Consider the following 50,889-nt stretch of genomic DNA (forward strand, 5'->3'; position numbering starts at 1 on the left):
CTGTGCCCCCGTGCCTCCGCACCCGCGCACCGCCCGTATCGGAGTGTCATGCTGCTCACCCCTCTGCCGCTGGCCGACCCCGGCAGTCCCGATCTCTCCTCACCCCTGGCCTTCCTGCGCTGGCTGCAGCGCAGCCAGCGGCGCGGGCAGCTGCTCGCCACCTGCTGGACGCTGATCGAGATGGGGTGCCAGGCCGCCCTGCCGATACCGCTCGGGTACGGCGTGCAGGCCGCCGTGGACGGCGACGCCGGCGGGATCTGGCGGGCCGGCGGGTTCCTGCTCCTTCTGGGCGCGGGCGCCGCGCTCGGCGCCGTGCTGGCGCACCGCCAGGCGGTCTGGAACTGGATTCACGCGGCCACCCACGTACGGCAGTTGGTGGCCCGGCAGGCCTCGCAGCTCGGGGCCGGCCTGTCGCGCCGGATCGCCACCGGCGAGGTCGTCGCGGTCGGCAGCGGGGACGTCGAGCGGATCGGCTGGTACGTCGAGCTGATCGCCCGGGTCCGGTCCGCGGTGGTCGTCTGGCTGGCCGTCAGCGCGGTGGTGTTCACGGTCGATCCGGTACTCGGGATCGGCGTACTGCTCGGCGTCCCGGTGCTGGCGGCCTCCGTCTGGCCGCTGATCGGGCCCTTCGAGCGGCGCTACGAGCAGCAGCGCGCCCTCGGCGGCAAGGCCACCGAGCTGGCCGCCGACACGGTCGCGGGGCTGCGGGTGCTGCGCGGCATCGGCGGCGAGGAGCTGTTCCTGGAGCGGTACCGGGCGGCCTCCCAGGAGGTCCGGGCGGCGGCCGTCCGTTCGGCCCGGATCTGGTCGCTGATGCAGGCGCAGCAGGTGCTGCTGCCCGGTCTGTTCGTGGTCGGCGTCACCTGGTACGGAGCCCGGCTGGTGGCCTCCGGCGAGCTCGCCGTCGGCACCCTGATCGCGGTGTACGGCGCGACGGCCTTCCTGGCCGCTCCGCTGCGCATCCTGGGCGAGGCGGCGCACGCCTGGAGCGTGGCCCGGGTCTCCGCCGGGCGGGCCGTCCGGGTGCTCTCGCTCAGCCGGACGGGCGGCGCTGCCGAGGCCTCGCTGGCCCGGCCGGACAAGGCAGACCTGCACGACCCGGCGAGCGGGCTGACCGCGCGGGCCGGCGAGCTGACCGCGGTGGTCTGTGGGGACCCGGACTTCGCCGGGGCGCTGGCCGAGCGGCTCGGCGGTCACGTCCCGACGGCCGAGGGCGAACGGGCACAGGTCTCGGTGCGGCTCGGCGGCACCGAGCTGGACGCGGTGCCGCTGTCCGAGGCCAGGGCGGCGGTGCTGGTCCACGACAAGGAGCCGGTGCTGCTCTCCGGCACGCTGGCCGAGCTGTTCGACATCCCGTCCTCGGGGCGGGTCCCGGCTCCCGTGGCCCTGGCGGCGGCCCGGTCCGACGACGTGCTGGAGGCCCTGGTGGAGGGCTCGCCGGAGTGCGGGGGAGACCCGATGCGTGCCCGGATCACCGAGCGCGGACGCTCGCTCTCCGGCGGGCAGCGCCAACGGCTCGCCCTGGCCCGCGCACTGCTGGCCGACCCGCCGGTGCTGGTGCTGGACGAGCCCACCAGCGCGGTGGACGCCCACACCGAGTCGAGGATCGCGTCCGGGCTGCGGGACACCCGGGCGGGGCGCACCACCGTGGTGTTCGCGACCAGTCCGCTGCTGCTCGACCAGGCGGACCGGGTGGTGCTGCTGCAGGAGGGCCGGGTCGTCGCGGCCGGGCGGCACCGCGAGCTGATGCGGACCGAGCCGGCCTACCGGGCCGTGGTCACCCGCGACGAGGAAGCGGCCCGTCCGGTGGGTGGGGCCGTATGAGGACCGCCGTCAACTTCCCTGCCACGCACGCGAGGAGTACGTCATGAAGCCCCCCGTCCAGGAGGAACAGGGGCCGGCCGCCACCCTGCCGGTCGGCTCCCCGGCCGCCGTGCGCGGGTACCTGCTGCTGCTCGCGCGGCGGCACCGCGCCGGGTTCTCCGTGGTGGTGACTCTGCACTCGGTGGCCACGGTGGCCGGGTTGGTCGGGCCCTGGGTGCTGGGGCGTCTGGTCGAGTCGCTGGCCACCGGCACCGCCGGGTCCACCGTCGCGGTGGCGGTCGCCTGGTACCTGCTGGCGCTGGTGGCGCAGGCGGCGTTCACCGGCTGGTCGCGGATGCGCGGTGCGGTGCTCGGCGAGCGGGTGCTGGCGGACCTGCGGGAGGACTTCCTGGTCCGCTCGGTGGCCCTGCCGACCGGTGTGCTGGAGCGGGCCGGTACCGGGGACCTGGTCTCCCGGGGCACCACCGACGTCGACCGGCTGGACAAGTCGGTACGCGAGGCGGTGCCCGAACTCGCGGTCGCCGTGGTGTCGTTGCTGCTGGTGGTCGGTGCGCTGCTGGTCACCTCGCCGCTGCTCGCGCTGACCTCGTTGGTCGGGCTGCCGCTGCTGCTGGTCAGCTCCCGCTGGTACTTCCGGCGGGCGCCGCAGTCCTACCGCAGCGAGTCGGCCGGGTACGCGGCGGTGAGCAACGTGCTGGCCGAGACGGTGGATGCGGGGCGGACGGTCGAAGCGCTGCGGCTGGGCGACCAGAGGGTCCGGCTGACCGACCGCAAGCTGGGCGAGTGGCTGGCCTGGGAGCGGTACACCCTGTGGCTGCGCTCGGTCTGGTTCCCGACCATCGACGCGGTCTACACCTCGGCGGTGCTCGCCACGATGGTGCTCGGCGGGCTGTTCACCCTCCGGGGCTGGATCACCGTGGGCCAGTTGACCACCGGCGTGCTCTACGCGCAGATGCTGACCGGCCCGGTGGACCTGATCCTGCGCTGGTACGACGAGCTCCAGATCGGCCAGGCCTCGCTGGCCCGGCTGGTCGGCGTGCGCGAGGTGCCCGAGCACGAGGGGGACGAGTCCGCCCGGCCGGACGGCCGTCGGGTCGAGGCGAAGGACGTCCGGTTCGGCTACCGCGAGGGAGCCGACGTCCTGCACGGGATCAGCCTGGACGTCGCCCCGGGCAGCCGGGTCGCGCTGGTCGGGCCGTCCGGCGCGGGCAAGTCCACCCTCGGCCGGCTGCTGGCCGGGATCTACGCCCCCGGCCGCGGCAGCGTGACCCTCGGCGGGGCGGCGCTGGCGCGGATGCCGGCCGAGCGGGTGCGCGCGGAGGTCGCCCTGGTGAACCAGGAGCACCACGTCTTCGTCGGCACCCTGCGGGACAACCTGCGGCTGGCCGCGCCCGACGCGGACGACACCGAGCTGCGGGCCGCGCTGGACGCGGTGGACGCCGGGTCCTGGGTGGACGCCCTCTCGGACGGCTTGGACACGGAGGTCGGCTCCGGCGGCACCTCACTGACCCCGCCACAGGCCCAGCAACTGGCGTTGGCCCGGCTGGTGCTGGCCGATCCGCACACCCTGGTGCTGGACGAGGCCACCTCCCTGCTGGACCCCAGGGCCGCCCGCCACCTGGAGCGCTCACTCTCCCGGGTGCTGGAGGGCCGGACGGTCATCGCCATCGCCCACCGGCTGCACACCGCGCACGACGCGGACGTGATCGCCGTGGTCGAGGGCGGGCGGATCAGCGAGTACGGCAGCCACCCGGACCTGGTCGCGGCGGGCGGTCCGTACGCGGCGCTCTGGCGGTCCTGGCGGGACGAGCGGTAGCGGCCGCGGCCGTCCGGACCGATGGTCCGGAATCGGGTCGGAGCGTTTCAAACTCGTACGGGGCCGCGTTGCCCCGTACGGGTTACTCCCTGGCCCGGAAGGGCGCGTAACCGGGCAAATCAGCCGTCCGGCCCGCAGACTGCTCCGGTGACCAAGACTTCAGGCGGCTCGTCCCGTTCTTCGCGCGGTGAGATCGGCGGGATTCCCACGCGCTACATCGGGATCGCCGTCATCGTCATCCTCGCCGTGTGGTTCCTGTTCGCCAACCTCGACAAGGTCAAGATCCAGTTCTGGGTCTTCACCGTCACCGCGCCGCTCTGGATCGCGCTGCTGGCCACGCTGATCGCGGGCAGCGTGCTGGGCTGGCTGCTGAAGGGACGGCGCAACAGGTGACCACAGCCCCCGGGTCGGCCCCGGTCGGCGCCTCGGCCTTCACCCCGCTGATCGAGATGCGCGGGGTCAACAAGTACTTCGGGGACCTGCACGTGTTGCAGGACATCGAGCTGACGGTCGGGCGCGGCGAGGTCGTCGTGATCATCGGCCCGTCCGGCTCGGGCAAGTCCACGCTCTGCCGGGCGATCAACCGGCTGGAGCCGATCGAGGACGGCACCATCCTGATCGACGGCCAACCGCTGCCCGAGGAGGGCAAGGGCCTGGCCAGGCTGCGTGCCGAGGTCGGCATGGTGTTCCAGTCCTTCAACCTGTTCGCGCACAAGACCGTGCTGCAGAACGTCTCGCTCGCGCAGGTCAAGGTCCGCGGCCGGCCCAAGGCGGAGGCGGACGCCAAGTCCCGTGCGCTGCTGGAGCGGGTGGGCCTCGCCGGACAGGCCGGAAAGTACCCGGCGCAGCTCTCCGGCGGGCAGCAGCAGCGGGTCGCCATCGCCCGGGCGCTGGCGATGGACCCCAAGGCGCTGCTGTTCGACGAGCCCACCTCGGCGCTCGACCCCGAGATGATCAACGAGGTGCTGGACGTCATGCGCCAGCTCGCGAGCGAGGGCATGACGATGGTCGTGGTCACCCACGAAATGGGCTTCGCCCGGGCCTCCGCGAACCGGGTGGTGTTCATGGCCGACGGCCGGATCGTCGAGGACCGTGCCCCGGAGGCCTTCTTCAGCGCTCCTGAGAGCGATCGCGCCCGGGACTTCCTGTCCAAGATCCTGAAGCACTGAGGCGGCGCCGTGAACCGTGAGACGACGTCCGTGACGAGGCCTGCGGCGACGTCCGTGACGCCGCCCGTGGCGAGGCCCGCGACGACGCCTGCGGCGCGGCCCGTCGCGCGGGCGGGGAAGCGCGTGCTCGCCGCCGCCCTGCTGCTCACCGCTCTGGTCGCGGGCTGCGGCAAGCCCGGCACCCCGCCGCCGAAGGGCCCGCAGCCCAGCGCCCTGCCCAGCTACCAGGTGCAGGACGCCTCCGCGATCACCGGCTCGCCGACCCTGGACGCCGCCCGCAGGCGGGGCCACCTGGTGGTCGGCGCCAAGGAGGACCAGCCGTACCTGGGCCAGAGGAACCCGGCCACCGGCGAGTACTCCGGCTTCGACATCGAGATCGCCAAGATGGTCGGCGCCTCGCTGGGCTTCCCGCCGGACCGGATCGAGTTCAGGACCATCGCCTCGGCCAACCGCGAGACCGCTCTGCAGAACGGCCAGGTGGACTACTACGTCGGCACGTACACCATCAACGACAACCGGAAGAAGCTGGTCGGCTTCGCCGGCCCGTACTTCATCGCCGGGCAGTCGCTGCTGGTGCGCAGGAACAACGACACCATCCACGGTCCGCAGGACCTGGACGGCAAGAAGGTCTGTTCGGCGGCCGGCTCCACGTCGTACCAGCGCATCCAGTCGAAGTACCCGAAGGCCAAGCTGATCGGCTACGACACCTACTCGGCCTGCGTGGACAACCTGATCGCCAACCAGGTCGACGCGGTGACCACGGACAACGCGATCCTGCTCGGCTACGCGGCCAAGGTGCCGGACGAGCTCAAGGTGGTCGGCCCGCTGTTCTCGACCGAGCCGTACGGGATCGGGGTGCCGAAGGACGACTCCGTGCTGCGCGGCGCGATCAACGACGGGCTGGAGCACCACATGCAGAACGGCGACTGGAAGAGGGCCTTCGAGGCGACCCTCGGCCTCTCCGGGGAGCCGGCGCCGAACCCGCCGCAGATCGACCGGTACTGAGAGGGCCGCGCCGTGAAAACGCTGACCGACAACTGGTCGACCTACTGGGAGGGGTTCCTCGGCACGCTCTCGCTGTTCGTGGTGAGCGCCGTGCTGTCGCTGGTGCTGGGCGTGCTGATCGCGAGCTTCCGGGTCTCACCGGTCAAGCCGCTGCGGGTGTTCGGGACCGCCTGGGTGACGGTGCTGCGCAACACGCCGCTGACGCTGCTGTTCTTCATCGTGGTGCTGGGCCTGCCCCGGTTCGACATCACCCTGCCCTTCTTCACCTTCGCGGTGCTCGCGCTCGGCTGCTACACCTCGGCCTTCGTCTGCGAGTCGATGCGCTCGGGCATCAACACGGTGTCGCCCGGGCAGGGCGAGGCGGCCCGCAGCCTCGGCATGAGCTTCGGGCAGACGATGGGCCTGGTGGTGCTGCCGCAGGCGTACCGCTCGGTGGTGGCGCCGCTCGGCAGCGTGATGATCGCGCTGGCGAAGAACACGGCGATCGCCGGTTCGTTCAGCGTCACCGAACTGCTGGGCACCTACCGGACCATCAACGAGCTGGGCTACAGCATCGTCTGGACCTTCGTCTGGATCGCCGTCGGCTACCTGATCATCACCCTGGCCATCAGCGCCGTCTTCAACCTGCTGGAACGACGAGTGGCGGTGTCCCGATGACCGTTGAATCCTCGGCGCTGTACGACATCCCCGGCCCGAAGGCGATCGCCCGCCACCGGCTGTACGGCGGGATCGTGCTGCTGCTGATCGCGGCGGTGGTCGGCTGGGTCGTCTACATGCTGTTCCACACCCAGCAGTTCACGTACGAGAAGTGGATGGCCTTCGAGTACCGGGGCGTGCAGGAGTTGCTGCTGCGCGGGCTCGGGAACACCCTGAAGGCCTTCGGCTGGACGGTGCTGTTCGTGCTGCCCTTCGGCGCGTTGTTCGCGGCCGGGCGGCTGTCCGACCACCGGGTGGTGCGCTGGTCGGCCACGCTGGTGGTGGAGTTCTTCCGGGCCATGCCGGTGCTGGTGATGATCTTCTTCGTGTTCGTCGCACTCAAGGTGCAGCCGCTGTGGGCGCTGGTGACCGGGCTGGTGCTCTACAACGGGTCGGTGCTGGCCGAGGTGTTCCGGGCCGGCGTGCTCGCGGTGCCCAAGGGGCAGCGGGAGGCGGCGTACGCACTGGGCATGCGCAAGACCCAGGTGATGACGTACGTGCTGGTGCCGCAGGCCAACCGGGCGATGTTGCCGGCCATCATCAGCCAGCTGGTGGTCGCGCTCAAGGACACCTCGCTGGGCTTCCTGATCACCTACGAGGAGTTCCTGCACGCGGGCAAGCTGATCGCCACCAACCTCGACTACGACCTGCCGTTCATCCCGGTGGTGATGGTGATCGCGCCGATCTACATCGGCATGTGTCTGCTGCTCTCGTGGCTCGCCCGCTTCGTGGAGCGGCGCAGCCGGCGCAGCCCGAGCGCGCGCGGCGGGGTGCCGGTCGTCACGGCCGGGGTGCCGATGGGACTGCCGCCGTCGGCACAGCAGTGAGAGGGCTGGTTCGAGGCTGAACCATAGGTGCGGGTGGGGTCGGGGTCGATACCTCCAAATTCCTCTTATGATTCTCGGGCATCGAGGCGAGGCCGCAGCGGGGCTGATGCGCCCCTGCGATGACGTCGATGCGGGACCGAGGACGGACGAGCGGGTGGGAGGGATCATGGAGCCGGTGTTCGATTCGCGGCACATCAGGACGTTCCGCGAGGTCGTCCGGGCAGGTTCCTACTCGGCCGCCGCCCGCGAACTCGGCTACACCCAGCCCGCCATCACCCAGCAGATGAAGGCGCTCGAACGCACCGTCGGTGTCCCGCTCTTCACCCGGGAAGGGCGCGGACTGCGGCTCACCGAGGCCGGCGAGGCGCTCTCCCGGCACGCCGAGCTGATCCTCGGCAGCATGTCCGCCGCCCAGAAGCAGCTCGCCGCGCTCGCCCGGCTGCGCGCCGGGCGGGTGCGGGTCTGCGCCTTCCCCAGCGCCAACGCCACCCTGATACCCGAGACGATGGCCCGGCTGCTGGCCGAGCACCCCGGCGTGCGGGTCGAGCTGCTGGAGGCCGAGCCGCCGGACTCCGTCCAGCGACTGCTGCGCGGGGAGTGCGACATCGCGCTGGCCTTCCGCTACCCGGGTGGGGCCACCGAGGTGCCGGAGGGCCTGGACGAGATCCCGCTGATGGAGGACCTGCTCACGGTCCTGCTGCCGGTCGGGCACCCGCTCGGCCGCCGGCACGCCGTACGGCTGGCCGACCTCGGTGGCGAACGCTGGATCGCCGGCTGTCCGCGCTGCCGGGCCAACCTGCTGCACGTCTGCGCGGAGGAGGGCTTCGCGCCGGACATCGTGTTCTCCACGGACGACAACCTCGCGGTGCAGTCGCTCGTCGCCGCCGGGGTCGGGATCGCGCTGATGCCGGCTCTGGTGCTCTCCTTCATGTGCCACCGCAAGGTCACCGGGCGGGCCGTCGAACCGCACCTGCGGCGGCAGGTGAGCGCGTACGTACTGCGCGAGCACCGCCGGATCCCGGCCACCGGGCTGGTGCTGGACCACCTGCGGCAGGCAGCGGCGAGCCGGGTGGGGTGCTGACCGCCGATCGCCGGCCGGTGGCTGCCCGTTGGCGACTGCCGACCACTGACATATAAGCGTTGATGGGGAGGTTGCTTATGAACCCTCCTTGGACGTGATAGGTCGGTAGGCTCGAACCTGCTGGTATGAGACCCTCAGCCACGGTCGGCAGCGACCGGCTCACCGAGCGGATGACCGCGCTGATCAGTGAGATCCGCGCCGTCGTGGACCGCGGACTCCCGCCTGAGCTCACCGCCTACCTGGTCGGCGAGCGCCTCGCCCCGCACCTGCACGCCGACCAGGACGGGCCCGACGCGCTGCTCACCCCCGCCCAGTGCGAGGGCGACCCGCAGCGCTACCGCCAGCACGTGCTGCACGCCGAGGAGGACGGCAGCTTCTCCGTCGTCGCCCTGGTCTGGCTGCCCGGACAGCAGACCCCGATCCACGACCACGTCTCGTGGTGCGTGGCCGGCGTCCACCAGGGGCAGGAGAGCGAGACCCGCTACCGGCTGGTCTCCGACGGCCAGACCGCCCGGCTGGTCGAGACCGAGCACGTGGCCGGCCCGGCCGGCACCGTGGCCGCCTTCGCCCCGCCCGGCGACATCCACCTGGTGCGCAACTCCTGTAGCAGCACGGCGATCTCCATCCACGTGTACGGCGCGGACGTCTCGCGGCTCGGCACCAGCATCCGGCGGGTCTACCGGCTGCCCGCCGACCAGCAGCGGTGAGCGCGGCGTGGCACTGACCCTCCGGCACCGCGTCGCCGGTACCCGCTCGCTGCCCCCGATGCGCGGGGACGCCCCCGGGCTGCTGCTCGCGGCCCTCGGGGTGGCCGCCGCCCTGGGCGTCCACGCGCTGGTGCCGGCCGTGCCCGAGCTCACCGCCGCCGTCGTGCTCGGCATGGTGGCGGCCCACCTGCCCGGGCTGCGCCCGGTGGTCCGCGGGATCGCCCGGCCGGGGCTGTCCACGGCCGGGAAGCGGCTGATGCGGCTCGGGATCGTCCTGCTCGGGCTCAAGCTCAGCCTGGACGACGTGCTCGGCCTCGGCTGGCCCACCGTCGCCATGGTGCTCGCCGTGGTTGCGGCCACCTTCGCGGGCACGCTCTGGCTGGGCCGGCGGCTCGGCCTTCCCGGGGACCAGCCGCTGCTGGTTGCCACCGGGTACTCGATCTGCGGGGCCTCGGCGATCGGTGCGGTCAGCCAGGCGGCGGGCAGTGAGGAGGAGGACGTCGCGGCCTCGGTGGCGCTGGTCACCCTGTGCGGGACGCTGGCGATCGCCGTGCTGCCGTTGCTCCAGCACCCGCTCGGGCTCGGCGAGCTGGAGTTCGGGCGCTGGGTCGGGGCGAGTGTGCACGACGTCGGACAGGTGGTCGCCACCGCGCAGACCGGCGGGTCCGGGGCGCTGCGGGAGGCGGTGCTGGTCAAGCTGATGCGTGTGGTGCTGCTGGCGCCGCTGGTCGCGGGGGTGGCCGTCGTGGTGCGGCGGAACCTGCGGGCGGCGCGGGTGGCGGCCCCGGTGGAGGCTGCCGTGGCGGTTCCGGTGACGGGCGGGGCGGGTCATGTGGCGTCGGAAGCGAACTCGGACTCGGACTCGCGCTCGAACTCGAACTCGGACTCGCGCTCGAACTCGAACTCGGACTCGCGCTCGAACTCGGGCTCGGACTCGGGATCGAGGCCGGGTGAGAAGTCGAGTGAGAAGTCGGTGAAGACCGGCAGTCGTCCGCCGATCGTGCCGCTGTTCGTGGCGGGGTTCCTCGCGATGATCGTCCTGCGGACCACCGGGGTGCTGCCGGAGCGCGTGCTCGGCCTGGCCGCGGACACCCAGGAACTGCTGCTGGCCGCCGCGTTGTTCGGTCTCGGCAGTGCGGTGCACCTGCCGACCATGGCTCGCACCGGCGGTCGGATCGCCCTGCTCGGGCTCGGATCCTGGGTGGTCGTCGCGGGCGTCTCGTACGCGGGGGTGCTGGTCACGACGTGACGGGCCCGGGGGCGGACTCGGCTATTGTCGGGCGGGTATCCATCCCGCCCGTACCGGGGTGGCCCCGCAGCCGAGTTCGCCCGAGTCCGCTATGGAGGACGGATGACCACCGCACTGCCCGAACGTGACGGCCACGAGGCCGTCGTCACGCTCGACCGACGGGAGGGCCCGTACGGCGAGGTGGTGCTCCGGCAACGCGGTCGGGACTTCGAGATCATCGCCAACGGCTGCTTCCTGATGGACACCGCCGACGGGCGCTCGGAGCGGCTGCTGATCCAGGCGGCGCTGGACGAGCTGGACCGTACGGGCGGGCCTGCCGAGCGGCCGTCGGTGCTGATCGGGGGCCTCGGGGTCGGCTTCTCGCTGGCGTACGCGGCGGCCGAGCCGCGCTGGGGCCGGATCGCCGTCGTCGAGCGGGAGACCGCGATCATCGACTGGCACCGGACCGGTCCGCTCGGCGCCTTCTCGGGCGGCGCGCTGGAGGACGAGCGGGTCGAGGTGCTCCACACCGATCTGCTGGAGTACCTCGCGGCGGCGGACGGCGAGCGCTACGACGCGCTGTGCCTGGACATCGACAACGGGCCGGACTGGACCGTCACCGAATCCAACGACGAGCTGTACGGCGCGGACGGGCTCGCGGTGCTGTGGCACCGGCTGCGGTCGGACGGGGTGCTGGCAGTGTGGAGTGCACAGCCTTCGCCGGCCTTCGAGGAGGCGTTGCGGGCGGCGGGGTTCTCGGACGTGGTGACGCACGAGGTCCGGGTGGCCCGGGGGGTGCCGGACGTGGTGCACCTGGCCCGGCGGGCGGGCTGAGGGCGGACGCGGACCGGGCCGGGATCGGGCGCGGGTCAGGCGAGGGTCGGGTTCGGCTGGGTTCGGGCCGGGTGGGTGGGGCCGGAGTGCGGGTGGACCTGGCGGCGGTGGCCGGTGCTTGCTGCTGCGCTCGTCAACTTCGATCGGTATTGGGACAGTTGGGCGGCAGGTCGGCGGTGGGGTTGGGTGACTGAGAGCGGGAGCCCCTCGGAGCGGATCGCGGCCGAGCTCCGACGGCGCATAGCGGCAGGGGAGTTGGCGCCGGGGGCGCGGGTGCCCTCCACCCGGCGGATCACCCAGGAGTGGGGCGTCGCGATGGCCACGGCGACCAAGGTGCTGAACCGCCTGCGGGAGGAAGGGCTCGTCCGGGCCGTCCCGGGGGTGGGCACGGTGGTGGCAGGGAAGCCGGCTCCGGCGGCCGCCCGGGCGCGGGAACCCCGGCGGGCGCAGCAGCAGGTGTCCGAACCGGCGTCGCAGCCGGAAGTGCGGCCGGTGGCGCAGCCGGTCGGGGGGCGGCGGGTGCGCGTGGGCGGCGAGCGTGACCTCACCCGCGAGCGCATCGTGGCGACGGCCGTCCGGGTGGCCGACGAGGAGGGGCTGGCGGCGCTGTCGATGCGCCGGGTCGCGACCGAACTCGGTGTCGCGACGATGTCGCTCTACCGTCATGTGCCCGGCAAGGACGAGCTGTTGCGGCTCATGATGGACGCGGTGTTCCGCGAGCAGCCGCTGCCCGAGCCGCCGGCGTCGGACTGGCGGGAGGGGCTGGAGACGATCGCGCGGCTGCAGTGGCGGATCTACCGGCGGCATCCGTGGCTGGCCTCCACGATGTCCTTCACCCGGCCGGTGCCGGCGCCGGATGCCGCGCTGCACACCGAGCGGTCGATGGCCGTCCTGGTGGGGCGGGGACTGAGCTGGGAGGAGATGGCCCAGACGTCCGTCGCCCTGGCCGCGTTCGTGTGCGGGCTGGCCGTTCACTTCGAGCGGGAGGCGCAGGCCGAGCAGGACAGCGGGCTGTCCGCAGACGAGTGGATGGAGCGGGTGGGCGACGAGGACCACGCACGGCTGATGGCGGATTCGGAGCGGTTCCCGATGTTCGACGCGCTGAACCGGGGGCCGGAGATCGACCTGAGCCTGGAGGCGTTGTTCGAGTTCGGGATGGCGCGGATGCTGGACGGGGTCGGTCTGGTGATCGAGCGGCGGGGCGGCGCGGACGGGTGACGGCGAACAGGTGACAGGTAACAGATTTCAGATTTCGTTCGCTGAAATCTGAAATCCGTCAGCTGTCATTTGTCATCTGTTCGCCGCGTCGCTGTATCGTCGCCGCGTCGCCCCCAGGCCCCCGCCCGGCTCAGCCGAACGGGCGGCTCTCCGGCGCGGCATTCGCCTCGTCCGCCGGCTCCGGCTCGGCGGCCGACACGTCCGGGATGCCCTCCATGGTGAAGGGGTTGAAGTCCGGCGGCGGGATCATCACCGGCGTGCCCTTGCTTGGAGCCGGATCCTCCGCGTTCCCGCCCTGCTCCGAACCCTGCTCCGTCGTTTCGGCGGCGCCGGGCGGCGCCTGGGCCGGGATGACGGGCGGGGTCGAGGGCGGCGGCGGGACGGCAGCGCCCTGGGCCGGGAGAGTAGTGCCGAACGGATCGGCCTTCTGCTCGGCCGCGACCGTGGTGCCGAACGGGTCGGCGACCGGAGCGGCTCCGGCGGGCGGGGTCGCGGGCGCGTCACCCGACACGTCCGGGATGCCCTCCATGGTGAAGGGGTTGAAGTCCGGCGGCGGGACCATCACCGGGGTGCCCTTCGGACCGTCCTCGGCACCGGGCGCCGCGTCGTTCCCGCCGGTGGCGGGGACCTCCGCGACCGGCGCGAAGGGGTTGAAGTCCGCGGGAGGCACCCGTACCGGCGTGCCGCGCAGGTGCACCGGCACCTCCTCCAGCTCCTCCTCGACGGCGGAAGCAGGAGCCTGCGCCGCAGTCGGCGCCTGAGACGGGACCGGCGCCTGAGACGGGACCGGTGCCGGCACGGCAGCCGCGGCGCTCGGGGCCGGTACTCCGTCCCAACCGAACTGGATGCTCTTCAGCAGCTCCGCGAACGCCTCCGTGTACAGCTCCCAGTCCTCCGGCCGCGCCGTGGACAGCTGCGCGCACAGCACCGTCCCGCCGTCCGGCAGCGGGACGAAGGCCTGGACGGCCGAGGTGACCACCCAGCGCCGCTGCCCGTCGGCGGCCAGCGGCCCGGGCACCGGGACGGTGCGGCCCTCGACGAGGACGGCGGCTGGTCCGGCCGGCAGCAGGACGGTCCACACCTCGGCGTGCCGCCGGACGGTGGCCAGCTCGGTGGCGAGCGGGGTGATCGGCAACGGGTGCCGGGCGAGCGAGACGACCAGGGCGGCGTCCGAGGTGCGGTCGTCCAACTCCAGGGCGCAGACACCGGCGTACACGACGCCCGCGTCGCGGATCAGGTCGGACAGGGTGGCGGAGATCACCGCGAAGTCGCGCCGCGGCTCCGGGCCGGCGGCGCTGAACAGCTCCTCGGCGACCTCGGCCAGGTGCCGGGCGAGTTCGTCGGCGGCCGCCACGGTGGCCGGGGCGGCACCGCCGGCCCGGCCCTCGTCGTCGGGCGGCGGGGGCACCGTACGGGCGGAGACGCCGGGCGGACCGCCCGGGGAGGTCAGCGAGTGGAAACCGGGCGGCACGACCAGCCGGACCTCGGCGCCCGCACCGGTGGGCAGTTCGACCGGCTGCCGGGTCTGCTGCCCGGCCGCCAGTGCGGCCAGCGCGGGGGCGAACGGCGGGCGCAGCTTGGCGTCGGCGAACTCGCCGGTGACCGGCAGCTGGAACAGCGCGGCCGAGGTGGTGCCCCGGTCGGCGATGGCTCCGCGCACCGCGCCGCCGCCGTACCGGGTCTGGAGCGCGGCGACCACCCGGTCGGTGAGCCGCGCGCCGGTGCCCGGACGGGCGGTGCCCGCGGTGGTCACCGTGCCGAGCCGGTCGAGGGCGGTGTGCACCGGGCCGTTGGGGGCCAGTGGCAGGCCGAACAGTGCCTCGGCGGCAGGGTGTTCGACCGTCCGCAGGGCGCGCAGCGAGGCCGCCGGGTGGCGCGAGGTGTGCTCGTCGAAGAGGGCGTCGGTGAGGGTGCCGAGGGTCGCACAGACCTGCTCCGCTGCCGCGAAGGGATTGGCCTCCACGCTGAACTGGACGTCCTGGGTCAACTGGTGAGCCCCCCGCTCTGCTCCGTCTACCGTCGGTGGTTCGGGTGGGACCGGGCCCGCCGCGGCGGCGCGCCGTCAGATCCCTGCTCATTCCTATCAGAGCCCACTGTCCTGACCGAACCGCAGGATGGCCCGATGATCACTCGGACGACCGCCGCCCGATGACTTCGACGACCGCTCCGACGGCCGCCGGGGCGACCGCGCCGGTCACTCGGCGGCGGCCCCGGTGGCCCCCGTGGATCCGTCCTCAGGGGTGCCGGCGGCGAGCGCGGTGACCGCCTCGACGATCCCCGGCACGGCGAACAGCCCCGCGAGGTCCCGCACCAGGCGTCCGGTCGGGCCGTCCGGGTGCTCGTCGGCGAAGAAGGAGGCCAGTTCGGCGGCGAGGGCCGGCTCGCGGGCGGCGGTGAGGGTGAGCGCCGCGACGAACTCCTGCACCAGGTGCAGCTGGAGCTCCTCCAGCGGCACCGAGCGCTCGGCCAGCCACTCCAGCGAGGTGATCTCGGCGTTGGCGATCCAGGCCCGGACGGTCAGCCGCAGCCCGACGCTCGGCGCGGGGATGGCCAGGTGGGTCAGGATCTGCTCCTGCGCGGCCCGGCGCACCTCGTCGATCACCGCCGAGGTGCCCGCGCTGGCCGCCACCGAGCCGCCGCGCAGCAGCGCGGCGAAGCCCGGCCCGTGGCTCTGCACGAAGTCCAGGTAGCGGCCCATCACCCGGTACAGCCGCTCCGACAGGGGCCCCTCCATGGGCTCCTCGAACCGGGCCGACAGCTCCTGCCCGGCCCGCCGCAGCGACTCCTCGTACAGCGCCTGCTTGCCGGGGAAGTAGTGGTACACCAGCGGCCGGGAGGCACCCGCGGCGGCGGCGATGTCGTCGATCGACACCTCCTCCGGCGGCCGCCGGCTGAACAGCTCCAGCGCCACCGCGATCAGCTGCTCCCGCCGCTCGTCCACGCTCAGTCGCCGCCGCGGCCGCTCGCCCGCTGCCCGGGCGGATGCGGAGGTCCGTGCTGCGCGGTCGGCCGTCGGTGACGGCGTACGGGAGGCCATGCGCGCCACCCTAGTTCGTCGACGGCCCTCCGGTGGAGCCAGGGGGCCTGCCGCCCCGCCCGCACTCCGCCCCCGGATCCCGAGGCCGTGGCGGCGCTATGCGGACCGGAGGTCCAGGTAACGGCGGTAGGCCTCGACGCCGTCGGGGACGAAGGCGTCGTGGGCGAGGCGGTCGGCGAGTTCGGTGGGGGTGAGCCAGGCGTGCCAGGCGACCTCGGATTCCTGGGGGGAGACCGGGCCGTCCCACTCGGCCTCGTACGTGTCGCACCACCAGGAGAGCCGGTCCTGTTCGAAGAGGAACTTGAACAGGGGGCGCGGGGTGATGCCGCGCACGCCGAGTTCCTCCTCGGCCTCGCGGACGGAGGCCTCGGCGTAGGTCTCGCCGGAGCCGACCACGCCGCCGACGAACATGTCGTACGCGCCGGGGGCGAACAGCTTGGTGTCGGTGCGGCGGTGGACGAAGATCCGCCCGGCCGGGTCGCGGACCAGGATGAAGACGCAGCGGTGGGTGAGCCCGCGCCGGTACACCTCGCCGCGCAGGGCGGTCCCGATCACGCGGTCGTGCTCGTCCACGATGTCCAGCAGTTCCTCGGCAGGGTTGGTCATGGGGGACAGGCTAGGGTTTCCGGGCTCGGTTCGAACGGATTCGATCGAAGGAGATCGAGAACGAGCGCGAGTGGCACGAGAAGTAGCGGAACTGGTCGAGGACGGCGCGCGGTGGTGGAGATCTGGGGCGAGACGGCCGAGGGGTTCGAGCCCGTACGGGCGGCTTTCGTGCGGAACTTTGCCGACTACGGCGAGCTCGGCGCGGCCTTCGCCCTGTACGTGCGCGGCCGCAAGGTGGTCGACCTGTGGGGCGGCGACGCCCGGCCGGAGTTCGGCGGCCGGCCGGCGCCCGCGGTGCCGTGGACGGCGGACACCGCGCAGGTGCTGCGCTCGGTCACCAAGGGCCTGACCGCGACCACCGCCCTGCTGCTGGCCGAGCGCGGCCTGCTCGACCTGGACGCACCGGCGGCCTCGTACTGGCCGGAGTTCGCGGCGGCCGGCAAGGGCCGGGTACCGGTGCACTGGCTGCTCTCGCACCAGGCCGGGGTGCCCGCGCTGGACGCGCCGCTGCGGCTGGAGGACGTGCTCACCTGGGAGCGCGCGGCCGCCGCCGTCGCCGCGCAGACACCCGCCTGGGAACCCGGCACCGCGCACGGCTACCACCCGTACACCTTCGGCTGGCTGGTCGGCGAGGTGGTGCGGCGGGTGAGCGGCCGGACGATCGGCCGGTACTTCGCCGAGGAGATCGCCCGGCCGCTCGGGCTGGACCTGTGGATCGGGCTGCCGGCCGGTGCCGCGCCCCGGGTCGGCAAGCTGGTCGACCTGCCCGCCCCGGAGGCGGCCCGGACCGGCCCGAGCGGGCTGCGGCTGCGGCCCAAGCAGGCCGTCCGGGACGCCTACCAGGACCCGGCCTCGCTGACCGCCCGCTCCTTCGCCTCGGTGCGCCCCGGGGTGGACCTCAACGACCCGGCGGTGCAGGCCGCCGAGATCCCCGGCGCCGGCGGCATCGGCACCGCCCGGTCGCTGGCCCGGTTCTACGCGGCGCTGATCGGTGCGGCCGACCGCCCGGACGGCTCCGGCGCGCTGCTGCCGCCGCTGCTCGGCCCCGAGGTGCTGGCGCGCGCGGTCGCGCCGGTGGTGAGCGGGCCGGACCGGGTGCTGATCGTCAACTCCACCTTCGGCCTGGGCTTCTGGCGGCACGGCCCGACCGCGCCGATGGCCTCCCCGGCGAGCTTCGGCCACCCGGGCCGGGGCGGTTCGCTGGGCTTCGCCGACCCCGACCTGGGGCTGGGCTTCGGCTACGTCACCAACGGCATGCAGCCGGGCGTCACCGGGGACGTCCGCTCGCGGAACCTGATCCGCGCGGTGCGGGGGTGCCTGGGGCTGTCCTGAGCCCGGGGACTGCCGTGCCCGGCCGGGCCGCTGCGCCCGGCCGTCTTGCCAAGCCCGGCTGTCCCGCCGGGCCAGGGCGTCCCGCCAAGCCCGGCCGTCCGGTTACGCCTGGCCGGTCTCGAAGCGGCTGACCTTCCCGCCGTCCACGGTGAAGCGCCAGGCGGTGCGCATCTCGCCCCAGGTGTCGTTGGTGAAGTTGGCGACCAGCGCGCGGCCGCCGTCGGATTCCGTCTGGACGTCCATCCGGCCGTGGGCGGTGAAGATCTCGCTGTCGATCCAGTCCGTCAGGTCCCGGTCGGAGCCGTCGTCGGACATGGTCGCGCCGTCGGTGAGCAGTCCGACGAAGGCCTCGCGGTCGCCCGCGTTGATCGCGGTGACGACGGCGCGGACGACGGGGTCGCTGAGCTTGGCGGTGGCGATGGTCACAGGGGGCTCCCGGGGAGGGTGAGGGGTTCGGGAGTCCTGTCTACGGCGTTCGCGCGGGCCGTCCGGGCATGTCGGCGGCGCGTCGGGAAAATGCCGGGGATTCATGTGCTTGGATCCCCGGAAGCGATGATTCGCCCCGGAGCTCGCCACGGGGAGTGGCGATGGAGCGGGCGGCCGCAGTGGGCCTCCCGCTCCGCTTCCGCCGAGGGGCCGGTGACTTCCGGCGGCCTCCGGAGGCGTCGGTGGCCTCCGAAGGGCCTAGAAGAAGCCGACCGCGTCGGGGGAGTAGCTGACCAGCAGGTTCTTGGTCTGCTGGTAGTGCTCCAGCAGCGCCTTGTGGTTCTCCCGCCCGATGCCGGAGTTCTTGTAGCCGCCGAAGGCCGCGTGGGCCGGGTAGGCGTGGTAGCAGTTCGTCCAGACCCGGCCCGCCTGGATGGCGCGTCCGGCCCGGTGGGCGGTGTTGAGGCTGCGGGTCCAGACGCCCGCGCCGAGCCCGTACTGGGTGTCGTTGGCAAGGGCGACGGCCTGGTCGAAGCCGTCGAAGCGGGTGACCGAGACGACCGGCCCGAAGATCTCCTCCTGGAAGACCCGCATCGAGTTGTCGCCCTCGAAGACCGTCGGCGCCACGTAGTACCCGCCGGCCAGCGCGCCGCCGAGGTCGGCCCGCTCGCCGCCCACCAGCACCTTGGCGCCCTCGGCCTGGCCGATCTCGAAGTAGGACAGGATCTTCTTCAGCTGCTCGACGCTGGCCTGGGCGCCGACCTGGGTCTCGGTGTCCAGCGGGTCGCCCTGGCGCATCGCCCGCACCCGCTCCAGGCCGTCGGCGAGCAGCCGCTCGTAGATCGCGGAGTCGATCAGCGCGCGGCTGGGGCAGGTGCAGACCTCGCCCTGGTTGAGGGCGAACATCGCGAAGCCCTCGACGGCCTTGTCGTAGAAGGCGTCCGAGGCGGCGGCGACGTCCGCGAAGAACAGGTTGGGGCTCTTGCCGCCGAGCTCCAGCGTGACCGGGATCAGGTTGTCGGCCGCCGAGCGGGCGATCAGCCGGCCGGTGGTGGTCTCTCCGGTGAAGGCGAGCTTGCGGACCCGGTTGCTGGCGGCGAGCGGGGCGCCGGCCTCCTCGCCGAAGCCGGTGACGATGTTGACCACGCCGGGCGGCAGCAGGTCCGCGGTCAGCTCGGCGAGCAGCAGCACCGAGGCCGGGGTCTGCTCGGCGGGCTTGAGTACCACCGCGTTGCCGGCCGCGAGCGCCGGGGCGAGCTTCCAGATCGCCATCAGGATCGGGAAGTTCCACGGGATGATCTGGCCGACCACGCCCAGCGGCTCGTGGAAGTGGTACGCGACGGTGTCCTCGTCCAGCTGGGAGAGGCTGCCCTCCTGGGCGCGCAGCGCACCGGCGAAGTAGCGCAGGTGGTCGACGGCGAGCGGGAGGTCGGCGGCCAGCGTCTCGCGCACCGGCTTGCCGTTCTCCCAGCTCTCCGCGACGGCCAGCTGCTCCAGGTTGGCCTCCATCCGGTCGGCGATCCGCAGCAGGACCTGCGCCCGCTCGGCGGCCGGGGTACGGCCCCAGGAAGGGGCGGCGGCGTGGGCCGCGTCCAGGGCGGCCTCGACGTCCTCGGCGGTGCCGCGGGCGACCTCGGTGAACACCTCACCGGTGACCGGGGTCGGGTTGCCGAAGTACTCGCCGCGCACGGGCGGCGTCCATCCGCCGCCGATCCAGTGCTCGTACCGGGAGCGGTAGGCGACGATGCTGCCGGGGGTGCCGGGGGGCTGGTAGACCGTCATGATCGGTCTCTCCTCGCTGTGTCGGGCGCCGCCCGGCACGGCTCGGGCTACGGGCGGCGCGCCGGAGCGCCCGTTCAGGGGCGCTCCGGCGGAGGGTTCGGACACGCAATCGGACCGGCGCCCCACCGGGGCGCCCGCCGTCGAGCACGATAGCCGCCGGGCGCCCGGCGCGGCTACGGTCCGTACGCCGGACCCGTACGGAGGGTGTGCCTTCCGGCCGCTCTCGCGGTGCTCCGTAGTGCCGGAGATCGGGTCACTTCCGGGTGCCACGGATCGGAGCACCGCGGGGCACCCGGGAGTGACCCGACCCGGAGCACCGCGGCTGCCCGGGTCGGATCACCGCGGGGTACGCGTTGCGGTCGCGCCCCGGCGACGTGCTGCCGCGCGCCGCCGTACGTCGGCCGGACCGCTCCCGGGGCGTGCCGCCGCACGCCGCCGCGTGACCGGGGGCGACACTCCCGGGGCGCGCGCCCGTCGGACGGCTCCGGGAACGCGCCGGTCAGACCGGTTGGTACCGGCCCGTACGGGCCTCCCAGCTGAGGTAGCCGGCCAGCCAGGTGAGCAGCCCGTCCGCGTACCGCTGGGCGATCGTGCGTTCGATCCGTGAGAGACCCAACTCGCGGTGGACACCCGGCAGCCGGTCGCGCAGCTCGGCACAGCGGTCGACCATCAGCTGGGCCTCGGCGATGACCGCCGCGCAGGCCTCCTCGGCCGAGCAGCGCCGCTCCCGTTGGACGATCATGACCAGGTTGTTCACGTCCCCGCGCGGCGCCTCCAGCGGGTAGGAGCGGACGTCGTTGCTGAGCGACGGTATGTCGGCTGCCAGCTGGCGCAGTTGACGCAGCACCGGGTGGTGCAGGACGGCGGCCGGGACCTCGAACTGGCCCAGGCGTTCGACCATGTCGAAGATGGTCTCCATCGCCGCGGTGCCCCGTCGGAGCTCCAGGTAGCCGTCCCGGTCCGGCGGCCGGGTGGAGATCCGGCCCGCTGCCTCGGCCGGGTGGCTGGCCAGGTAGTACTCCCAGTTGTAGGCCGCGCGGGCCTGCCAACGGGCCGGCATGCCCTGCGCGCTGCGGTTCCACAGGTCGGCGAAGGCGGTCTCGATCGCGGAGCCCTGGTCGGGGCGGGCACCGTGCAGGACGGCGATCAGCCGTTCGCAGATCGGGGCCACCTCAGCGGGACGGCGGCCGAGCGGGCCGTCGAACTGGTCGTCGAAGAGGAAGTAGAAGCCCATCAGGTCGGCGGCCAGGGCGAGTTCGTCCGGGTCGGCGTCCGGATAGCCGAGCGCAGCGAGGTCCACCACCTCCCAGTGCGCGTAGCCGGGGTGGTCGGCGTCGGGCAGCAGTGGGTGACGGATCAGCCAGTCTCTGTGCAGTGCGGTGGCGTGCCGGCCGTGCGAACTGCGGCGGTGCGGGAACGGAATCTGAAGTGATGTGTCGTCAGACATCGGACTCCCGGTGCAGCGGAGGGTGGGGGCGCTCTTTGTTCGAGCACTGATGGTGGGGGGAGTTGACGCGGCGAGACGCGGACGGTGAGGGTGGAATTCGCAAGATCATTTGCGCCTCGAAGGCCGTAGGGTATCTGATGTAATGATTGGATGTTAGGGATATAGGGCAATTGCCCTTGGCAAGTCGCCCGAACCCTCACCGTCCGCCCCAGCCTGCACGAATGCCCCACGGGGAGGTCCGCTCGGCGCTAACCTCGGCTCCACGCAGTGATGGAGCTGTGACGCGAGTGGGCGAGGCGGAGGCGCGACGGTGACCGAGCAGGAGAACGTACTTCGGGCGGGCGCTGGTTCCGCCCGCGACGGCGACGGTACCGCGCCCCGGGTCCGGTTGCGCGACCGAGATGCCGAACTGCGCTCGGTGGAGGCCGCCGTGGACCGGCTCTGCCGCGGATTCGCCGCCGGCGGTACCGAGATCGGTGACCTGCTCGCCTTCTCCGGCCGCCCCGGCATCGGCAAGACCAGCCTGCTGCACGAGGTCCGGCGGATCGCCAAGCTCCGCGACGGGGCCACCGTGCTGTTCGCCCGAGGCGGCGAACGGCAGTTCAAGGAGCCCTACCACGTACTGCGCCAGCTGCTCCAGCCCGTGCTCAGCGACCTGCAACCGGATGTGTTCAGCCAGGTCATGGGTACCTGGGAGGAGGTCGTCGGACCGGCCATGGGCCTCAAGCAGCCCAAGGCCGGCGCCCGCCGCCTCGACCCGCAGGGCGTGCGCGACGGCCTCGACTACGTCATCACCCAGCTCGCGCCGCGCCGCGCGCCGATGGTGATGATCGTCGACGACCTGCACTGGGCGGACGGGGAGTCACTCTCCTGGCTGACCAAGTTCGCCGTCCGATCGAGTGAACTTCCCGTCCTGCTCGTCTTCGCCTTCCGGGAGGACGAGAACGACTGGCCCACCGGGACCCAGGACTTCCGCCGCGACGTCCTCGCGCTCAAGGGCCGCAAGCACGAGCTCAACCGGCTCACCCTCAGCTCCGTCACCGACATGATCCGGGCCGAGCTCGGCGACAAGGCCGAGGACGCCTTCTGCTACGAGTTCTGGAACGTCGTCAACGGCAACCCGTTCGAGGCCAACGCCCTGCTCGACCAGGTCCGCGACCAGGAACTCGAACCGGTCGAGGAGAACTCCCGGCAGCTGCGCGAACTCGCCGTCGACGCCACCGGGATGACCCTCAAGAGCTGGCTGGACCGGCTCGGCGCGAGCACCCTGCGCTTTGCCTGGGCCTGCGCGATGCTGGGAACCGACATCCGGGTCGACCTCGCCACCCGGATCTCCACCCAGAGCACCGAGGGCGCCCGCGACTCCATCAAGCAGCTGCGCAAGCAGCGCGTGCTGACCCAGACCCCCAACGGGAACCTGGAGTTCGTCCACCCGCTGATCGCCAGCTCCATCTACAACACCATGCCGGACGCCACCCGCCTCGGCATGCACGGCATCGCCGCCGCCGAGATCGAGAACGCCGGACTCGGTCTGCTCGCCGCCTCCCGCCACCTGGTCGAGACCCACTCCGGCGAGGGCGACGACCGGATCGTCAAGAAGCTGCGTCGCGCCGCCGTCGAGCACCAGCTGATCGGCGCCCCCGAGGCCGCCCAGCGCTGTCTGCACCGCGCGCTCAACGAGCCGCCCGCCGACGAGATCAAGGCCGAGGTGCTGTACGAACTCGGCTGCTCCGCACTGCTCACCGACCCCGTCGCCACCGTCAACCAGCTCAAGCTGGCCCTCGACCCCGACGAGGTGCCGCTGCGTCCCGCACTGCGCGTGGACGCCACCTTCCGGCTCTCCGAGGTGCTCGCCCACGCCGGTGAGCTGGGCCAGGCCGCCGTGGTCTGCCAGAAGGAGGCCCGGAAGACCGTCGACCCGGCCGGACGCCAGCGGCTCCAGGCCGCCTCGTTCATGTGGCACGCCTTCCGCAAGTCCGAGGAGGACGGCCCGGGCCGCTCCGTCCGGCTCGGCGAGATGTGCCGGAACCTGAGCGGGCGGGAGGCGGCCGACCGGGCCGTGCTCGCCATGCGCGCCTGGGACCTCACCCTGCGCGGCGCTCCCTCCACCGAGGCGCTCGCGCTCGCCGACGAGGTCCTCGACGGCGGTCGGCTGCCCAAGGGCCTCGGCTGGACCGACACCACCTGGGGCTTCGAACTGCCCTCGATGCTCGGCCTGACGTACATCTACAACGACCGCATCGCCCAGGCCGAGCGGCTGGCCGCGGACGCCATCATCCAGTTCGAGATCGCCGGTTGGAGCGGAGCCCACCGGGGCTTCGCCTACTTCCTGATGGGCCTGGCCCGGTTCCGCCGCGGGCTGCTCGCCGAGGCCGAGGACTTCCTGCGCCGGGCGTACCGCATCTCCGAGCGGATCGGCGAGAAGCTGCCGCTGGCCTGGGACGCGATCGGCGTGCTGGTCGACACCCTGATCGCCCGCGGCCGGGTCGAGGAGGCCTGGAATCTGGCCAACGACTTCGGCTTCCACCCGCCGTACCACGCGACGGCCATGGTGCTGCCGGACGCGGCCTCGCTGTACGGCAAGCTGCTGGTCGCCAAGGACCGGTACGCCGGCGCGGCCGCCGCGCTCACCGAGGCGGGCGCCCAGCTGGAGGTCCGCGGCTGGCACAACACGGTCTGGGCGCCCTGGGCCGGCCACCTCGCCATCGCGATCGCGGACGACGAGCCCGAGCGCGCCCGCGACTACGCCCAGAAGGCGGTCCAGGACGCACGTGCGTTCGGCACCGCCTCGGCGATCGGCAGCGCGCTGCGCCTGCAGGCCCGGATCGAGGACGGCCAGGCGGCGGTCGAGCTGCTGGAGGACGCCGTGACGTACCTCGGGCAGTCTCCGGCCGGCTACGAGCACGCCGTCGCGCTGGTCGATCTCGGCGCCGCGCTGCGCCGGGTCGGGCGGCTGGAGGACGCCCAGGAGTACCTGTACCAGGGCATCGAGCTGGCTCAGCACTGCTCCGCGGAGGGGCTGGTCGACCGGGCCCGGCGGGAGCTCGCCAACTACGGCCTGCGGCCCAACCGGCTGGGGCTGCGGGACTTCCGGGACACCCTGGAGACGCTCAGCAGCGCGGAGTGGGAGGTCGCCAAGCGGGCCGTGCAGGACGTGCCGCCGCAGCGGATCGCCGACGAGCTCGGGGTGCCGATCGGCGTGGTCAACCGTCGGCTGGCGGCGGTCTACCGCAAGGCGGGCAGCGGGCCGGACGGCCTGGCCTCGGCGCTCGGGCTGCCGCAGCAGCAGCGGGACGCGGGCCGGCTGGAGGACCTGGACGACTAGGCGCGGCCGGGGGCCGATGCCGGGCGCAGCGTCGGGCGCCCGGCGGTCGGGTCGGGTGCCCGGCAGTCGGGCCCGGTGCCCGGCGGTCGGGTCCGGCGCCCGGCGGTCGTGCAGGGCGTCCGGTGGTGGACGGCGGCGCGTAGGGCGGCGTGTGGGATCGTGGAAGCGCCCCTGCGGCCGCCCTCGTCGCTAGGCTGACGGACACGGGGCTGCCGCGGCGACCCCTCGACGGACCCGGAACCGGGCGCCCGCGGTGCGACGCGGCCGCCAGTGAGGAGCAGGCCAATGGCGAGCGAGGCCACCAGCGTGCGGCAGGAACCCCTGGACCCCTCGGGCGCCGGCGCCGCGATCGAGCGCTGGACGCTCACGGCAGGCCCGTACGAGGCGAGCGTGCTCACCCTCGGCGCGACCCTGCACACCTTGAGCGCGCCGGACCGCTCCGGCCGCCCCTCCCAACTGCTACTGGCCACCGACCGGTTGTCCGAGATCCTCGGCCCGGCCCGGCACTACGGCACGGTGGTGGGCCGGTACGCCAACCGGATCGACCGCTCGTCGGTGCCCATCGACGGTGAGGAGCACCAGCTCGCACCGACCGGCGGCGGCATGACCCTCCACGGCGGTCCGGACGGCTTCGCGCACCGGATGTGGGCGGCCGAGCCGGTCGAGGGCGGGGTGCGGCTGTCGCTGCACAGCCCGCACGGGGACCAGGGCTTCCCAGGAGCGCTGGACGTCACCGTCACGTACACCCTGGACGCCTCCGGCGAGCTGGTGATCGCCTACCGAGCCGTCACCGACAGGCCGACCGTCGTCAACCTGACCAACCACGCGTACTTCAACCTTTCGGGTGAGGGCAGTGGCGACGTCCTCGGCCACCTGCTGACGCTGGACGCCGACGAGTACACCCCGGCCGACGAGCGGCAGATCCCGTACGGCCGGACCGAGCCGGTGGCCGGCACGCCGTTCGACTTCAGGGCGGCCACGCCGATCGGCAAGTCGGTGCACGACGAGCACCCCCAGCTGACCGGGCCCGGCGGCTACGACCACAACTGGGTGCTGCGCGCCCGGCCGGCGGACGGCAGCCCGGCGCGGGCCGCGCTGCTGGAGGACCCGGTCAGCGGCCGCACCCTGGAGGTGCTGACCACCGAGCCGGGCATCCAGGTCTACACCGCGAACAAGTTCCAGGGCGCGGTCACCGGGGCGAGCGGCGTCCCGTACGGGCCGTTCGCCGGGATCGCGCTGGAGACCCAGCACTTCCCGGACTCCCCGCACCACCCGGCGTTTCCCAGCACGGAGCTGCGGCCGGGGGAGGAGTTCCGCTCGACGACCGTGCTCCGGCTGGGGGCCGATCGGTAGGACCGGTTGGTGGGGCGCCTGGTAGGAAGGGCGGACCTACGGCCGCAGGTCCCGGCGCATGCAGAGCCGGGGCCAGCGGTCCAGGCCGTGCTCGGCCTCCTTGCGGCGGATCTCGCGCAGGCCCGGGGTGAGTTCCTCCCCGGCCAGTGGTCGGAAGCCGCAGCGGGCGTAGTAGGGGGCGTTCCAGGGGACCTCGGCGAAGGTGGTGAGGGTGAGCGCGGGGGCGTCGGTGCTCTCGGCGAGGTGCTCGATCAGCGCCCGGCCGATGCCGCGGCGGGCGTGGTCGGGGTGGACGGAGACCTGCTCGATGTGCAGCGCGCCGTCCACCGGCTCGGCCAGCAGGTAGGCGGCGACGGTTCCGTCGGAGGCCTCGGCGACCAGAGCCACGCCCTGCTCCAGGTAGTGCGCCAGCTCCTCCGGCGCCGGAGGTTCGTCCTCGGCGATCTCCTGCATGCCGATCGCGGCGAAGGGTGCGCCGGCGGCCCGCTCCAGCTCGGCGAGGAGTGGAAGTTCTTCCCTGGTGACGGACCCGATTCGCATGCGGCCAGTCTGCTGCAGTCCGATTTCGGCCATGCACGGTGGTTTCGTCGGCCAGCTCGGGGAGGGGCGAACCGGACGAACCGGGGCAATCTGCGCCGCTGTCAGCTACCGTGCGGCAACGTCCAGGACACGCGGGCGTAACGATCGCCGTTTCTTGCAGAAACTTGCTGCAAGGACTTTCCGTCGATCTTGCGCCGCTGTTAACTTCCTTCCCGAGCCCGACGGCAGCAACGGTGCGGTCGGCACGAGGCAGCCATTATGCGCCTGTCTCCGAACATCTCGGGCACCCCCACCCTCCCAAGGAGTTCTCATGCGGCGTGGCATCGCGGCCTCTGCCCTCGTTGTGGCCCTCGCGGTCTCGATGGCTGCCTGTGGCAGCAGCGGCTCCAGCTCCGACGGCAAGGCCGACGGGCCGGTCACCCTCACGTACTGGGACACGTCGAACGCCACCAATGAGGCGCCGAACTACCAGGAGCTCGTCAAGAAGTTCGAGGCTGCGAACTCGAACATCAAGGTCGACTTCGTCAACGTGCCGTTCGACCAGGCGCAGAACAAGCTCCAGACCGCCATGGGGGCCAAGGGCGCTCCGGATGTCTTCCGCTCCGAGGTCGGCTGGACTGCCGCCTTCGCCAAGGCCGGTTACCTGGAGCCGCTGGACGGCACCCCGGCCGCCGCCGACACCTCCGCCTTCCAGCCGAGCCTGATCCAGCAGGCCAAGTACGAGGGCAAGCTGTACGGCGTGCCGCTGGTGACCGACACCCTCGGCCTGCTCTACAACAAGGAGCTGTTCACCAAGGCCGGCATCACCGAGGCGCCGAAGACCTGGGACGAGCTGAAGGCCGACGCCGCCGCCGTCAAGGAGAAGGCCGGCGTGGACGGCTTCTGGCTGAAGGCCGCGGACGGCTACTACGCGATGCCGTTCCTGTTCGGCGAGGGCACCGACACCGTCGACGCCGCCGGCAAGAAGATCACCGTCTCCTCGCCGGAGGCCGTCAAGGCCATCGAGACGTACAAGACGATGTTCACCTCGCCCGGCACCGCCAAGGCCGACGTCACCACCGACGCCTACGCGCACATGATGGACGCCTTCAACAGCGGCAAGGTCGCGGCGATCATCCAGGGCCCCTGGGAGATCACCAACATCTACAAGGGCTCGGCCTTCGCCGACAAGAACAACCTCGGCATCGCCGCCGTCCCGGCCGGCTCCAGCGGCAAGGCGGCCGCCCCCACCGGTGGCCACAACATCGCCGTCTACGCCGGTGCCGACAAGGCCCACAAGGCCGCCGCTGAGAAGTTCGCCGCCTTCATGACCTCGGCCGAGAGCCAGGCGTTCATCGCGCAGAAGAACTCCACCCTGCCCACCCGCTCCGACGCCTTCACCGCTGACGTCAAGGCCGACCCGGGCATCGCCGGCTTCCAGGCCGTGCTGAGCAGCGCCAAGCCGCGCCCCGAACTGCCCGAGTACAGCTCGCTGTTCGCCTCGCTCGGCACCAACCTGGGCAAGGCCGTCCAGGGCACGAGCACCCAGGACGCGCTGAACACCGTCTCCACCGACTACGCCAAGCTCCTGCCGGGCTTCGCCAAGTAGTCCCTGCGCCCGGCCCGCCGGCTGACGGATGACAGCTGACGGGCGGCGGCGAACAGATGGCAGCGAACGGATAACAGAGAACAGATTTCATCATCTGTCAGTCGTCAGTTGTTCGCGGTCTGCTGTTCGTTGCCGCCCGTCACCTGTCGTCCTCCGGTGGGCCGGGCCGTCGGCTCCCCCGAGAATTCCCCCCGAGAAGGTGTAAACGATGTCAGTCGCCGTGCAGGGCGCCACCGGCAAGGGCAGCCGGGAGCGCGAGCAGCGTCCGGGCCTGCTGGAACGCGTCAAGCGCTCCTACGCCAAGCACTGGTACGCCTACGCGATGATCGCCCCGGTCGTACTGGTGCTCGGTGTGCTGGTGCTCTACCCGCTCGCCGAGGGCATCTGGCTCACCCTCACCGACGCCAACAGCCTCAACGTGGCCCGCAAGATCGGCGTCAATGAGATCCCGGCGAGCTACAAGTTCGTCGGCTTCCACAACTACGCCGACATCCTGTGGGGCCCCGGCTCGTACGACCGCTTCTGGTCGCACTTCGTCTGGACCATCGCCTGGACGGCGATCTGCGTCTTCCTGCACTACACCCTCGGCCTCGGCCTCGCGCTGCTGCTCAACCAGAAACTGCGCGGCCGCGCCGCCTACCGGTTGCTGCTCATCCTGCCCTGGGCCGTACCGACCTTCGTCACCGTCTTCTCCTGGCGACTGATGCTCGCCGACGGCGGCGTCGTCAACGGCATCCTCTCCTTCCTGCACCTGCCCGAGCCGGGCTGGCTCACCGAGCCGTGGGCGCAGAAGGCTGCCGCGATCATGGTGAACACCTGGGCCGGTGTGCCGTTCATGATGATCTCGCTGCTCGGCGGCCTGCAGTCGATCCCGGCCGAGCTGTACGAGGCCGCCGAGATGGACGGTGCCACCGCCTGGCAGCGCTTCCGGTTCGTCACCCTGCCCGGGCTGCGCTCCGTCTCCTCCACGGTCGTGCTGCTCGGCGTGATCTGGACGTTCAACCAGTTCAACGTCATCTTCCTGCTGTTCGGCACCGGCGCCCCCGACGCCCAGCTGCTGGTCACCTGGGCGTACCGGCTCGGCTTCGGCCAGATCCCCCGGGACTACGCGCAGTCCGCCGCCTACGGCGTGATCCTGCTGTCCATCCTGATCGTCTTCACCGCCTTCTACCGGCGCTGGCTCGCCCGCAACGAGCAGGCCAACGGCTGAGGCCCCGGACCCAGTTGACCCACGAAGGCAGGTAACCCCGATGAGCACCACCACCGAACTCCCGGTCCCGGCGGCGACCGCGGCCCCGGCCGCCCGGCCCGCCAAGGTCCGCCGCCGCGGCGAGCGCAGCCCGCTGGCCCGGGCGCTGTCCCACGGCACCCTGATCCTGGCCGGCCTGATCGCGCTGTTCCCGGTCGCGTGGATCCTGTTCGTCTCGCTCGGCCCGGACAAGACCGACTACCTCCACCCCGGCGAGATCTTCGGCAAGCTGACGCTGTCGAACTACCAGCACGTGCTCTCCGACACCGACTTCTTCACCTGGTTCGGCAACGCCCTGCTGGTCTCCGGCATCACCACCGTGTTCGGCGTGCTGCTCGCCGCCACCACCGGCTACGCCGTCTCCCGGATGAAGTTCCCCGGGCACAAGCCGCTGATGTGGTCGCTGCTGGTGACCCAGATGTTCCCGATCGCGGTGCTGATCGTGCCGATGTACACGATGCTCTCCGAGCTCGGCCTGCTGGACAGCTACACCGGCCTGATCCTGGTCTACTCGACCACCACCGTGCCGTACTGCGCCTGGCTGCTGAAGGGCTACTTCGACACCATTCCGGTGGAGATCGACGAGGCCGGCCGGGTCGACGGGCTCAGCCCCTTCGGTACCTTCTGGCGGCTGGTGCTGCCGCTCGCCCGCCCGGGCCTGGCGGTGGCGGCCTTCTACTCCTTCCTCACCTACTGGGCCGAGGTGCCGTTCGCCTCCACCTTCATGCTCAGCTCCGACAAGTACACGTTGGCCGTGGGCCTCCAGACCTTCGTCAGCGAGCACGACGCCCAGTGGAACCTGATGGCCGCGACCGCGGTGCTGATCGCGATCCCGTCCGCGGCCTTCTTCTACCTGGTGCAGCGCCACCTGGTCACCGGCCTGACCGCCGGTGCCTCCAAGTCGTAACGCGCCGCCACGCCGTCACGCGCCGCCACGCGCCTCCACGTCCCAGAGCCTTCCGCTCCTCTAATCCCCAAGGGATACCGTCCATGACCCAGAACCTGGCCGACACCTCCCGGCCTGCCGCCGACACCGCTCACGAGGCGAACGTCAGCGCGTCCAGAGGCTGGTGGCGGGACGCGGTCATCTACCAGGTGTACCCGCGCAGCTTCGCCGACTCCAACGGCGACGGCATGGGTGACCTGCCCGGCATCCGTAGCCGTCTGCCCTACCTGCGCGACCTCGGCGTGGACGCGGTCTGGCTCTCGCCGTTCTACGCCTCGCCGCAGGCGGACGCCGGCTACGACGTCGCCGACTACCGCGCCGTGGACCCGATGTTCGGCACCCTGCTGGACGCCGACGCCCTCATCCGGGACGCCCACGACCTGGGCCTGCGGATCATCGTCGACCTCGTCCCCAACCACTCCTCGGACCAGCACGAGTGGTTCCAGCGCGCCCTGCGCGAGGGCCCTGGCTCCCCGCTGCGCGACCGCTACCACTTCCGCCCCGGCAAGGGCGAGCAGGGCGAACTGCCGCCCAACGACTGGGAGTCCATCTTCGGCGGCCCGGCCTGGACCCGCACCGAGAACCCGGACGGCACCCCCGGCGACTGGTACCTGCACCTGTTCGCCCCGGAGCAGCCCGACTTCAACTGGGAGAACCCGGCGGTCGCCGACGAGTTCCGCTCGATCCTGCGGTTCTGGCTCGACATGGGCGTGGACGGCTTCCGCATCGACGTCGCCCACGGCCTGGTCAAGGCCCCCGGCCTGCCCGACCTCGGCGGCGCCGACCAGCTCAAGCTGCTCGGCAACGACGTCATGCCGTTCTTCGACCAGGACGGCGTGCACGAGATCTACCGCAGTTGGCGCAAGATCCTCGACGAGTACCCGGGGCAGCGGATCGGCGTCGCCGAGGCCTGGACCCCGACCGTCCAGCGCACCGCCAACTACGTCCGTCCCGACGAGTTGCACCAGGCCTTCAACTTCCAGTACCTGGGCACCGATTGGGACGCCACCGCGCTGCGCGAGGTGATCGACCTCTCGCTCGACTCGATGCGCCCGGTCGACGCCCCCACCACCTGGGTGCTGTCCAACCACGACGTCACCCGGCACGCCACCCGGTTCGCCAACGAGCCCGGCCTCGGCACCCAGATCCGCACTCCCGGCGACCGCGAACTCGGCCTGCGCCGCGCCCGCGCCGCCACCTTGCTGATGCTCGCGCTGCCCGGCTCGGCGTACGTCTACCAGGGCGAGGAGCTCGGCCTGCCGGACGTCACCGACCTGCCCGACGAGGTCCGCCAGGACCCGTCCTTCTTCCGCCAGGCGGGTCAGGACGGCTACCGCGACGGCTGCCGCGTCCCGATCCCGTGGTCCGGCACCGAGGCCCCGTACGGCTTCGGGCCGGTGGCCGGCGGGCCGTCCTGGCTGCCGCAGCCGGCCGAGTGGGCCGAGCTGAGCGTCGAGGCGCAGACCGGCGACCCGACGTCCACCCTGGAGCTCTACCGCAGCGCGCTGGCCGTCCGCCGGGCGCAGTCCGACCTCGGCGCAGGCACCGGCGTCGAGTGGCTGGAGAGCCCCGAGGGCACCCTGGCGTTCCGTCGCGGCGCCTTCGTCTGCACCGTGAACACCACCGGCGAGCCGGTGCGGATCGCGGCCCCGGGCACGCTGTTGCTGGCCTCGGCGGACCTCGTGGTGGACGGCGGCGAGACGGTGCTCGCTCCGGACAGCACCGGCTGGTGGGCGGTCTGACGTGGTTGGAATAGGCTCTGGGACCGTGACTACGGCGCGACTCTCAGACATCGCGGCGCAGGCGGGGGTCAGTGAAGCCACCGTCTCCCGCGTGCTCAACGGCAAGGCGAACGTTTCCGCCGCCACCCGGCAGACCGTGCTGGCGGCGCTCGACGTGCTCGGGTACGAGCGGCCGACCCGCCTTCGCCAGCGCAGCGCCGGGCTGATCGGACTGATCACGCCGGAGCTGAGCAACCCGATCTTCCCCGCGCTGGCCCAGGTGATCGAGCAGGTGCTCAGCCGGCACGGCTACACCCCGGTGCTGTGCACCCAGACGCCGGGCGGGTCCACCGAGGACGAACTGGTGGAGATGCTGGTGGACCGGGGCGTGGCGGGCATCGTCTTCGTCTCCGGGCTGCACGCCGACAGCACTGCCGACCACGACCGCTACGCCCGGCTGGCCGGGCGCGGGGTACCGTTCGTGCTGATCAACGGCTACAGCGAGAAGATCGACGCGCCGTTCATCTCGCCGGACGACCGGGCCGCGATGTGGATGGCCGTCCAGCACCTGGCCGAACTCGGGCACGAGCGGATCGGGCTGGCCGTCGGTCAGCGCCGGTACGTGCCGGTGCTGCGTAAGATCGAGGGCTTCACGGCGGCGATGCGCGAGGTGCTCGGACGCACCCGGGAGGAGGCCGAGAACCTCGTCCACCACACGCTGTTCAGCGTGGAGGGCGGGCACGCGGCGGCCGGCGCGCTGCTCGACAAGGGCTGCACGGCGATCGTCTGCGGGAGCGACATGATGGCGCTCGGGGCGATCCGGGCGGTGCGGCAGCGCGGGCTGTCGGTGCCGCAGGACGTGTCGGTGGTCGGCTTCGACGACTCGCCGCTGATCGCCTTCACCGAGCCGCCGTTGACCACGATCCGCCAGCCGGTCGAGGCGATGGCCACGGCGGCGGTGGACGCGCTGCTGGAGGAGGTCGGCGGAAACGCGGCCCAGCGCGGCGAGTTCATGTTCCAGCCGGAGCTGGTGATGCGCGGGTCCACCGGGGCCTGCGCGCGCTGAGCCCCGGCCGCCAGGGCCGAACGAACGGGCCCCGGAGAGCGGTTGCTCTCCGGGGCCCGTTCGGCGTGCGTGCGGTCGGCCGTCGCGGGCCCTCAGGCAGTCAGCCCTCCTGGGTGGTGGGGCGGTCGACGGTCAGACGGTGTCCGTCGGCGGCCTCGCCGGTACGGGTCTCGGTGCGGCGGCCGCGGGCCAGGTAGTCGCGCAGGACCAGTTCGACGGCGTCCTGGGGGTTCTTGGTACCGGAGAGCATCATCGCGTCGATCGCGAGGTTCGCGTCGAGAGTGATGGTGACCTGGGCCATGTGACTCCTCCTCGGGTGCAGAGCAGCAGCATGCCCGTTGGGGCGGGGATCCACCACGGGATATGGCGGAACCGCCGGAGGGGGACCGCGGAACCGTCGGCGGGAACGCCGGAACCCCCGGGGAGGAGCGACCAGACTTCTCCCCGGGGGTGGTGGGTGGTCGGCGTGCGGATGACGACCGACGGGTAACAGATGACAGATGTTGAAATCTGTTATCTGTCATCTGTTACCCGTCGGCTGTCACCGGTTGTCCGCCCGCCGTTGCGCCGTCCTCAGACCCGGCCGGCGAAGTCCGGGGCCCAGTTGGCGATGCTCTGCTCGCGGACGCCCGAGCTCGGGTTGGCGGCCTCGACGTACTTGCCGTTACCGACGTAGATCGCGACGTGGTAGACGCCGGAGTCCTTGCCGTTGTTGGACCAGAACAGCAGGTCGCCAGGCTGGAGGCTGTCCAGCGAGACGTGGGTGCTGGCGGCGGCCTGGTCGGCGGCGACGCGCGGGATGGAGATGCCCGCGGCGCGCAGCGCGGCCTGGGTCAGACCGGAGCAGTCCCAGCCGCCGTTGCCGGTGCCGCCGTAGACGTACGCCTGACCGACCTTCGACTCGGCGAAGGAGACCGCGGCGGCCATGCCGCTGGTGGCGGCAGGAGTCTGGGTCTGCGGAGCGGGCTTGGCGGCCGGCTTGGCGGCCGGGGCCTGCGCCTGCGCCTGGGTCTGGGTCTGCGCGGTCGGCCGGGCGTTCACCGCACCTCCGTTCGCGGACTGACCGGACTTCTGCGAGCGGTCGAACCAGGTGAAGTCCGAGCCGGCGGTGGAGGACTGGCCGGCCTGGGCCTGGCCGTTGCCGCCGAGGGACAGGTGCTGGCCCGGGTAGATGGTGTCCGGGCCCTCGGTCAGGCTGCCGCGGTTCAGCTCGTACAGCCGCTGCCAGCCACCCTGCACGTTGTGCTGGTCGGCGATCGAGGACAGCCAGTCGCCCTCGACCACGGTGTAGTCCCCGCCCTGGGCCTGCGCGCCGTCCTGGGCGGGCGCGGCGGGCTTGGCGGCCGGGGTCTGGGGCTGCGCGGGCTTGGCGGTGGGCTTCGCGGCCGGAGCGGCCGGCTTGACGCTCTGCTGGGCGGGCTTGGCGGCGGACGAACCGGCGGTGGAGCCCGCCGAGGTGTCGACCGACGCGGCGGCGCCGCCCTTGGTGAGGCCCGCCTGGACGGAGCACACCGGCCAGGCGCCGGGGCCCTGCGAGGCGAGGACCTTCTCGGCGACGGCGATCTGCTGGTCCTTGGTGGCCAGGTCGGCGCGCGCCGCGAAGGTCGCGCCACCGAAGGCGGACCAGGTGCTGGAGGTGAACTGGAGGCCGCCGTAGAAGCCGTTGCCGGTGTTGATGCTCCAGTTGCCGCCGCTCTCGCACTGGGCGACCTTGTCCCAGGTGGCGACGGAGGCGGCGGAGGCGGCGCCGGAGGTGAGGCAGGGGACGGTGAGGCCGACGCCCGCGACGCCGAGGGCGGCGATCACGCGGTGGGCGCGGCTGGACGGGCGAGTGCCGTTGGTGGGCAGCATGAAGACGCGGTCCTCTCCCACGCCTGCGAGGTGAGCTGTCGGATTCGGGCTGGAGTTGCCCGGCCGCGCGGTGGGCGCGGCTTCACCCCTAGCCCTGGACCGTTCCGGAGACCGGTCCGGGGCGACTTACCTGTGGGTCCCCCGCTCCTGCCGTGGTGCGTTTTTGCGCTGCCAGGACATCCGACGGCAGGATTCGGCGTTGCGGATGAACCGGGTTCGTGTGGTTACGAACGGGGAGCACGTTAATCAGACTTAAGTTCAAACCGCAAACGGCTGTGATGCACATCACGGTTTAGTGGGAACTGCCAAAATTGCAGCCCACCATGATCGCAAATGATCATTTGTAGGCAACGCTATTGCGGAAATCCACAACTGGCTCCGCCTCAGGAGAGGCGTGACGATGCGTCGAATTGCGGAACGGCGCACTCGGGCGAACGGGGGAGCGGCTGCGATTCGCACGCCCGGGCGGGTGCTCCCTATTTCCTTCCAAATAGCACCAGAACGGACATTCCACACCGTTGCCGTTCGGCTCCCGTGCGGGACGCACGGGGCGAGAAGGGGAAAGCGAAGGGTCCGGAACGCAAGCCGTTCCGGACCCTTCGGTGCGCGCGAACCGGCGCGCGGTGTCGACTACTGCCCCGAGGCCCCCTCGGCGGCCGCGTGGGCGCCACGAGTGCCCTCCATGGCCCCCTCGGCCTCGGCGGCGGCCGCCGCCTCCGCCTCGGCCCGCGCCAGGTCCTCCGGGGACGGCGTGGGCAGTGCGGCCAGGTAGGTGGAGGCGATCAGCTGGCCGACCGACGGGTACGCGCCCAGCGGCGCGGCCGACGGGCAGCCGGTCTCCTCGGCGGCGGTGGCGAGCAGCTCGGAGTCCGCCTCCGGACCGATCACCAGCGGGGCCAGCGCCGGGCGCTGCGAGCCGGTGTCCTTGAGGTGGTTGACGGCCGCGGCCACCGAGCCGGGCACGTCGAGCGCGGCGGCGACGACCGGCACGGCCAGTCGGGCGGCCAGCAGCACGCCGGTGATGCCGGCCGCGGCGGCCGCGTCCTCGCCGCCGACGGTGGTCAGCACCACGCCGTCCGCAGCGGTCGCGATGGCGAACAGCCGGGCGCGGTCGGCCCGGGCCAGCCCGGCCTCGGACAGTCGGACGTGCACGGCCTCGGCCAGCAGCGGGTGCGGGCCCAGCGGGTCGGTGACGGGCGCGCCGTACTCGGCGGCGATCGCGTGAAGCTCGGTCAGGAAGGTGTGCGGGCCGGGCACCAGCGGCACCAGGACGGGCGTCGGCAGTCCGGCCTCGGCGGCCAGGGTCAGCAGCTCGGCCACGGTGCGGTCCTCGCCGCCGGGGCCCTCGGTGCCGTCGCCGGCGAGGTAGCCGACCGCGGTCTGGACGCCGTTCTGCTCGGTGCGGACGATCGAGAGCAGTTCCTCGACGACCGAACGGGACTCGGGCCCGGCGGTCGCGGGCACGGCGAGCACCAGGGTCGGGGCGCCGGCCGGGATCTCGGGGCGCTCGGGACGACGGTGGCGCCCCCGCGCACGGGAGCCTGGGGTACGGACGGGCAGTGGCGCGCCCGGGATGGCTGCGGTGCTCATGCCGGAGATCGTAGGACATCTGCTCGTCCGGCTTGCAGTCGGCTGCCGTTCGGGTTTCGCGTGGACGCGGTGCGTCTCCGGAGCCGGTCCGGGCGTATTGCCTACAATCCGGACATTCCTCGCCCAACCCACTCGCAGTCGCCGGTGGTTGCCTCGACGTGATTCGAGGGGGCGGGCGTTGCATCTGTGGCGCGTGAGATGTCTCACAGCATGGGGATGGCTTGACGGAGGGTCACGGGGGTGCGACTCCCGGCATTCGAAGATCAACATTTAGCGGGGAGGTGCTCACGGCCGGTTATCGAGAGCCCGGCGATTCCATCGGCTATGTCCGTTTACGTACCGTCAGGAGAAGGGCCCGTGAAGAGTTCGGGGCTGCGGATAAAAGGCCTCGTGCACCTGCAATGTCCCGTGCTGATGCACGTGCACTGCGGCTATCATCGCGTCAAGTGAGGCGTTGTGCCGGGCCGGTACGGGGCCGGTCCGTTCGTTCGGCGGTGCCGGGGGGCGCCGCGCTGGACGACAACTCCGGAGCTCTTCGGGAGATTTCTATGCACGACTCGCAGGACACGCACGGCTCGTACGACACCTACAACGGGATGGCTGCCGCCGATCTCCAGGGGGTGGTCTGGCAGAAGAGCCGGCACAGCAACTCCCAGGGCAACTGCGTCGAGTTCGCGGCCCTGCCGGGCGGCGATGTGGCGATGCGCAACTCGCGGTTCCCGGACGGTCCGGCCCTCATCTACACCCGGGCCGAGATCGCCGCCCTGCTGCTCGGGGCGAAGGACGGGGAGTTCGACCACCTGGCGGTCTGACCGGCCGCCGTGCTCCACCATCGGGGGGCCGTCGTGGGTGCCGACACCACGACGGCCTTTGTCTTTGCCTCCTGAGGATGCCTCTCGTCCGGATGCCATTGCGCCGGATGCTCTCCTCCGGAGGCCCCTTTCTTCTTTCTTCTCCGGACACCTCTTCTCCGGAGGCCTCCTCCGGTCCGGATCCGCCCGGCCGCACTGGGCCGCTCGCGGGTCCGTGGCGCCGGAAGGCCTCGGCGGGGCCTGGTGGAAGGGCCCGGGGTGTGGTCCTCCCGGGGGCTTCCCTCGACCGGCCGCGCGTCGTGCGGCGCAGGGTCCGTGCTGGGTGCGGGGCCCGTCCTAGGCAGAGCGCCGATGCCGCCCGCCGACGTCGACGGGGCCGTCGAGCGGTGAGCGGCCGCCGAGTCCGAGGTGTCCGTCCAGCGGGGAGCCGCCGACCGTCTCCGCCTCGAACATCGCCCAGACCACCTTGCCGCTGCCCAGCGGGTGCCAGCCCCAGGAGCGGCTGAACGACTCCACCAGGTGCAGCCCGCGGCCCGATTCGGCGACGAAGTCGGCCTCCCGGGCGACCGGGCCGAGGCTGCTCGGATCGCTCACCGCGCAGACCACCTGGGGTGCGCGGTGCACGAGGCTTATTCGGATCGGAAGCCGGCCGTCCGCGGTCGGCTGTATGGGAAAGTCGTACTCGCCCAGGGCGCCGCCCGACGGGTCGGGCCGTGCGCCGATCGCATGCCGGAGCGCGTTGGTCACGAGTTCCGAGGCCACCAGCGCGACGTCGTCGAACAGCTCCGTCAGGCCCCAGCGCTGGAGCGTGGTCCGAGCGAAGTCGCGCGCGGTTCTGACGGCTTCGAAGCGAGGAGCGAGCGTGCAGGTGACCACGTGGGGGTCAACCGCCAAGGCCGTACCGGTGCTCATGAAGAGCTCCTCCCATAAGGGGGCGGACACGGCTGGACCCGCCGGGGTCATGCCGGTCACCTCCGACTCGCTCGGCCGCTCGGCCGCCCCCTCGACCAGGCGCGCGCGCACTCGAACGCCCGATGGCGCGGGGGACGCCGTCGGGTCGGTGCACGGAGTCGCGCGTGGGGTCGACGCGGAGCCCGCGGGATTGCCAGGGATGTGCAGGTGCACGTGCACCATGGTGGTGTGCGCTCACTGCAGATGCAAGAGTCGATTCACGTGCAGTCGCACTATTGGCATATGCAAGCGCCGGATGCACGTGCATCCTGGTGCATGGGGTGCAGAACTGATAGGAACATCCGTCAGTATCGGCACCGTGAGCGCTCAACTGATGGCAGACTGTGCGCTGTTTGCCCTAGGTGGAGGTTTCGACTGCATGACCACAGTTCAGCCGGGCGGCGGCTCGATGGTCCGCCGGATCCTCCTCGGCTCGCAGCTGCGCCGCCTGCGCGAGGCGCGCGGCATCACCCGCGAGGACGCGGGCTACGCGATCCGGGCTTCCGAGTCCAAGATCAGCCGCATGGAACTCGGCCGCGTCAGCTTCAAGGAACGCGACGTCGCCGACCTGCTCAGCCTGTACGGCGTGGACGACGGGACGGAGCGGGAAGCCCTGCTCGGCCTGGTCCGCGAGGCCAACAAGTCCGGCTGGTGGCACAGCTTCAACGACGTGCTGCCGGGCTGGTTCCAGACCTACGTCGGCCTGGAGGAGGCCGCCCAGCTGATCCGAACCTACGAGGTGCAGTTCATCCCCGGGCTGCTCCAGTCCGAGGAGTACGCACGGGCGGTTTTCGGCCAAAGTCGGCCGGTCATCAGCGATGAGGAGGTCGAGCGGCGGGTCAGCCTCCGGCTGCGCCGCCAGAAGCTGCTGACCGAGGGCGCCAGCCCGCGCCTGTGGGCGGTCATCGACGAGGCCGCGCTGCGCCGGCCGGTCGGCGGGCCCAAGGTGATGCGCGGTCAGGTGCAGTACCTGATCGACGTCGCCGAGCAGGCCAACGTGGTCATCCAGGTCATGCCGTTCCGGTTCGGCGCGCACGCGGGCGAGTCCGGGGCGTTCACGATCCTGCGGTTCCCGGAGCAGGACCTCGCGGACGTGGTCTACCTGGAGCAGCTCACCAGCGCGCTCTACCTGGACAAGCGCGACGACGTCGACGCCTACATCCAGGTCATGGAGCGGCTCTGCGTGGACAGCCTCACGCCGGAACGCACGATAGACCTGCTCGCCTCGATCCTGAAGGAACGCTGAGTCGCTGCCGCCCGGGGCCTGTGAGCTCCCTCCCTCGCGAGGCCCCCCGGCAGCCGGTCACCAGGCCGCCCACCCGCCGTCAGTCGCGGGTCGGCGGCCGTTCGCGTTCAGGCGGGGACGGCTGCGGCGGGTGGCCCAGTTCCCACGCCAGGTCGTAGCGGCGGAAGAGGTCGGCCCGGATCGGCGCCAGCGGGATCTCGGCGCCCGGCAGCAGTACTCCGATGCAGCCGCCCATCAGCGCACTGCGCAGCACCGCGTGCTCGGCGACCGGGTCGGGTGCGCCCCAGTCCCGCAGCAGCCCCTGGAGGATGGCGCCGAGCTGCTGCTGCTCCGGGTCCTGGACGAAGGCACCGGTGTCCGGGTCGAGGATCAGTGCCAGGTGCGAGCGCATCACCCGGGGGTGGTCCATCGCCAGCCCGAGCACGGTGTCGATCGCCCGGGCGAGCCGGGCGTCGGGGGAGGAGTCGGGTGCCAGTTCCGCCAGCGCGCCGGACAGCGACTGGTGCATCATCCGGTGCGTCGCGGACTGCATGAGCAGCCGTTTGCCGTCGAAGTAGTACGAGAGCAGCCCGCGGGCGAGCCCGGCCCGTTCGGCGATGTCCGTCAGTGTGGTGCCCGCGTAACCGCGCTGGTCAACCAGCTCGACGGTGGCCCGCATGATGCGCCGGCGGGAACGTTGCCGCATCTCCTCATTGACCGAATCCGCGCGAGGTGCCATCGTGTCTGCTCCGAACGTTCGTTGGCTCCGAGCCAATATACTTGCGGAGCCGACAGCCTCCCGAGGAATCGCGTCCCGGTGGGCGCTGCCCGGGCGGCAGCCACGAAGACGGCCGGCTCCACCAACACGGGGGTTTGGTGGAGCCGGCGCCATTGCCCGACGGTCCGGAGGCCGGCCGCGGGCGGGGCCCGAGGGTCAGCGCTCGGTCAGGACCTCGGTCCGGGCCGCTGTCGATCCGGCCGGCGGATAGTCATAATCCGGCACCGGTACGGGAGTTGTCCTGCGACGTCGGTCCACCAGGGCGCCCGCCGCTGCGACCACCAGACCGACCAGGGCGACCGCGGTGACGAACATCAGCGCCGGCCGGTAGCCGTCCAGCTGGGCCTGCGGACTGTCGCCGCCCGCGCTGCCGGCCGTGATCATCGCGGTCGCTCCGGCCAGCACCACCGCGGTGCCGACCTGGATGGCGGTGTTCACCAGGCCCGAGGCCAGGCCCTGCTCCTCGTCGGCCACGCCGTCGGTGGCGGCGATGTTCACCGAGGGGAAGGCGAACGCGAAACCCACGCCGAGCAGCAGCATCGAGGGGAGCACCAGGCCCGGGTACGAGCTGTGCTCGTCCAGCCGCAGGAACAGCGCGAAGGCGGCGACCAGCGAGACCAGGCCGATCGGCAGCAGCCGCCCGGTGCCGAAGCGGTCCACGATCGGGCCCATGAAGGGCGCCGAGAGCGCGATGAGGGCCGCGGCCGGGAGCAGCCCGAGGGCCATCTCCAGGGCGGACCAGCCGAGCAGGTGCTGGAGGTAGAGGGTGACCACGAACTGGAAGCCGCCGTACGCGCCGGTCATCGCGAAGGCGACCACGTTGGCCCGGGCGACCGAGCCGTTGCGGAAGATGCCGAGCCGGACCAGCGGGTGCGCGGTGCGGCTCTCCACCCGCAGGAAGGCGGCGGCCAGCACGGCGACGACGAGCAGCGAGCCGAGGGTGCGCAGGCTCAGCCAGCCGGCGCCCTGGGCCTCGGTGACGGTGTAGACCAGCAGCAGCACGGTCGCGGTGCCGGTGATCGCGCCCAGCACGTCGTAGCCGCCCTTGGCGCGCTCCTCGACCGGCCGGGGGAGCAGCCGGACGGCGAAGACCAGGGCGAGCAGCGCGACCGGGACGGGCATCAGGAAGGTCCAGCGCCAGCCGACCTCGGTGAGCAGGCCGCTGAGCACCAGGCCGAGCGAGAAGCCGCTGGCAGCGCAGGTGGTGTAGATGGACAGTGCGCGGTTGCGGGCCGGGCCCTCCGCGAAGGTCGTGGTGATGATCGACAGGCCGGCCGGGGCGGTGAAGGCGGCGCTGACGCCCTTGAGGAAGCGGGCCGCGATCAGCAGGCCGCCGTCGTCGACCAGGCCGCCGGCCAGTGAGGCGGCGGCGAAGACGCCCAGGGCCACCAGGAACACCCGGCGGCGGCCGAGCAGGTCTGCGGCGCGGCCGCCGAGCAGCAGCAGGCCGCCGTAGCCGAGCACGTAGCCGGAGACCACCCACTGGAGGGTGGCGGTGGACAGGTGCAGGTCGGAGCCGATGGACGGGAGGGCGACGCCCACCATGGAGACGTCCAGGGCGTCCAGGAACATGGCGGCGCAGAGCACGATCAGGGTGCCCCAGAGGCGGGGATTCCAGTGCAGCCCGCTGGTTGACGGGGCGTCGGGTGGTGTGGCGGTCGCGGTGGTCATGGGGAGGACAGTACATGCACATGCATTCAATGCAAGTGAATTAGATGTGAACGCAATAATTGCCGATGCACGTGCTAGGGTGGCGGCGTGGCTGAACTCGACTCCCCGGCGGAGGCCGGTCTCGTCGCGCAGTGGCGCGAGCTGCTGGCCCGGCATGCCGCCGCGGCCTGCATGCTCGACCGCGAGCTGGGCGATCGGTACGGGCTGGGCATGAGCGAGTTCGAGGTGCTGGAGCGCCTCGTCGAGGAGTGCGGGGGCGGCGGCGGGCATGCGGTCCGGGTGAGCGATCTGGCCCACACCGTCCACCTGAGCCAGAGCGCGCTGTCCCGGCTGATCGCCCGCCTGGAGAAGGCCGGACTGGTCACCCGGGCGATGTGTGAGAGCGACCGGCGGGGCGTCCTGCTCACCCTCACCGAGGCCGGCCGGGAGCGCTACGAGCAGGCCAGGCCACTCCACCGCGAGGTGCTGGAGCTGACCCTCGGTGACGGGCTCGGCCCGGGCTGCGGAGCGCCTGGGGACTGACGGTCGGTCGCAAACGCCCGCAGTGTGCTGCGGGGCCGGCCTCAGAGCAGCGAGTGCAGCCCCGGAGCGGCGGCCAGCAGGACGACCACGGCGGGCGCGGCGAGCGCCGCGACGGTCAGTCGCAGCCGGTGCGGGACGGAGAGCCGCGGACGGCCCGCGAGCAGCCGGTCCACCCGCTTCGGGGACTGTGCCAGACCGGGCGGGCAGGATCCGAACACCCCGCGGTCCAGGTTGAGTTCGGCCAGCGCGAGGGCGGTGGTGTGCCGGCCGTGCCGGCGGGCGGCCCGGTCGTCGGCGGCCAGCTCGACCAACTCCGCCACCTGGTCCCGGAAGGCGCTGAACACGCCGACGCCGGGGAAGCCGGAAGCGAGCGCCTGGGAGAACTGCTGGAGCCAGTGGTGCCGGGCCCGGACGTGGCCGCGCTCATGGCTCAGCACGGCCGCCAGCTCCCGGTCGGTCAGTTGCTGGAGGGCGCCGGTGGTGACCACCAACCGGGAGTCCGGCCCGGGCAGCGACCATGCCTCCGGGCGGACGTTCTCCAGCACCACCAGCCGTTCCCGGCGGCTCCGGGCGGTCTCGATGGTGTCCGGCAACTCCGGTGCGCGGGTCTCCAGTTGGGCGTGCCGGCGATCACGCAGCGCCTTGGCCGTGCGGACCTCCCGGGTGAGCGCCAGCACCGTCTGCACCCCACCCGCAGCCAGCACCGCGGCGCACAGCCGGCCCCAGCCCTCGGCCTCCTGGAGGGCGTACGCCGCTTCCACGCCGTGCGGTGCGCCCGCGAACACCAGCGCGCGCAGCTCCGGCAGGGCGGCGGAGGCCGCCAGCACCAGGCTCAGCGCGCAGCAGAGCAGCACGGCCACCACCAGGCACTGCCACACCAGCAGTGCCAGCACCGGTTCGCGCTCCGCCCAGCGGGCCCGGGCCAGCAGCCGGGGCGCGACGGTCGAGAGCAGCAGTCCGAGCAGCAGAAGGCCGATCAGGGCAGGCATCGATGGGCTCCCCGAGTACGCACGGAACGCGACAACGCGCTCCCTGCCAACCTATGCGCTGGCGACGCCCGGTGGAACGGCTTTGGACCGGCCAGTGACCAACGCCACGCCCGGGTGGGGGTCTTGGGGTGCCGGACGTGGGAAGGTCGCACGGTCGCTGCACGGCAAACGGTCGTCACATGGTCAGGAGCATGGCGAACATGCCGATGCCCATGGTGAGCCGACAGGCCTGCGGCAGCCCGGCGGTGCCGACCGCGAGGGTGCCCGCCGGAGTGTGCAGCAGTCGGCTGCCGGCCCAGAGGGTGTACCCGCCGAAGTAGAGGAGGAGCGCCCCGGTCAGCACCGGAAGGCCGAGGGCGGAGGACTGGTGGTGCTCGTGGCCGGAGGCGACCGTCATGGCGAGGGCCATGTACGTCATGGCGAGCGCGCCGACGGCGTGGTGCAGCCGGTGCGCCCGCCCGGCCGGGGCGTGGGCGGCGGCGAACAGGAAGGCGGCGGCGGGGAGACCGAAGAGTCCGGCCCAGACGGCGGCCGGGACGGTGGTGCCGGTGACGGCCATCGCGGCCATGCCGAGCCCCATCAGGGCCTCGGCGGCGTCGGACTCGCGGGCGAGCGGCCGGTGCGCGCCGTCCGGGGCGCAGGGGGAGCGGCGCAGCCGGACCAGGCAGGAGGTGCCGACGCCGGCGGCGAGGAGGGCGAGGAGCCAGTTGACCAGGGCGGGTCCGTGCAACGGCGGCCTCCCGGGGCGGTGGGGCGCCGGGGCGGCAGCGGACAGGCGACAACGGACAGTGGTCAGCGAACAGATGATGAAATCTGTCGGCTGTCATCTGTTATCCGTCAGCTGTCGTCTGTTCGCCATTCCCCGTGCGCGGCGACGGACGTCCGGTCCACGATCACCGCACTCGGCCGGGTGCGGCCAGGGCGCGTACAGGGGCGCATGGTGGTGCCCGTCGTTGCGAAAGCCCTGGTTGCGCACCTGGTCGCACGCCCCGGTCGCGCGTGGCCACCCACCGCGCCGGTGAGGGAGGTCAGCCCTGAAGCCGCCCCGAGGCGACCACCCGGCTGAGGAACTGCCGGGTCCGTTCCTCCTGCGGATCGCCGAACACCTGCTCGGGAGGTCCCTGTTCGAGCACCACACCGCCGTCCAGGAAGCAGACCCGGTCGGCGACCTCGCGGGCGAAGCCCATCTCGTGGGTGGAGAGGACCATCGTCATCCCCTGCTCCTTGAGGTCCCGCACGACCGACAGCACCTCGCCGACCAGCACCGGGTCGAGCGCCGCGGTGATCTCGTCCAGGAGCAGCAGCCGCGGCCCGGTGGCCAGTGCGCGCACGATGGCGACCCGCTGCTGCTGCCCGCCGGAGAGCCGGTCCGGGTACTCCTTCGCCTTGGCCGCCAGCCCGAGCCGGTCGAGCAGTTCCAGCGCCCGAGCCTCCGCCTCGGCCCGGGCGACCCGGTGCACCCGGCGCGGTGCGAGCGTGACGTTCTCCAGCACCGTCAGGTGCGGGAACAGGTTGTACGACTGGAACACCACACCGATCCGGCGCCGCACGGCGTCCTCGTCCGCGCGCGGATCGGTGATCTCCTCGCCGTCCAGGAAGATCGCCCCGTCGTCGATCCCCTCCAGCAGGTTGACGCAGCGCATCAGCGTGGACTTGCCGGAGCCGGACGCCCCGATCAGCGCCGTCACCGAGTGCTCGGCCACGGCGAGGTCCACGTCCCGCAGCACCACCTGGCCACCGAAGGTCTTGCGCACCGACTCCAGCCGGAGCACCTCGTTCGACGTCACACCGCACCTCCCTGGAGCTGGCGGCGGTTCATCCGGGTGGTCAGCCAGTCGGCGAACCGGGTCAGCGGAATGGTCAGCACGATGAACACCAGCCCCGCCACCAGGTACGGCGTGAAGTTGAAGGACCGGGCCGCGATGATCTTCGCCGCGTACACCGCGTCGATCGCGCCGCCGATCGAGACCAGCCCGGTGTCCTTCTGGAGGCTCACCAGGTTGTTGAGCAGTGGCGGCACCACCCGGCGGACGGCCTGCGGCAGCACCACGTACCGCATCGCCTGCGCGTTGGTCAGCCCCAGCGACCGGGCCGCGGCCCGCTGGCTCGGGTGCACCGACTCGATGCCGGAGCGGAACACCTCGGACACGTACGCCGAGTACGTCAGCACCAGCGCCGCTCCGCCCAGCAGCAGCGGATCGGTGGTCACCCCGGTCAGCCGCAGTGCCGGCACCCCGGTGATCATCACCAGCAGGCAGATGATCATCGGCAGCCCGAGGAAGAAGTCCACGTACGCGGTGGCGAGCAGCCGCACCGGCAGGAAGACCGGCCCGCGCAGTGTCCGCAGCACCGCCAGCAGCAGCCCGAACAGCAGGATCAGCGCCCCGCAGCCGAGCATCAGCTCCAGGTTCAGCCGCAGCCCCTTCAGCACCTCGGGCAGCGCCTGGCGGGCGTAGTCGAGGTTGAAGAAGGTCCGCCGAGTCACCTCCCAGCCGGGGGAGTTGACGACCAGCAGGTAGAGCGCGACCGCCGTCGTCAGGGTCGACGCGGTGGCGATCAGCGCCGAGCGGCGGGCCCGGGCCCGCCGGTACGCCTCGTGCGCCAGCCGCCGCTCGGACGGGCGGTAGTCGTCCTCCGCGGCAGGCGCCCCGATCCGCACCGCCGGTGCCTTGGAAAGCTCCACCGCCGTGGTGTCCGCCGCCTCCCCGCTCAGCCCGGGGCCCAGGTCGGCACTCACTTCAGCACCGGTGCCGAGACGGCGTCGGAGAGCCACTGCTTCTCCAGCTTCGCCAGTGTGCCGTCGGTGCGCAGCGCGTCCACCGCCTGGGAGACGCAGCCGGTCAGCTTGGAGCCCTTGTCCAGCACCAGGCCGAACTGCTCGGCCTTCGCGGCCGTCTCGAACTGGCCGACCACCTGGGCCTCCGGGACCTCGGCGCCGGTGATGAAGAAGGCGGTCGGCAGGTCCACCACCAGGGCCTCGATCTGGCCGTTCTTCAGTGCGGCCTTGGCCAGGTCGTTGGAGTCGAAGACGGCCGGCTGGGTGCTCGGCTTGATGGTGTCGGTGATGGTCTCCAGGCTCGTGGTGCCGACCTGCGCGCCGAGCTTGGCGTCCTTGAGGTCGGCGATGCTCCTGGCGCCCGCCGCCTTGGAGTTCTTCAGTGCGATGACGGTCTGGCGTACGTCGTAGTAGCCGGAGGAGAAGTCCACCGCCTGCTTGCGTTCGTCGCTGATGGACACCTGGTTGATGTCGAAGTCGAAGTCCTTGGCGCCCGGCGAGGTCGCCTTGTTGAACGGCGCGACCACCCAGCTGACCTTTTCCTTCGGGTAGCCGAGCTTCTCCGCGACCGCGTAGGCCACGGCGGACTCGAAGCCCTTGCCGTTCTCCGGCTTGTCCTCGGAGAACCACGGGTCGTACGCGGGCTTGTCGGTGCCGACGGTCAGCGTTCCGGCGGTACGCGTGGCCAGTGCCCCCGGCGCGCAGCCCGCGGCCGACCCGGCCGAGCCCGAGGCACCGGAGGCGGCGTCGGACTTCGAGTCCTGTGGCGCGCAGGCGGTCAGCACGGCCGCGGCGGCGACCAGCGCGGCGATGGGCAGGACGGCGGACGGCTTGCGGAGGGTCATGACGGGGCTCCAGGGAAGGACCGGGCGGGACGGGAACAACGAGGGGCACGGGAGGGCACGACGGACGGCCCGCATCCCGGCGGGTCACTTCCCCCCGGTGGCGGCGCCGGAACACACGCGGCATGGTCGGCGTACGGGCCCGCGTCCGCGGCGCCCCCCGAGCCGGACCGGCAGCAGCCTGGTCGGCGGCAACCGGTCAACAGCAGCGGCGACAGCGGCAGCAGAGGCCGCGCGCGCGACAACGACGGCAGGCGTGCCGACGGGAGGACACCCGGTACGGGCTGTCGTGGCGTTCGGCCACCGTGATCACCGCCGGGAGCATGCGGGGAGGTTCGCATCACAACGGCGCATCTGTCCAGAACATCCAGATCACTGTCCACATGCCGGACAACCCGTCTCCCGCCGAAGGTTTCGGCACGGGAGCGGGGGTGTGCCGGAGTTTTGCCGGTCTGACCCCCCTTGAACGGAAGAACCTTTCGTACTTATGGTGTCCCCGTCGAAATAACTCCTGTCGAAGTGAGTCCACGATGCAGAATCTTTCGCCAAGGCTCGCTGTGGCGGCCGACGCCCCGGTCTCGACCCTCGCCGGCCTCCCGGCCTGGCAGCGCCTGAAGGAGGCCGTCGAGACGCTGCGCCCGCTCCAGTCCAAGGACGGCTCCATCGACCTGGCCGCCGTCCAGCGGCACACGGTCGACCCGCTGGTCGCCACCGTCCGCGCCGCCGTCCAGGAGCTCGCTCCGAACTTCCCGCACGACGCCGCCTACCTGGCCGCCGTCGACTCGGACCTCGCCAAGTGGGCCGACACCGGCTACCGCGAGCCCGACTTCCTGGACTCGCTGCTCGCCTTCCAGCCCGCCGACCAGCGCGAGGACGGGCTGGAGCACCTGGTCCTGTTCCCGATGTACACCCAGAACGGGAACCCGAACCGCAACCTGGAAGCCGTCCTGCTGCGCGTCGTGTGGCCCGACTGGCTGGCGGAGCTGGAGCGCACCCGCTTCGACAACCCGATGTTCGTGCCGATCACCTTCACGGACTTCACCGCCGGCTACGACACCAACTCCGCCGTGCTCTTCCCCGAGACGGTCGCCGTGCGCAAGGCGCCGGAACGTTTCACCTGGGGCGGCATCTTCTGCGACCGCGAGGCCGCCCGCTTCCGCGCCGTCTCCACCAGCGCCGTCCAGCAGCTCGGCCTGGAGATCCCGGCCGACGCCGAGGGCCTGCTCGAGGACCAGCAGCGCGCGCAGGAGACCTTCGTCCTGTGGGACCTGATCCACGACCGCACCCACAGCCACGGCGACCTGCCGTTCGACCCCTTCATGATCAAGCAGCGCAGCCCGTTCTGGATGTACGGCCTGGAGGAGCTCCGCTGCGACCTCACCACCTTCAAGGAGGCGGTGCAGCTGGAGACCGAGGGCAACCCGCACGCCCGCGACGTCCAGTACGCGGTCCTCTTCGACCGCCTGTTCCGCTTCCCGGTCTCCGGCGACCGGGTGCGCAACTACGACGGCATGGGCGGCCAGCTGCTCTTCGCCTACCTGCACAAGCACGACGCGCTGCGCTGGTGCGACAACCGCCTCACCATCGACTGGGAGCGCGCCCCGCAGGTCACCAACGCGCTCTGCGCCGAGATCGAGACCCTCTACCGCGACGGCATCGACCGGCCGAAGTCGGCCCACTGGATCGCCGCCTACGAGCTGGTCTCCCGCTACCTCACCCCGCACCCGGCCTCCACCTGGGCGAAGGGCCCCGAGGCCCTGCCGCTCGACATCACCGACGGCAAGGCCCTCAACAAGGCCCTGTGCGACGCCGTGCTCCCGGACGAGTTCCCGCTGAGCATGTTCTACGAGGCCCTCAACAAGAAGCTGAGCGGCGTCATCGCCGCCACCGCCGGCATCACCGGCGCCGGTATCCAGGGAGCCGCCGCGTGACCACCTCCACCAACGCCCCGCTGGCCGGCAAGGTCATCGCCGTCGCCGGAGCCAGCGGCCCGGCCGGCCGCGCCGTGCTGCGCCGCCTCACCGCCGACGGAGCCACCGTGATCGGCGCCGACATCGACGCCCAGCGCCTGGAGTCCGCCCTGGACGCCACCCGGGTGGCCGTCCGCGGAGCCAAGGTCAGCGGCCAGGTGATCGACCTGCTCGACCCGCAGGAGGTCCACGACTGGGCCGACCACCTGGAGTCCGAGCACGGCCACGTCGACGGCCTGTTCCACCTGGTCGGTGGCTGGCGCGGCAGCAAGACCTTCTTCGACACCAGGCTGGACGACTGGGACTTCCTGCACGACACCGTCGTGCGCACCCTCCAGCACACCTCGCTGGCCTTCCAGCCCGCGCTGGTCCGCAGCTCCGCCGGCCGCTACGCGATGATCTCCGCCGCGGCCGCGCACAAGCCCACCGCCGGCGGCGCCGCCTACGCGGCCGCCAAGGCCGCCACCGAGGCGTGGACCCTCGCCATGGCCGACTCCTTCAAGAAGGAGACCACGGCCCCGGACGGCGAGCCCACCGCGGCGGCTGCGATCCTGGTCATCAAGGCGCTGGTCAGTCCCGAAATGCGGGCCGAGAAGCCGGAGGCGAAGTTCACCGGCTTCACCGACACGGCCGACCTCGCCGGACACCTGGCGGGCCTCTGGGACCGCCCCGCAGCAGAACTGAACGGACAGCACCTGTGGCTGACAGCCCGATGACCGACCTCACCCGTACGGACGCGGTACGGCGGCACGACCCCGCCGTCCGCGGCTTCGCCAGCGACAACTACGCCGGCGTGCACCCGGAGGTCCTCGCCGCGATAGCCGTCGCCAACGGCGGTCACCAGATCGCCTATGGCGAGGACGACTACACGGCCCACCTCCAGGACGTCTTCCGCCGCCACTTCGGTGAGAAGGCCGAGGCCTACCCCGTCTTCAACGGCACCGGCGCCAACGTGGTCGCCCTCCAGTCGCTGCTCCCGCGCTGGGGCGCGGTGGTCTGCGCCGAGACGGCCCACATCCACGTGGACGAGGGCGGCGCGCCGGAGAAGATGGGCGGCATCAAGCTGCTCACCATCCCGACCCCGGACGGCAAGCTCACGCCCGAACTGCTCGACCAGCAGGCCTGGGGCTTCGGTGACGAGCACCGCGCGCAGCCGCTCGCGGTCTCCATCACCCAGAGCACCGAGCTCGGCACCCTCTACACCGCCGACGAGATCCGCGCGATCACCGAGCACGCCCATCAGCTGGGCATGCTCGTCCACGTGGACGGCTCCCGCCTGGCCAACGCCGCCGCCTCGCTCGGCCAGCCGCTGCGCGCCTTCACCACCGACGTGGGCGTCGACGTGCTCTCCTTCGGCGGGACGAAGAACGGCCTGCTGTTCGGCGAGGTCGTGGTGGTGCTCAACCCGGAGCGGGTGCGCAACATCAAGTACCTGCGCAAGACCTCGATGCAGCTCGCCTCGAAGATGCGCTTCGTCTCGGTCCAGTTCGAGGCGCTGCTCTCCGGTGACCTCTACCTGCGCAACGCCGGCCACGCCAACGCGATGGCCAGCCGCCTGGAGGCCGCAGTCCGGGAGATCGACGGCGTCGAGGTGGTCCGCCCGGTCCAGGCGAACGCGGTGTTCGCGATCCTCCCGCGCGAGGTGAGCGAGCGGCTCCAGAAGCGCTACCGCTTCTACTTCTGGAATGAGCACACCGGCGAGGTCCGCTGGATGTGTTCCTTCGACACCACGGAGGCCGACATCGACGCCTTCGCGGCGGCCATCGCCGAGGAGATGGGCCGCGCCTGACGGTGCTCGAACAACGGATCGTCCCGCCCTGCGACCGCAGGGCGGGACGATTTGCATGTGGCGGGCCCCTCCCCGTACAGTTCCGGAGTCGCCGCGGGAGACCGGGGCAGCAAAGCGGAAAGCGAATCCGATGAATGAAACTCCGGAAAACGGAGTGGAAAGCGTCTGATAAGCTGGAAACACGAAAGAACGAAGCCCGGAGGGCCCGCTGGAAGGCGGTCCGAAGGAAGCGTCCGTTCCTTGAGAACTCAACAGCGTGCCAAAAGTCAACGCCAGATATGTTGACATCCCCGGCCTCGG

43 protein-coding genes, 1 pseudogene and 1 riboswitch are annotated in these 50,889 nt (G+C 72.0%); of the genes and pseudogenes, 26 read left to right on the forward strand and 18 right to left on the reverse strand.

Annotation, left to right across the window (positions count from 1 at the left end; genetic code table 11):
- The first annotated feature begins 48 nt into the window (after window positions 1-48).
- The 12 genes from ACIRRH_RS35295 (at window position 49) to ACIRRH_RS35350 (ending at window position 12,405) form a co-directional block, all read left to right on the forward strand.
- Complete coding sequence (locus tag ACIRRH_RS35295; protein WP_403075682.1) at window positions 49-1,824, forward strand: ABC transporter transmembrane domain-containing protein; 1,776 nt, start codon at window positions 49-51, stop codon at window positions 1,822-1,824.
- Window positions 1,825-1,867: 43 nt separating this feature from the next.
- Complete coding sequence (locus ACIRRH_RS35300; protein ID WP_403075685.1) at window positions 1,868-3,640, forward strand: ABC transporter ATP-binding protein; 1,773 nt, start codon at window positions 1,868-1,870, stop codon at window positions 3,638-3,640.
- A 147-nt stretch (window positions 3,641-3,787) separates the two neighbouring features.
- Window positions 3,788-4,033, forward strand: coding sequence for a LapA family protein (locus ACIRRH_RS35305; protein ID WP_224278936.1), 246 nt, complete (start codon window positions 3,788-3,790; stop codon window positions 4,031-4,033).
- Window positions 4,034-4,080: 47 nt separating this feature from the next.
- A complete protein-coding gene (locus tag ACIRRH_RS35310; protein ID WP_403075774.1) occupies window positions 4,081-4,809 on the forward strand; it encodes an amino acid ABC transporter ATP-binding protein in 729 nt (242 codons plus the stop codon).
- Window positions 4,810-4,932: 123 nt separating this feature from the next.
- On the forward strand, window positions 4,933-5,814 hold the full coding sequence (locus ACIRRH_RS35315; protein WP_403075688.1) for a glutamate ABC transporter substrate-binding protein: 882 nt from the start codon (window positions 4,933-4,935) through the stop codon (window positions 5,812-5,814).
- Window positions 5,815-5,826: 12 nt separating this feature from the next.
- Window positions 5,827-6,471: an amino acid ABC transporter permease gene (locus tag ACIRRH_RS35320; RefSeq protein ID WP_403075691.1), complete on the forward strand. Its 645-nt coding sequence runs from the start codon at window positions 5,827-5,829 to the stop codon at window positions 6,469-6,471.
- Complete coding sequence (locus tag ACIRRH_RS35325) at window positions 6,468-7,337, forward strand: amino acid ABC transporter permease (RefSeq protein WP_403075694.1); 870 nt, start codon at window positions 6,468-6,470, stop codon at window positions 7,335-7,337. The genes ACIRRH_RS35320 and ACIRRH_RS35325 overlap by 4 nt, the downstream gene beginning before the upstream one ends.
- 175 nt (window positions 7,338-7,512) lie before the next feature.
- Complete coding sequence (locus ACIRRH_RS35330; RefSeq protein ID WP_403075697.1) at window positions 7,513-8,418, forward strand: LysR family transcriptional regulator; 906 nt, start codon at window positions 7,513-7,515, stop codon at window positions 8,416-8,418.
- A 125-nt stretch (window positions 8,419-8,543) separates the two neighbouring features.
- Window positions 8,544-9,125 (forward strand): cysteine dioxygenase, encoded by a 582-nt coding sequence (locus ACIRRH_RS35335; RefSeq protein WP_403075698.1) that lies wholly within the window; start codon window positions 8,544-8,546, stop codon window positions 9,123-9,125.
- Window positions 9,126-9,183: 58 nt separating this feature from the next.
- Window positions 9,184-10,374: a YeiH family protein gene (locus ACIRRH_RS35340; RefSeq protein ID WP_403075776.1), complete on the forward strand. Its 1,191-nt coding sequence runs from the start codon at window positions 9,184-9,186 to the stop codon at window positions 10,372-10,374.
- Between the two features lie 102 nt (window positions 10,375-10,476).
- Complete coding sequence (locus tag ACIRRH_RS35345) at window positions 10,477-11,187, forward strand: spermidine synthase (RefSeq protein ID WP_403075701.1); 711 nt, start codon at window positions 10,477-10,479, stop codon at window positions 11,185-11,187.
- A 186-nt stretch (window positions 11,188-11,373) separates the two neighbouring features.
- Entirely contained in the window at window positions 11,374-12,405 is a 1,032-nt protein-coding gene (locus ACIRRH_RS35350; RefSeq protein WP_403075704.1) for a TetR/AcrR family transcriptional regulator C-terminal domain-containing protein, read from the forward strand.
- Window positions 12,406-12,535: 130 nt separating this feature from the next.
- Here ACIRRH_RS35350 and ACIRRH_RS35355 read toward each other — a convergent pair whose 3' ends face one another.
- The 3 genes from ACIRRH_RS35355 to ACIRRH_RS35365 all read right to left on the reverse strand — a co-directional run bounded on the left by ACIRRH_RS35355 (window position 12,536) and on the right by ACIRRH_RS35365 (window position 16,048).
- On the reverse strand, window positions 12,536-14,392 hold the full coding sequence (locus tag ACIRRH_RS35355) for a hypothetical protein (RefSeq protein ID WP_403075706.1): 1,857 nt from the start codon (window positions 14,390-14,392) through the stop codon (window positions 12,536-12,538).
- A gap of 207 nt (window positions 14,393-14,599) precedes the next feature.
- Window positions 14,600-15,442, reverse strand: a complete 843-nt coding sequence (locus ACIRRH_RS35360) for a TetR/AcrR family transcriptional regulator (protein WP_403075709.1) — start codon at window positions 15,440-15,442, stop codon at window positions 14,600-14,602.
- 96 nt (window positions 15,443-15,538) lie between these two features.
- Window positions 15,539-16,048, reverse strand: a complete 510-nt coding sequence (locus tag ACIRRH_RS35365; protein ID WP_403075711.1) for an NUDIX hydrolase — start codon at window positions 16,046-16,048, stop codon at window positions 15,539-15,541.
- Between the two features lie 111 nt (window positions 16,049-16,159).
- Here ACIRRH_RS35365 and ACIRRH_RS35370 point away from each other — a divergent pair, with 111 nt between their 5' ends.
- Window positions 16,160-17,380 carry a serine hydrolase domain-containing protein gene (locus ACIRRH_RS35370; protein WP_403075714.1) on the forward strand — a complete coding sequence of 407 codons (1,221 nt, stop codon included), beginning with the start codon at window positions 16,160-16,162 and terminating at the stop codon, window positions 17,378-17,380.
- A 102-nt stretch (window positions 17,381-17,482) separates the two neighbouring features.
- Here ACIRRH_RS35370 and ACIRRH_RS35375 read toward each other — a convergent pair whose 3' ends face one another.
- The 3 genes from ACIRRH_RS35375 to ACIRRH_RS35385 all read right to left on the reverse strand — a co-directional run bounded on the left by ACIRRH_RS35375 (window position 17,483) and on the right by ACIRRH_RS35385 (window position 21,035).
- Complete coding sequence (locus ACIRRH_RS35375) at window positions 17,483-17,806, reverse strand: nuclear transport factor 2 family protein (RefSeq protein ID WP_403075716.1); 324 nt, start codon at window positions 17,804-17,806, stop codon at window positions 17,483-17,485.
- Window positions 17,807-18,064: 258 nt separating this feature from the next.
- Window positions 18,065-19,588: an aldehyde dehydrogenase family protein gene (locus tag ACIRRH_RS35380; protein ID WP_403075718.1), complete on the reverse strand. Its 1,524-nt coding sequence runs from the start codon at window positions 19,586-19,588 to the stop codon at window positions 18,065-18,067.
- Window positions 19,589-20,087: 499 nt separating this feature from the next.
- Window positions 20,088-21,035 (reverse strand): terpene cyclase, encoded by a 948-nt coding sequence (locus ACIRRH_RS35385; protein WP_403075721.1) that lies wholly within the window; start codon window positions 21,033-21,035, stop codon window positions 20,088-20,090.
- Window positions 21,036-21,345: 310 nt separating this feature from the next.
- Here ACIRRH_RS35385 and ACIRRH_RS35390 point away from each other — a divergent pair, with 310 nt between their 5' ends.
- Window positions 21,346-24,360 carry an ATP-binding protein gene (locus ACIRRH_RS35390; protein WP_403075722.1) on the forward strand — a complete coding sequence of 1,005 codons (3,015 nt, stop codon included), beginning with the start codon at window positions 21,346-21,348 and terminating at the stop codon, window positions 24,358-24,360.
- Between the two features lie 285 nt (window positions 24,361-24,645).
- Window positions 24,646-25,713 (forward strand): aldose epimerase family protein, encoded by a 1,068-nt coding sequence (locus ACIRRH_RS35395; protein ID WP_403075723.1) that lies wholly within the window; start codon window positions 24,646-24,648, stop codon window positions 25,711-25,713.
- A 36-nt stretch (window positions 25,714-25,749) separates the two neighbouring features.
- Here the strand turns inward: ACIRRH_RS35395 and ACIRRH_RS35400 are convergent, their stop codons facing one another.
- A complete protein-coding gene (locus tag ACIRRH_RS35400) occupies window positions 25,750-26,253 on the reverse strand; it encodes a GNAT family N-acetyltransferase (RefSeq protein ID WP_403075726.1) in 504 nt (167 codons plus the stop codon).
- Window positions 26,254-26,563: 310 nt separating this feature from the next.
- On the opposite strand from ACIRRH_RS35400, the gene ACIRRH_RS35405 reads away from it, so the two are divergent.
- From ACIRRH_RS35405 to ACIRRH_RS35425, 5 genes are all read left to right on the forward strand, one after another.
- Window positions 26,564-27,841: an extracellular solute-binding protein gene (locus ACIRRH_RS35405; protein WP_403075728.1), complete on the forward strand. Its 1,278-nt coding sequence runs from the start codon at window positions 26,564-26,566 to the stop codon at window positions 27,839-27,841.
- 208 nt (window positions 27,842-28,049) lie between these two features.
- Entirely contained in the window at window positions 28,050-29,051 is a 1,002-nt protein-coding gene (locus tag ACIRRH_RS35410) for a carbohydrate ABC transporter permease (protein ID WP_403075730.1), read from the forward strand.
- A 40-nt stretch (window positions 29,052-29,091) separates the two neighbouring features.
- Window positions 29,092-29,997: a sugar ABC transporter permease gene (locus ACIRRH_RS35415; RefSeq protein ID WP_403075732.1), complete on the forward strand. Its 906-nt coding sequence runs from the start codon at window positions 29,092-29,094 to the stop codon at window positions 29,995-29,997.
- A gap of 83 nt (window positions 29,998-30,080) precedes the next feature.
- On the forward strand, window positions 30,081-31,778 hold the full coding sequence (locus ACIRRH_RS35420) for a glycoside hydrolase family 13 protein (protein WP_403075735.1): 1,698 nt from the start codon (window positions 30,081-30,083) through the stop codon (window positions 31,776-31,778).
- A gap of 25 nt (window positions 31,779-31,803) precedes the next feature.
- Window positions 31,804-32,823, forward strand: a complete 1,020-nt coding sequence (locus tag ACIRRH_RS35425) for a LacI family DNA-binding transcriptional regulator (protein WP_403075738.1) — start codon at window positions 31,804-31,806, stop codon at window positions 32,821-32,823.
- 100 nt (window positions 32,824-32,923) lie between these two features.
- Here the strand turns inward: ACIRRH_RS35425 and ACIRRH_RS35430 are convergent, their stop codons facing one another.
- The 3 genes from ACIRRH_RS35430 to ACIRRH_RS35440 form a co-directional block, all read right to left on the reverse strand.
- Complete coding sequence (locus tag ACIRRH_RS35430) at window positions 32,924-33,124, reverse strand: hypothetical protein (RefSeq protein WP_403075740.1); 201 nt, start codon at window positions 33,122-33,124, stop codon at window positions 32,924-32,926.
- 272 nt (window positions 33,125-33,396) lie between these two features.
- Entirely contained in the window at window positions 33,397-34,695 is a 1,299-nt protein-coding gene (locus ACIRRH_RS35435; protein ID WP_403075742.1) for a transglycosylase family protein, read from the reverse strand.
- Window positions 34,682-34,883: riboswitch (cyclic di-AMP (ydaO/yuaA leader) on the reverse strand. Its footprint overlaps the gene before it by 14 nt.
- A 421-nt stretch (window positions 34,884-35,304) precedes the next feature.
- On the reverse strand, window positions 35,305-36,264 hold the full coding sequence (locus tag ACIRRH_RS35440) for a hypothetical protein (RefSeq protein WP_403075745.1): 960 nt from the start codon (window positions 36,262-36,264) through the stop codon (window positions 35,305-35,307).
- A 548-nt stretch (window positions 36,265-36,812) separates the two neighbouring features.
- Between ACIRRH_RS35440 and ACIRRH_RS35445 the strand changes: the two genes are divergently transcribed.
- Window positions 36,813-37,076: a DUF397 domain-containing protein gene (locus ACIRRH_RS35445; protein ID WP_097235176.1), complete on the forward strand. Its 264-nt coding sequence runs from the start codon at window positions 36,813-36,815 to the stop codon at window positions 37,074-37,076.
- Window positions 37,077-37,523: 447 nt separating this feature from the next.
- Here ACIRRH_RS35445 and ACIRRH_RS35450 read toward each other — a convergent pair.
- Window positions 37,524-37,988 (reverse strand): annotated as a pseudogene (locus ACIRRH_RS35450) (ATP-binding protein); the annotation flags it as partial.
- Window positions 37,989-38,406: 418 nt separating this feature from the next.
- On the opposite strand from ACIRRH_RS35450, the gene ACIRRH_RS35455 reads away from it, so the two are divergent.
- Window positions 38,407-39,273 (forward strand): helix-turn-helix transcriptional regulator, encoded by an 867-nt coding sequence (locus tag ACIRRH_RS35455; protein WP_224280835.1) that lies wholly within the window; start codon window positions 38,407-38,409, stop codon window positions 39,271-39,273.
- Window positions 39,274-39,352: 79 nt separating this feature from the next.
- On the opposite strand, the gene ACIRRH_RS35460 is transcribed toward ACIRRH_RS35455, so the two are convergent.
- Entirely contained in the window at window positions 39,353-39,958 is a 606-nt protein-coding gene (locus tag ACIRRH_RS35460; RefSeq protein WP_403075747.1) for a TetR/AcrR family transcriptional regulator, read from the reverse strand.
- Window positions 39,959-40,186: 228 nt separating this feature from the next.
- On the reverse strand, window positions 40,187-41,701 hold the full coding sequence (locus ACIRRH_RS35465; RefSeq protein WP_403075749.1) for an MFS transporter: 1,515 nt from the start codon (window positions 41,699-41,701) through the stop codon (window positions 40,187-40,189).
- A gap of 87 nt (window positions 41,702-41,788) precedes the next feature.
- Between ACIRRH_RS35465 and ACIRRH_RS35470 the strand changes: the two genes are divergently transcribed.
- Window positions 41,789-42,223 carry a MarR family winged helix-turn-helix transcriptional regulator gene (locus tag ACIRRH_RS35470; RefSeq protein ID WP_403075752.1) on the forward strand — a complete coding sequence of 145 codons (435 nt, stop codon included), beginning with the start codon at window positions 41,789-41,791 and terminating at the stop codon, window positions 42,221-42,223.
- 41 nt (window positions 42,224-42,264) lie between these two features.
- On the opposite strand, the gene ACIRRH_RS35475 is transcribed toward ACIRRH_RS35470, so the two are convergent.
- From ACIRRH_RS35475 to ACIRRH_RS35495, 5 genes are all read right to left on the reverse strand, one after another.
- A complete protein-coding gene (locus tag ACIRRH_RS35475; RefSeq protein ID WP_403075755.1) occupies window positions 42,265-43,212 on the reverse strand; it encodes a M56 family metallopeptidase in 948 nt (315 codons plus the stop codon).
- A 175-nt stretch (window positions 43,213-43,387) separates the two neighbouring features.
- Window positions 43,388-43,942: a DUF5134 domain-containing protein gene (locus ACIRRH_RS35480; protein WP_403075758.1), complete on the reverse strand. Its 555-nt coding sequence runs from the start codon at window positions 43,940-43,942 to the stop codon at window positions 43,388-43,390.
- Between the two features lie 298 nt (window positions 43,943-44,240).
- Window positions 44,241-44,999: an amino acid ABC transporter ATP-binding protein gene (locus ACIRRH_RS35485; RefSeq protein WP_403075761.1), complete on the reverse strand. Its 759-nt coding sequence runs from the start codon at window positions 44,997-44,999 to the stop codon at window positions 44,241-44,243.
- The gene (locus ACIRRH_RS35490; RefSeq protein WP_403075779.1) at window positions 44,996-45,895 is read right to left on the reverse strand and encodes an amino acid ABC transporter permease; all 900 of its coding nucleotides are present in this window, start codon (window positions 45,893-45,895) and stop codon (window positions 44,996-44,998) included. The genes ACIRRH_RS35485 and ACIRRH_RS35490 overlap by 4 nt, the downstream gene beginning before the upstream one ends.
- A gap of 50 nt (window positions 45,896-45,945) precedes the next feature.
- The gene (locus ACIRRH_RS35495) at window positions 45,946-46,833 is read right to left on the reverse strand and encodes an ABC transporter substrate-binding protein (RefSeq protein WP_403075764.1); all 888 of its coding nucleotides are present in this window, start codon (window positions 46,831-46,833) and stop codon (window positions 45,946-45,948) included.
- A gap of 527 nt (window positions 46,834-47,360) precedes the next feature.
- Between ACIRRH_RS35495 and ACIRRH_RS35500 the strand changes: the two genes are divergently transcribed.
- Genes ACIRRH_RS35500 through ACIRRH_RS35510 form a run of 3 tightly spaced genes read left to right on the forward strand, consistent with a single transcriptional unit; the run spans window position 47,361 to window position 50,589 of the window.
- Entirely contained in the window at window positions 47,361-48,761 is a 1,401-nt protein-coding gene (locus tag ACIRRH_RS35500; protein WP_403075766.1) for a DUF6421 family protein, read from the forward strand.
- Entirely contained in the window at window positions 48,758-49,516 is a 759-nt protein-coding gene (locus ACIRRH_RS35505; protein WP_224280827.1) for an SDR family NAD(P)-dependent oxidoreductase, read from the forward strand. Before ACIRRH_RS35500 ends, ACIRRH_RS35505 begins: the two co-directional genes overlap by 4 nt.
- Complete coding sequence (locus tag ACIRRH_RS35510) at window positions 49,513-50,589, forward strand: threonine aldolase family protein (RefSeq protein WP_403075782.1); 1,077 nt, start codon at window positions 49,513-49,515, stop codon at window positions 50,587-50,589. The genes ACIRRH_RS35505 and ACIRRH_RS35510 overlap by 4 nt, the downstream gene beginning before the upstream one ends.
- Window positions 50,590-50,889 lie beyond the last annotated feature (300 nt).

The sequence above is a fragment of the Kitasatospora sp. NPDC101235 genome, from assembly GCF_044767505.1.
Classification (GTDB): Bacteria; Actinomycetota; Actinomycetes; order Streptomycetales; family Streptomycetaceae; genus Kitasatospora.

Coding starts and splice junctions, on each gene's coding strand:
- ACIRRH_RS35360 (WP_403075709.1), bottom strand. CDS start 15,442: ATGGCCTCCCGTACGCCGTCACCGACGGCCGACCGCGCAGCACGGACC.
- ACIRRH_RS35395 (WP_403075723.1), top strand. CDS start 24,646: ATGGCGAGCGAGGCCACCAGCGTGCGGCAGGAACCCCTGGACCCCTCG.
- ACIRRH_RS35465 (WP_403075749.1), bottom strand. CDS start 41,701: ATGACCACCGCGACCGCCACACCACCCGACGCCCCGTCAACCAGCGGG.
- ACIRRH_RS35420 (WP_403075735.1), top strand. CDS start 30,081: ATGACCCAGAACCTGGCCGACACCTCCCGGCCTGCCGCCGACACCGCT.
- ACIRRH_RS35510 (WP_403075782.1), top strand. CDS start 49,513: ATGACCGACCTCACCCGTACGGACGCGGTACGGCGGCACGACCCCGCC.
- ACIRRH_RS35335 (WP_403075698.1), top strand. CDS start 8,544: ATGAGACCCTCAGCCACGGTCGGCAGCGACCGGCTCACCGAGCGGATG.
- ACIRRH_RS35460 (WP_403075747.1), bottom strand. CDS start 39,958: ATGCGGCAACGTTCCCGCCGGCGCATCATGCGGGCCACCGTCGAGCTG.
- ACIRRH_RS35410 (WP_403075730.1), top strand. CDS start 28,050: ATGTCAGTCGCCGTGCAGGGCGCCACCGGCAAGGGCAGCCGGGAGCGC.
- ACIRRH_RS35380 (WP_403075718.1), bottom strand. CDS start 19,588: ATGACGGTCTACCAGCCCCCCGGCACCCCCGGCAGCATCGTCGCCTAC.
- ACIRRH_RS35400 (WP_403075726.1), bottom strand. CDS start 26,253: ATGCGAATCGGGTCCGTCACCAGGGAAGAACTTCCACTCCTCGCCGAG.
- ACIRRH_RS35295 (WP_403075682.1), top strand. CDS start 49: ATGCTGCTCACCCCTCTGCCGCTGGCCGACCCCGGCAGTCCCGATCTC.
- ACIRRH_RS35365 (WP_403075711.1), bottom strand. CDS start 16,048: ATGACCAACCCTGCCGAGGAACTGCTGGACATCGTGGACGAGCACGAC.
- ACIRRH_RS35440 (WP_403075745.1), bottom strand. CDS start 36,264: ATGAGCACCGCAGCCATCCCGGGCGCGCCACTGCCCGTCCGTACCCCA.
- ACIRRH_RS35340 (WP_403075776.1), top strand. CDS start 9,184: ATGCGCGGGGACGCCCCCGGGCTGCTGCTCGCGGCCCTCGGGGTGGCC.
- ACIRRH_RS35455 (WP_224280835.1), top strand. CDS start 38,407: ATGACCACAGTTCAGCCGGGCGGCGGCTCGATGGTCCGCCGGATCCTC.
- ACIRRH_RS35500 (WP_403075766.1), top strand. CDS start 47,361: ATGCAGAATCTTTCGCCAAGGCTCGCTGTGGCGGCCGACGCCCCGGTC.
- ACIRRH_RS35385 (WP_403075721.1), bottom strand. CDS start 21,035: ATGTCTGACGACACATCACTTCAGATTCCGTTCCCGCACCGCCGCAGT.
- ACIRRH_RS35405 (WP_403075728.1), top strand. CDS start 26,564: ATGCGGCGTGGCATCGCGGCCTCTGCCCTCGTTGTGGCCCTCGCGGTC.
- ACIRRH_RS35445 (WP_097235176.1), top strand. CDS start 36,813: ATGCACGACTCGCAGGACACGCACGGCTCGTACGACACCTACAACGGG.
- ACIRRH_RS35325 (WP_403075694.1), top strand. CDS start 6,468: ATGACCGTTGAATCCTCGGCGCTGTACGACATCCCCGGCCCGAAGGCG.
- ACIRRH_RS35345 (WP_403075701.1), top strand. CDS start 10,477: ATGACCACCGCACTGCCCGAACGTGACGGCCACGAGGCCGTCGTCACG.
- ACIRRH_RS35430 (WP_403075740.1), bottom strand. CDS start 33,124: ATGGCCCAGGTCACCATCACTCTCGACGCGAACCTCGCGATCGACGCG.
- ACIRRH_RS35415 (WP_403075732.1), top strand. CDS start 29,092: ATGAGCACCACCACCGAACTCCCGGTCCCGGCGGCGACCGCGGCCCCG.
- ACIRRH_RS35475 (WP_403075755.1), bottom strand. CDS start 43,212: ATGCCTGCCCTGATCGGCCTTCTGCTGCTCGGACTGCTGCTCTCGACC.
- ACIRRH_RS35495 (WP_403075764.1), bottom strand. CDS start 46,833: ATGACCCTCCGCAAGCCGTCCGCCGTCCTGCCCATCGCCGCGCTGGTC.
- ACIRRH_RS35300 (WP_403075685.1), top strand. CDS start 1,868: ATGAAGCCCCCCGTCCAGGAGGAACAGGGGCCGGCCGCCACCCTGCCG.